Origin of the sequence: Halorubrum zhoui, assembly GCF_051194155.1 — an archaeon.
Classification (GTDB): domain Archaea; phylum Halobacteriota; class Halobacteria; order Halobacteriales; family Haloferacaceae; genus Halorubrum.
Window position 1 is genome coordinate 610,882 of record NZ_JBLZNJ010000003.1, and the last position, 56,289, is coordinate 667,170.

The 56,289-nt window shown below is 67.5% G+C and carries 53 protein-coding genes, 1 tRNA gene, 1 other RNA gene and 1 pseudogene (2 of these 56 cut by a window edge); 27 read left to right on the top strand and 29 right to left on the bottom strand.

The annotated features are described in order from the left end of the window. Positions 1 to 326, top strand: partial view of an SDR family NAD(P)-dependent oxidoreductase gene (locus tag ACNTAO_RS07230; protein ID WP_435161295.1) — the 3' end only. It extends 403 nt beyond the left edge of the window; only the last 326 of its 729 coding nucleotides appear in the window; its start codon lies off the left edge, out of view; it ends in the stop codon at positions 324 to 326. Between the two features lie 74 nt (positions 327 to 400). On the opposite strand, the gene ACNTAO_RS07235 is transcribed toward ACNTAO_RS07230, so the two are convergent. Then, the gene (locus ACNTAO_RS07235; RefSeq protein ID WP_435161296.1) at positions 401 to 769 is read right to left on the bottom strand and encodes a DUF7577 domain-containing protein; all 369 of its coding nucleotides are present in this window, start codon (positions 767 to 769) and stop codon (positions 401 to 403) included. A 94-nt stretch (positions 770 to 863) separates the two neighbouring features. Here ACNTAO_RS07235 and ACNTAO_RS07240 point away from each other — a divergent pair, with 94 nt between their 5' ends. The 5 genes from ACNTAO_RS07240 to ACNTAO_RS07260 all read left to right on the top strand — a co-directional run bounded on the left by ACNTAO_RS07240 (position 864) and on the right by ACNTAO_RS07260 (position 3,634). Continuing rightward, entirely contained in the window at positions 864 to 1,244 is a 381-nt protein-coding gene (locus ACNTAO_RS07240) for a Rid family detoxifying hydrolase (protein ID WP_435161297.1), read from the top strand. Between the two features lies 1 nt (position 1,245). Beyond that, a complete protein-coding gene (locus tag ACNTAO_RS07245; protein ID WP_435161298.1) occupies positions 1,246 to 1,530 on the top strand; it encodes a DUF7981 family protein in 285 nt (94 codons plus the stop codon). Between the two features lie 27 nt (positions 1,531 to 1,557). Beyond that, a tRNA-Ser gene (locus ACNTAO_RS07250) sits at positions 1,558 to 1,639 on the top strand. A gap of 79 nt (positions 1,640 to 1,718) precedes the next feature. Continuing rightward, entirely contained in the window at positions 1,719 to 1,871 is a 153-nt protein-coding gene (locus ACNTAO_RS07255; RefSeq protein ID WP_435161299.1) for a hypothetical protein, read from the top strand. A gap of 584 nt (positions 1,872 to 2,455) precedes the next feature. Beyond that, positions 2,456 to 3,634 (top strand): CBS domain-containing protein, encoded by a 1,179-nt coding sequence (locus tag ACNTAO_RS07260; RefSeq protein ID WP_435161300.1) that lies wholly within the window; start codon positions 2,456 to 2,458, stop codon positions 3,632 to 3,634. Positions 3,635 to 3,670: 36 nt separating this feature from the next. Here the strand turns inward: ACNTAO_RS07260 and ACNTAO_RS07265 are convergent, their stop codons facing one another. The 4 genes from ACNTAO_RS07265 to ACNTAO_RS07280 form a co-directional block, all read right to left on the bottom strand. Next, positions 3,671 to 5,233, bottom strand: coding sequence for a hydroxymethylglutaryl-CoA lyase-like TIM-barrel protein (locus tag ACNTAO_RS07265; RefSeq protein ID WP_435161375.1), 1,563 nt, complete (start codon positions 5,231 to 5,233; stop codon positions 3,671 to 3,673). Positions 5,234 to 5,640: 407 nt separating this feature from the next. Continuing rightward, positions 5,641 to 8,973: a PAS domain S-box protein gene (locus tag ACNTAO_RS07270; RefSeq protein WP_435161301.1), complete on the bottom strand. Its 3,333-nt coding sequence runs from the start codon at positions 8,971 to 8,973 to the stop codon at positions 5,641 to 5,643. 114 nt (positions 8,974 to 9,087) lie between these two features. After that, a complete protein-coding gene (locus ACNTAO_RS07275) occupies positions 9,088 to 9,756 on the bottom strand; it encodes a CRISPR-associated protein Cas4 (RefSeq protein ID WP_435161302.1) in 669 nt (222 codons plus the stop codon). A 47-nt stretch (positions 9,757 to 9,803) separates the two neighbouring features. Beyond that, entirely contained in the window at positions 9,804 to 10,454 is a 651-nt protein-coding gene (locus ACNTAO_RS07280) for a hypothetical protein (protein WP_435161303.1), read from the bottom strand. A gap of 92 nt (positions 10,455 to 10,546) precedes the next feature. Here ACNTAO_RS07280 and ACNTAO_RS07285 point away from each other — a divergent pair, with 92 nt between their 5' ends. From ACNTAO_RS07285 to ACNTAO_RS07295, 3 genes are read left to right on the top strand one after another with little or no spacing between them, the layout of a single operon-like run. After that, entirely contained in the window at positions 10,547 to 11,134 is a 588-nt protein-coding gene (locus ACNTAO_RS07285) for a biotin transporter BioY (protein ID WP_435161304.1), read from the top strand. Next, complete coding sequence (locus tag ACNTAO_RS07290) at positions 11,131 to 11,904, top strand: energy-coupling factor ABC transporter ATP-binding protein (protein WP_435161305.1); 774 nt, start codon at positions 11,131 to 11,133, stop codon at positions 11,902 to 11,904. Before ACNTAO_RS07285 ends, ACNTAO_RS07290 begins: the two co-directional genes overlap by 4 nt. Beyond that, positions 11,901 to 12,611, top strand: coding sequence for an energy-coupling factor transporter transmembrane component T family protein (locus tag ACNTAO_RS07295; protein WP_435161306.1), 711 nt, complete (start codon positions 11,901 to 11,903; stop codon positions 12,609 to 12,611). Before ACNTAO_RS07290 ends, ACNTAO_RS07295 begins: the two co-directional genes overlap by 4 nt. Before the next feature lie 36 nt (positions 12,612 to 12,647). Here the strand turns inward: ACNTAO_RS07295 and ACNTAO_RS07300 are convergent, their stop codons facing one another. The 13 genes and pseudogenes from ACNTAO_RS07300 to ACNTAO_RS07360 all read right to left on the bottom strand — a co-directional run bounded on the left by ACNTAO_RS07300 (position 12,648) and on the right by ACNTAO_RS07360 (position 22,785). Further along, complete coding sequence (locus tag ACNTAO_RS07300) at positions 12,648 to 12,986, bottom strand: DUF7116 family protein (protein WP_435161307.1); 339 nt, start codon at positions 12,984 to 12,986, stop codon at positions 12,648 to 12,650. A 77-nt stretch (positions 12,987 to 13,063) separates the two neighbouring features. Beyond that, positions 13,064 to 13,240: pseudogene (locus ACNTAO_RS07305) on the bottom strand (DUF5816 domain-containing protein); the annotation flags it as partial. Between the two features lie 115 nt (positions 13,241 to 13,355). Next, positions 13,356 to 13,721, bottom strand: a complete 366-nt coding sequence (locus ACNTAO_RS07310) for a HesB/IscA family protein (protein ID WP_435161308.1) — start codon at positions 13,719 to 13,721, stop codon at positions 13,356 to 13,358. Between the two features lie 98 nt (positions 13,722 to 13,819). Beyond that, entirely contained in the window at positions 13,820 to 14,854 is a 1,035-nt protein-coding gene (locus ACNTAO_RS07315; RefSeq protein WP_435161309.1) for a PhoU domain-containing protein, read from the bottom strand. 190 nt (positions 14,855 to 15,044) lie between these two features. Further along, entirely contained in the window at positions 15,045 to 15,719 is a 675-nt protein-coding gene (locus ACNTAO_RS07320) for an HAD family hydrolase (protein WP_435161310.1), read from the bottom strand. Further along, positions 15,716 to 16,510, bottom strand: a complete 795-nt coding sequence (gene phnE / locus ACNTAO_RS07325; RefSeq protein ID WP_435161311.1) for a phosphonate ABC transporter, permease protein PhnE — start codon at positions 16,508 to 16,510, stop codon at positions 15,716 to 15,718. Before phnE (ACNTAO_RS07325) ends, ACNTAO_RS07320 begins: the two co-directional genes overlap by 4 nt. Then, on the bottom strand, positions 16,510 to 17,310 hold the full coding sequence (gene phnE / locus ACNTAO_RS07330) for a phosphonate ABC transporter, permease protein PhnE (protein WP_435161312.1): 801 nt from the start codon (positions 17,308 to 17,310) through the stop codon (positions 16,510 to 16,512). Before phnE (ACNTAO_RS07330) ends, phnE (ACNTAO_RS07325) begins: the two co-directional genes overlap by 1 nt. A 1-nt stretch (position 17,311) precedes the next feature. Beyond that, positions 17,312 to 18,148: a phosphonate ABC transporter ATP-binding protein gene (gene phnC, locus ACNTAO_RS07335; protein WP_435161313.1), complete on the bottom strand. Its 837-nt coding sequence runs from the start codon at positions 18,146 to 18,148 to the stop codon at positions 17,312 to 17,314. Next, entirely contained in the window at positions 18,149 to 19,171 is a 1,023-nt protein-coding gene (phnD, locus tag ACNTAO_RS07340; RefSeq protein ID WP_435161376.1) for a phosphate/phosphite/phosphonate ABC transporter substrate-binding protein, read from the bottom strand. It abuts the gene before it with no gap. Positions 19,172 to 19,529: 358 nt separating this feature from the next. Then, positions 19,530 to 20,807, bottom strand: a complete 1,278-nt coding sequence (hisD, locus tag ACNTAO_RS07345) for a histidinol dehydrogenase (protein ID WP_435161314.1) — start codon at positions 20,805 to 20,807, stop codon at positions 19,530 to 19,532. 77 nt (positions 20,808 to 20,884) lie between these two features. Continuing rightward, complete coding sequence (locus tag ACNTAO_RS07350; RefSeq protein ID WP_435161315.1) at positions 20,885 to 21,850, bottom strand: phytoene/squalene synthase family protein; 966 nt, start codon at positions 21,848 to 21,850, stop codon at positions 20,885 to 20,887. 160 nt (positions 21,851 to 22,010) lie between these two features. Next, positions 22,011 to 22,154 (bottom strand): HVO_2523 family zinc finger protein, encoded by a 144-nt coding sequence (locus tag ACNTAO_RS07355; RefSeq protein WP_435161316.1) that lies wholly within the window; start codon positions 22,152 to 22,154, stop codon positions 22,011 to 22,013. 52 nt (positions 22,155 to 22,206) lie between these two features. Beyond that, positions 22,207 to 22,785 carry a cysteine hydrolase family protein gene (locus tag ACNTAO_RS07360; protein ID WP_435161317.1) on the bottom strand — a complete coding sequence of 193 codons (579 nt, stop codon included), beginning with the start codon at positions 22,783 to 22,785 and terminating at the stop codon, positions 22,207 to 22,209. A gap of 113 nt (positions 22,786 to 22,898) precedes the next feature. Here ACNTAO_RS07360 and ACNTAO_RS07365 point away from each other — a divergent pair, with 113 nt between their 5' ends. Beyond that, entirely contained in the window at positions 22,899 to 24,710 is a 1,812-nt protein-coding gene (locus ACNTAO_RS07365; protein ID WP_435161318.1) for an Hvo_1808 family surface protein, read from the top strand. Between the two features lie 44 nt (positions 24,711 to 24,754). Further along, positions 24,755 to 25,918, top strand: coding sequence for a nicotinate phosphoribosyltransferase (locus tag ACNTAO_RS07370; RefSeq protein WP_435161319.1), 1,164 nt, complete (start codon positions 24,755 to 24,757; stop codon positions 25,916 to 25,918). A 94-nt stretch (positions 25,919 to 26,012) separates the two neighbouring features. Here ACNTAO_RS07370 and ACNTAO_RS07375 read toward each other — a convergent pair whose 3' ends face one another. Continuing rightward, positions 26,013 to 26,615 carry a TIGR00296 family protein gene (locus ACNTAO_RS07375; RefSeq protein ID WP_435161320.1) on the bottom strand — a complete coding sequence of 201 codons (603 nt, stop codon included), beginning with the start codon at positions 26,613 to 26,615 and terminating at the stop codon, positions 26,013 to 26,015. A 183-nt stretch (positions 26,616 to 26,798) separates the two neighbouring features. Between ACNTAO_RS07375 and rnpB the strand changes: the two genes are divergently transcribed. Continuing rightward, positions 26,799 to 27,178, top strand: an RNA gene (gene rnpB, locus ACNTAO_RS07380) — RNase P RNA component. Between the two features lie 57 nt (positions 27,179 to 27,235). On the opposite strand, the gene ACNTAO_RS07385 is transcribed toward rnpB, so the two are convergent. The 3 genes from ACNTAO_RS07385 to ACNTAO_RS07395 all read right to left on the bottom strand — a co-directional run bounded on the left by ACNTAO_RS07385 (position 27,236) and on the right by ACNTAO_RS07395 (position 30,398). After that, complete coding sequence (locus ACNTAO_RS07385) at positions 27,236 to 28,213, bottom strand: CPBP family intramembrane glutamic endopeptidase (RefSeq protein WP_435161321.1); 978 nt, start codon at positions 28,211 to 28,213, stop codon at positions 27,236 to 27,238. A gap of 98 nt (positions 28,214 to 28,311) precedes the next feature. Beyond that, positions 28,312 to 28,857: an NUDIX hydrolase gene (locus ACNTAO_RS07390; protein WP_435161322.1), complete on the bottom strand. Its 546-nt coding sequence runs from the start codon at positions 28,855 to 28,857 to the stop codon at positions 28,312 to 28,314. A gap of 65 nt (positions 28,858 to 28,922) precedes the next feature. After that, positions 28,923 to 30,398, bottom strand: coding sequence for a DNA polymerase Y family protein (locus ACNTAO_RS07395; protein WP_435161323.1), 1,476 nt, complete (start codon positions 30,396 to 30,398; stop codon positions 28,923 to 28,925). A gap of 446 nt (positions 30,399 to 30,844) precedes the next feature. Here ACNTAO_RS07395 and ACNTAO_RS07400 point away from each other — a divergent pair, with 446 nt between their 5' ends. From ACNTAO_RS07400 to ACNTAO_RS07410, 3 genes are read left to right on the top strand one after another with little or no spacing between them, the layout of a single operon-like run. Then, entirely contained in the window at positions 30,845 to 32,161 is a 1,317-nt protein-coding gene (locus ACNTAO_RS07400; RefSeq protein WP_435161324.1) for an MFS transporter, read from the top strand. 51 nt (positions 32,162 to 32,212) lie between these two features. Continuing rightward, positions 32,213 to 32,491: a zinc ribbon domain-containing protein gene (locus ACNTAO_RS07405; RefSeq protein ID WP_435161377.1), complete on the top strand. Its 279-nt coding sequence runs from the start codon at positions 32,213 to 32,215 to the stop codon at positions 32,489 to 32,491. A 49-nt stretch (positions 32,492 to 32,540) separates the two neighbouring features. Next, positions 32,541 to 33,209 (top strand): phosphate ABC transporter permease, encoded by a 669-nt coding sequence (locus ACNTAO_RS07410; RefSeq protein ID WP_435161325.1) that lies wholly within the window; start codon positions 32,541 to 32,543, stop codon positions 33,207 to 33,209. Between the two features lie 90 nt (positions 33,210 to 33,299). On the opposite strand, the gene ACNTAO_RS07415 is transcribed toward ACNTAO_RS07410, so the two are convergent. Together ACNTAO_RS07415 and ACNTAO_RS07420 are read right to left on the bottom strand one after the other, a co-directional pair. After that, entirely contained in the window at positions 33,300 to 34,172 is an 873-nt protein-coding gene (locus ACNTAO_RS07415) for a class 1 fructose-bisphosphatase (RefSeq protein ID WP_435161326.1), read from the bottom strand. Continuing rightward, a complete protein-coding gene (locus tag ACNTAO_RS07420; RefSeq protein WP_435161327.1) occupies positions 34,172 to 34,975 on the bottom strand; it encodes a class I fructose-bisphosphate aldolase in 804 nt (267 codons plus the stop codon). Before ACNTAO_RS07420 ends, ACNTAO_RS07415 begins: the two co-directional genes overlap by 1 nt. A gap of 308 nt (positions 34,976 to 35,283) precedes the next feature. On the opposite strand from ACNTAO_RS07420, the gene ACNTAO_RS07425 reads away from it, so the two are divergent. From ACNTAO_RS07425 to ACNTAO_RS07450, 6 genes are all read left to right on the top strand, one after another. Then, positions 35,284 to 36,228 carry a UbiA family prenyltransferase gene (locus ACNTAO_RS07425; protein WP_435161328.1) on the top strand — a complete coding sequence of 315 codons (945 nt, stop codon included), beginning with the start codon at positions 35,284 to 35,286 and terminating at the stop codon, positions 36,226 to 36,228. Between the two features lie 177 nt (positions 36,229 to 36,405). Further along, positions 36,406 to 38,112, top strand: a complete 1,707-nt coding sequence (locus tag ACNTAO_RS07430; RefSeq protein WP_435161329.1) for a sensor histidine kinase — start codon at positions 36,406 to 36,408, stop codon at positions 38,110 to 38,112. A gap of 65 nt (positions 38,113 to 38,177) precedes the next feature. Next, a complete protein-coding gene (locus ACNTAO_RS07435; protein WP_435161330.1) occupies positions 38,178 to 39,014 on the top strand; it encodes a molybdopterin synthase in 837 nt (278 codons plus the stop codon). 307 nt (positions 39,015 to 39,321) lie between these two features. Then, positions 39,322 to 39,582, top strand: a complete 261-nt coding sequence (locus ACNTAO_RS07440; RefSeq protein ID WP_435161331.1) for a DUF7123 family protein — start codon at positions 39,322 to 39,324, stop codon at positions 39,580 to 39,582. Between the two features lie 173 nt (positions 39,583 to 39,755). Then, entirely contained in the window at positions 39,756 to 40,907 is a 1,152-nt protein-coding gene (locus ACNTAO_RS07445; protein ID WP_435161332.1) for a site-2 protease family protein, read from the top strand. A gap of 9 nt (positions 40,908 to 40,916) precedes the next feature. Then, complete coding sequence (locus tag ACNTAO_RS07450) at positions 40,917 to 41,687, top strand: FkbM family methyltransferase (protein WP_435161333.1); 771 nt, start codon at positions 40,917 to 40,919, stop codon at positions 41,685 to 41,687. Positions 41,688 to 41,734: 47 nt separating this feature from the next. Here ACNTAO_RS07450 and ACNTAO_RS07455 read toward each other — a convergent pair whose 3' ends face one another. Then, on the bottom strand, positions 41,735 to 43,408 hold the full coding sequence (locus ACNTAO_RS07455) for an ABC1 kinase family protein (protein ID WP_435161334.1): 1,674 nt from the start codon (positions 43,406 to 43,408) through the stop codon (positions 41,735 to 41,737). A gap of 3 nt (positions 43,409 to 43,411) precedes the next feature. Further along, entirely contained in the window at positions 43,412 to 43,786 is a 375-nt protein-coding gene (locus ACNTAO_RS07460) for an Hsp20/alpha crystallin family protein (protein ID WP_435161335.1), read from the bottom strand. 209 nt (positions 43,787 to 43,995) lie between these two features. Between ACNTAO_RS07460 and ACNTAO_RS07465 the strand changes: the two genes are divergently transcribed. The 3 genes from ACNTAO_RS07465 (at position 43,996) to ACNTAO_RS07475 (ending at position 51,471) form a co-directional block, all read left to right on the top strand. After that, entirely contained in the window at positions 43,996 to 44,247 is a 252-nt protein-coding gene (locus ACNTAO_RS07465) for a DUF7127 family protein (protein ID WP_435161336.1), read from the top strand. Continuing rightward, the gene (locus tag ACNTAO_RS07470; RefSeq protein ID WP_435161337.1) at positions 44,244 to 46,517 is read left to right on the top strand and encodes a CDC48 family AAA ATPase; all 2,274 of its coding nucleotides are present in this window, start codon (positions 44,244 to 44,246) and stop codon (positions 46,515 to 46,517) included. The genes ACNTAO_RS07465 and ACNTAO_RS07470 overlap by 4 nt, the downstream gene beginning before the upstream one ends. Positions 46,518 to 47,019: 502 nt before the next feature. Beyond that, complete coding sequence (locus tag ACNTAO_RS07475) at positions 47,020 to 51,471, top strand: adenosylcobalamin-dependent ribonucleoside-diphosphate reductase (protein ID WP_435161338.1); 4,452 nt, start codon at positions 47,020 to 47,022, stop codon at positions 51,469 to 51,471. An 879-nt stretch (positions 51,472 to 52,350) separates the two neighbouring features. Here the strand turns inward: ACNTAO_RS07475 and ACNTAO_RS07480 are convergent. Then, positions 52,351 to 52,794, bottom strand: coding sequence for a hypothetical protein (locus ACNTAO_RS07480; RefSeq protein WP_435161339.1), 444 nt, complete (start codon positions 52,792 to 52,794; stop codon positions 52,351 to 52,353). A gap of 108 nt (positions 52,795 to 52,902) precedes the next feature. Between ACNTAO_RS07480 and ACNTAO_RS07485 the strand changes: the two genes are divergently transcribed. Then, the gene (locus ACNTAO_RS07485) at positions 52,903 to 54,600 is read left to right on the top strand and encodes a cryptochrome/photolyase family protein (RefSeq protein WP_435161340.1); all 1,698 of its coding nucleotides are present in this window, start codon (positions 52,903 to 52,905) and stop codon (positions 54,598 to 54,600) included. A gap of 8 nt (positions 54,601 to 54,608) precedes the next feature. On the opposite strand, the gene ACNTAO_RS07490 is transcribed toward ACNTAO_RS07485, so the two are convergent. Further along, a complete protein-coding gene (locus ACNTAO_RS07490) occupies positions 54,609 to 54,851 on the bottom strand; it encodes a DUF8151 family protein (RefSeq protein WP_435161341.1) in 243 nt (80 codons plus the stop codon). Positions 54,852 to 54,996: 145 nt separating this feature from the next. On the opposite strand from ACNTAO_RS07490, the gene eif1A reads away from it, so the two are divergent. After that, positions 54,997 to 55,287 carry a translation initiation factor eIF-1A gene (gene eif1A, locus ACNTAO_RS07495; protein ID WP_435161342.1) on the top strand — a complete coding sequence of 97 codons (291 nt, stop codon included), beginning with the start codon at positions 54,997 to 54,999 and terminating at the stop codon, positions 55,285 to 55,287. A 56-nt stretch (positions 55,288 to 55,343) separates the two neighbouring features. Then, on the top strand, positions 55,344 to 56,267 hold the full coding sequence (locus ACNTAO_RS07500; RefSeq protein ID WP_435161343.1) for an ATP-grasp domain-containing protein: 924 nt from the start codon (positions 55,344 to 55,346) through the stop codon (positions 56,265 to 56,267). Between the two features lie 15 nt (positions 56,268 to 56,282). On the opposite strand, the gene ACNTAO_RS07505 is transcribed toward ACNTAO_RS07500, so the two are convergent. Next, positions 56,283 to 56,289 carry the end of an Hsp20/alpha crystallin family protein gene (locus ACNTAO_RS07505; RefSeq protein ID WP_435161344.1) on the bottom strand. It continues 371 nt past the right edge of the window, so 7 of the gene's 378 nt are visible here — the last part of the coding sequence; the start codon falls outside the window, past its right edge; it ends in the stop codon at positions 56,283 to 56,285.

Genomic DNA, 56,289 nt, shown 5'->3' on the forward strand with positions numbered 1-56,289 from the left:
TCGGCGGCACGCTCGGCACCGTCGACGCCAGCTACGCGGCCAGCAAAGCCGGTCTCCACGGACTGACGCGATCGCTCGCGCGCGAGCTCGGCCCGGACGGCGTACAGGTGAACGCGGTCGCGCCCGGCCCCGTCGAGACGTCGCTCAACGAGGTCATCCTCGAGTACCTCGAGTCGACCGACTTCCACGGGCACGAACACGTCGACACGCACCTGCCGTCGTACGCGTGTACGCCCGCGGACGTGGCCGACTCAGTTCGATACCTCCTCGGAAACGAGTACGTGCACGGGGAGGTGCTCGAGGTCGACGGCGGCATGCACCTGTGAGGCGGCAGACGTGGGGCGAGCAGGGCCGTCCAGGAGCGACCAAGGGTCGTCTCGACGTCGGACCAGACCGGCACTCACAGCGGACGCTGTGTCGCCGCCGCGTCCCGACTCGGACGGGCGCCGTCGCCGCCGAGCGCCGGTTGCACACACCACCGACAGTAGCGGTACCTGGCCCGGTTCGTCGCGCCACACGACTGACACGCGACGGTCGCTTCGCTCGTCTCGAGCGGCGGCGGGGTGTCCGCTGGCTCTGACGCCGCTTCGCCGCGCTCGCTCGCGTCCATGACCGCGGCGAATCCGGTCTGGTGCTCGGAGTCTGGGCCCGCACCGCCGGATCCCAACACCCGCTCGAGGTCCACGTCGCCACGGAGGACCGCCAGCGTGATCGCCAGGTTGATCACGAGTACGGCCACGAAGAGGGCGGCGAGCAGTGCTCCGGACATCGTGTGTGACGTTGCCACTCCATGCACATACGTGTGATGGTGGCGCTCGACGCGAACCGGACACACTTATCACACGGGGGCCGACGAGACACCCATGGCGGACCCAGTACACACGGACGACGCCCCGGAGGCGGTGGGCGCGTACAGTCAGGCGAAGGCAACGGCGGACCTCGTGTTCACCGCCGGACAGATACCGCTGACGCCGGACGGCGACCTCCGCGCCGACGCGTCGATCGAGACGCAGACGCGACTCGCGCTCGACAACCTCGTGGCCGTCCTCAAGACGGCCGGTGCCGGTCCAGCAGACGTCCTCAAGACGACGGTGTATCTGGCCGACATCGACGACTTCGACGCGATGAACGCGGCGTACGCCGAGTACTTCGAGACGGCGCCGCCGGCGCGGTCGGCAGTACAGGCGGGGGCGCTCCCGAAGGGGGTCGGAGTCGAGATCGAAGCCGTCGCCAGCCGCGAGTGAGATGCCTGCTGGGGGTGACGAGTCGGGATCGGTGCGTGAGCCGGAGGGAGTCGGTGGTCGGTCGTCGACTCGACGCGACCGGCTCCGGTCGGCTGTGCTCTGGGGGATCGTCGGTGGACTCTCCGTCGTCGTGCTCGCGCAGGGGTGGCTGCTCGTCGGTGGGTCGCTGCCGATCTCGTTCGTCGGGGTGGTCGCACTCGCGGGGAGTGTCGCCGCGACCACCGGTGCCGTGGCGTTCGTGACCGAGCACCGCATCGCCCGAAAGCGGTCGAAGAGAAGGACTTAACTCGCCCAGCGAAGTAGCTTCGGACGAGCCAGGATGGCCGAGTGGTAAGGCGCACGCCTGGAAAGCGTGTTCCTTCACGGGATCGGGGGTTCAAATCCCTCTCCTGGCGTTCTACCGACCAGAGCGACGGCACCGGAGAGCGTGCGCCGGAAGCTTCTTATGTGTGGTATACGTTGCCATGGTTGAGTATGCCAGACACGAAAACCGGCCGCGAACGGAAGGGAACCGGGAAGCGCCGACAGCTCGAGCACCACCTCGTTCGGCGGGAGCTCGAGGCCGACGACGAGCCACCGGCTCCCGACGACGCGGGCGGGACCGTGTCGCTCGTCGACACCGAGTAGCCGCATCGACGGACACACCCTACATGATGGCGCGCGCCTCGCGGGCCGCGAAGCGTGCCCGCGAGCGCGTGCGAGGGATGAGCGAGGGAGCGACGCGACCGAGCGAATCGGCTGGGGAGGGTGTGGCGGTAACTGGTGCCCGGCAGTCGCTCGGCCGTCTCGATTACACGACCACCATACACGTACGGGAGCGAATCGGCCCGGGGGGGCGTGGCCCAATTAGTGCCCGGGTGTCGCACGGCCGTCTCAGTCGCACACCCATCACCAACGTATAGAATCGGCCCGGGAGGGCGTGGCGAAGTGGTGCCCGGGTGTCGCGCGGTCGTGTTCGTCACACAACCACGTTCATACACGTACGGAATCGGTTGGGGAGGGCGTGGCCCGAGTGGCGTCCGGGTGTCACGACATCGTCTCACCCACACCGTCACGTTCACACCCGTATTGGGGAGGGCGTGGCCCGAGTGGCGTCCGGGTGTCGCACGGTCGTCTCGAGCGCGACACGGGACGTCGAGCGGTCGCGAACGCCTCGTCAGCGGGCTCGACAGCACCCGACGTTTAACCTGGTACCGCCCGAACCGACACCCATGCGTGGACTCCACGTCGGAACCGTCGTCGGCATCCCGATCCGGCTCAACTGGACGTTCCTGATCGTCTTGCCGCTTTTCGCGTACCTCGTCGGCTCACAGGTGACGACGATCGCGGACGCGATGAACCAGACGCTCGGCGCCGGCATCGACCCGGCGGCGATCGGCTCGGGCGTCACCGCGTGGGCGCTCGGAGTAGTCGCGGTCGTCGGCCTCTTCGCCGGCGTCTTGCTCCACGAACTCGGCCACTCGATCGTCGCGATGCGGTACGGCTACGAGATCGAGTCGATCACGCTGTGGCTGCTCGGCGGGCTCGCGAACTTCGCGGCGTTTCCAGACGACTGGCGTCACGAACTCACCATCGCTATCGCCGGCCCGATCGTCAGCGTCGGCGTCGGGGGCGTCTGTTACGTCGTCTTCCGGCTCGCGCCCGCGGGAGCCGACGCACTGCTGTTCGTCTCCGGATACCTCGCGCTGTTGAACGTCGTGCTCGCGGGGTTCAACATGCTTCCGGCGTTTCCGATGGACGGCGGCCGCGTGTTGCGGGCGCTCTTGGCTCGCCGCCAGCCGCGTGCACAGGCGACCCAGCGGGCCGCAGCAGTCGGGAAGGTGTTCGCGTTTTTGCTCGGGCTCTTCGGACTGCTCTCGTTCCAGCTGTTGTTGATCGCGCTCGCCTTTTTCATCTACGTCGCCGCCTCCGGTGAGGCCCAACAGACCACGCTCCAGGCCGTCTTCGAAGACGTCACCGTCGGCGACGTGATGACGCCGAGCGCAGAGTTACACACCGTCACCGCGGAGACGTCGGTGGCCGAGTTGATGCACCGCATGTTCGAGCAGCGACACACGGGCTATCCGGTGATGGACGGCGACGACCTCGTCGGCATGGTCACTCTCGCAGACGCCCGCGACGTTCGTGAAGTCGAGCGCGACGCGTATCGCGTCGGAGACGTGATGGCGACCGAGATCGCCTCGGTGACGACCGACACCGACGCGATGACTGCCCTCCAGACCATGCAAGAACACGGCGTCGGACGGCTCCCGGTCGTCGACCGCACCGGGCGGCTCGTCGGACTCATCTCGCGGTCGGACCTGATGACCGCGTTCAACATCATCCAGACCGGCGGCAGCCCACGGAGCGGCTCGTCCCGTCGGCTCGACGACGGCCGCCGGCTGGTGTGAGACGGGGGCAGCCGGAGCCCACCCTACCGTCCCGACTCAGTCGTCGGCGGACCCGGCAGACGTCGACGCACCCGCCGCGGTCGAGCCGTCGTCCGTCGACTCGAGCGCCGAGAGGCGGTCGAGCGCGTCGACCATGGCGACGACGCTAGCCCGAGTGATGTCCGCGTCGGACGCCGAGACCGACACCGAGCGATCCCCGCGAGAGAGGTCGACCGCCACGGTGACCACGGCGTCGGTTCCGCCGGTGATGGCGTCGACGTGGTAGGCGTCGAGCTCGAAGGCCGTCTCGTCGACGCCCTCCGTCCCGTCGGCGAGGGCGGCTCGAACCGCCTCAAGGCCGGCGTCGACCGGTCCGGAGCCGGTGCCGGCTGCCATCCGCTCGTCGTCGCCGACGCGGAGCCTGACGGACGCGGAAGGGAGGTTCCCACCGGAGGTCGCAGAGAGGTCGACGAGCTCGACGTGGCGGTCGCGCTCGCGACCCTGAACGTCCTCCGCGATCGCGAGCAGGTCGGCGTCGGTGACGCGCTTTCCGCGGTCGCCGAGCTCTTTGACCCGCGCGACGACCTCGCGGAGCTCGTCGTCGTCGACGTCGAGGTCGTGCTCGGCGAGTGCGGCCGCGACGCCCGCCCGTCCCGCGTGTTTGCCCAACACGAGCCGGCGTTCTCTGCCGACCGTCTCCGGTGCGTACGGCTCGTACATCGTGCCGTCTTTCAGCGTCCCGTCGGTGTGGATTCCCGACTCGTGTGCGAAGGCGTTCGCGCCACACACCGCCTTGTTCGGGAGGAGCGCGACGCCCGTCGCCTCCGAGACGCGCCGGCAGAGCCGGTAGAGCCGGTCGAGCCGGACCGTCTCGACGCCGTAACACCGGTCGAGAGCGATGGCGACCTCCTCGAGTGCGACGTTGCCCGCTCGCTCGCCGACGCCCGTCACGGTCCCGTGGACGGTGTCGGCACCGGCACGGAGGCCCGCGTGCACGTTCGTGAGCCCGAAGCCGAGGTCGTCGTGCGTGTGGAGGCTCGTCGGACCGAGCGCAGCGAGCCGTGAGACGACGTCAGCGGTGCGCTCGGGGCCGGCCGCTCCGACGGTGTCACAGTAACAGATGCGGTCTGCACCCGCGTCGAGTCCGGCACCGAGCAGCCGCTCGAGGTAGTCGAGGTCGGCCCGCGAGCCGTCCTCACCGAGCACTTCGACCCACAGGCCGTGGTCGGTGGCGTACTCGACGAGTTCGACGGTAGTCTCGACGACGGCGTCGCGGTTCGAGCCGACCTTCGTCTCGACGTGTTTGTCGGAGGCCGGGACGACGAGGTTGACGCCGTCGACGCCGCAGTCCAGCGCGCGGTCGATGTCCGACTGGACCCCGCGTGCGAAGCTGGTGACGGTCGCGTCGAGACCCGCCGCAGCGACGCGACGGATGCCCTCCCGCTCGCCGGCCGAGGTGCACGCCGAGCCGGCCTCGACGACGTGGACGCCGGCGGCGTCGAGCTCGCGGGCTACGTCGACCTTCTCGGCCGGCGTGAGCGAGACGCCGGGCATCTGCTCGCCGTCGCGCAGCGTGGTGTCTAAGAGCTGTACCTCGTCGAGGGTGGTGAGTTGGGTCAAAACGGTCTCCGTCGTCGCAGGGTGGTCGCCGCCGCCGTCGGTGCGCGTGAGTCGGTCGTCGGGGGAGTGGTCACGGTCGGTGAATTTCACGGCCAGCCGCCGCGAGGCGACTTGCTCTATCCTCCGAACGACCACGAGCGTCTCGTGTCATTCGTACCCGTGGCGACGGGACACACCATATTAAATCGGACGGTTGCGCGGGCCGATAGCCGAGTGATCGTCGGTGAATACCGGGGGGCGGTGAAGATCTCTCGCCGCGCCATCGAGATCGCAGAGCGGATGCCCGGCGGAGGACGACCCCTCGTCGAGAGGCCGAATCAGCGCTCGTTACGCTGGCGTGAGGAGACGCAGTAGGCCGGCTGGTCGGGTCTGGGTCACCGGCTCGCGACTCGGCGCGCCGAAGAGAGCTACGTAGACACGAACTCGACGTCGGTTATCTCGAATCGGGCGCCGCCGTCTGCCCCGTCCGTGACGCGAATCTGCCAGTCGTGGGCGGTGACGATCTGTTCGACGATGCTCAGCCCGAATCCGGTCCCGTTCGTCGACCGTGAGTAGCCAGCCGCGAAGACGTCGGTACGGTTCCCAGGTGGAATCCCCGGACCGTCGTCTTCGACGTAGAACCCGCCGGCTACCTCCCCGACCGTCACGGTCGTGTCCGCCCCACCGTGCTCGACGGCGTTTCGAAACAGGTTCTCGAACACCTGTCTGAGCCGACTGTTGCTCGCTCGCACCTCGCGGTCGGTCTCTGTGATCAACGCCGCCTGCTTCGTCTCGACGGTCTCCCAACACCGGTCGCAGATCGCATCGAGCGGAACCGGTCGGGTGCCGGTCACCTCCTCGCCCTCCCGGGCCAGCGTCAGGAGATCGTCGATCAGCGTCTCCATGCGGCCGAGCGCTCGTCCGAGGGCGTCGAGGTGGCCGCTGTCACACTCGTCTGTGGCCAGCTCGAGCCGCCCCGTGGCGACGTTCAGCGGGTTCCGCAGATCGTGTGAGACGACGCTCGTGAACTCTTCGAGCCGCTCGTTCGCGCGCTTGACCGACTCACGCTCGGTGATGTCGATGTACATTGCTACCGTTCCGATGATCTCGCCGTCGGCCCTCCGGCGCGGAACCGCACGCAGGAGCGCCTCGACGACCGCACCGTCGGCAGTCTGGAGCTCGCGCTTTTCGCTGGTGAACCGTCCGTCGAGCGACGCCTCGTATCCGTTCGATCGGAGTCGGTCCACCGACGCCGGCGTGTAAAACTCCGCGAGCTCGCTGCCGCGTACGGCGTCCGCCCCGTATCCGAGCGTCTCGGTGAACTGGCCGTTGCAGTCTTCGACGACCGGTCGGCCGTCCTCGGATCGGGTGAGAACCGTCATCACTGGCGCTTCCTCGAACAGCGTTCGGTACTGGGTTTCGTATTTCGTCGCCAGTTGCTCCAATTCCTCAGTTTTGTGTTCCAGTTGCTGTTGGTGGTTTATGTGTTCGGTAATATCGGTCGCAACACCGGTGAGCTGTGACGGGTCGCCGTTCTCGTCAGTAATCGCGTCGAGGCGGGCCTGCACCCACCGCACACCACGGTCGGGGTGGTCGATACGGAACTCCTGTTCGCGTGGCCAGCCGGACGTTTCGCCCTGCTGGGCGTCCATTTCCGCAAGTAACTCGTCCTTGTCGTCGGGATGGACGTGTCGGAGCCATGCCATCGAGTCGTCGTATGCCTCTTCCGGGGTGATCCCGTAGATCGTTTCCACTGCTGGATTCACGTACTCGGTTTCGGAGTAGTCGGTCGGCAACAGGAAAAACGCGTCCTCAACGTTACCTGCGAATCGCTCGAACCGCTCGCGGATCGTCCGAAGCTCCTGCTCGCGCTCTTTGCGCTCGGTGATGTCCTGAAACGTCCCTTGAACGGCGATGAGTCCATCATCCTCACATACCGGCTCTCCAAGCGCGCGAACCCAGCGCACGTCGTCGTCGGCTGTGACGATCCGCAACTCCACGTCATACGGTTCGCCCTCGGATGTTAGACGGTCGACAGCCTCGCGAATCGTGTCTCTATCGTCGGAATGATAGAACTCGATGGCGTCTTCAATTCTCACATCGGCATCCGGTGGCAGTCCGTGGATCCGATACACTTCGTCCGACCACCGCAGCGACTCAGACTGCACGGTATACTCCCATCCACCGATACGTGCGACTTCTTGTGTCTCTTGTAGGAACTGGCGGCTCCGGTCAAGTTCCTGCTTTTGCTGTTTGCGTTCTGTTACATCACGATATAGCCACAAGTGTGCCTCCCCCTCGGGCAGGGTGTACGGCACGTAATCGCGTTCGAGCACGCGACCGTCTGCCAGCGGGAGTTCTTCGTTTTTCACCGGCTCTCGCCGTTCGATCCGTTCGGTAACCCCTTGGATAAATCCCTCCGGATCGGCGAACAGGTCCTTGAGTTCTTCAGCCGTCGCGGCGCAGTCACGCCCAGTGAGTTCATCACCGCCGATCGGTCTGCCAAACGTCTCTCCCAACAGGTCATTTGCCATGAGTATGTCGCGTTCAGCATCTTCGACGAGCACGCCCATCGGCAGGTGTTCGACTATCGTTCGGAGGATGGTGTTCGTCCGACGAAGCTCCTGTTCCCGTTCTTTGCGCTCAGTGACGTCTCGATTCGTACAGATCAGCGTGCCGTCGTCGAGCAACGAGAGGGTGATCTCCTGATGGACGGGCGCGCCGTCGCGCCGTTTTCCGACCGTCTCGCCGCGCCACTCGCCCGCACGGTCGAGTACCGGAAACACCTCCCGCTCGATCCGTGCGACCTCGTCGTCACCGTACAGTCGCCGCCAACTGCTGCCGATGAGCGTGTCGGGGTCGTACCCAAAGATGTCGGCGTGGGCGCGATTCATGTAGACGTACTCGCCGTCCGCGTTCAGGATCGAGATCCCGTCTATCGCCGCCGCCATCGCGGCTGACTGCATCTCTAGTTCGGCTTCCCGTTCTTTACGCTCGGTAATGTCCGTCGCGACGCCGAGTACGGCGTCGCCGTCCGTCTCCACTGGGTCGTAAGGAATCTTCGTCGTCTCCAACAGTCGCGTCTCACCGTCTGCGGTCGTCAGCGGCTCCTCCGGAACGTGTCTGGGCTCACCGGACTCGATGACCGCCTGGTCGTCGGCACGAAATCGTTCCACTTCCTCCTCGGAGTCGGCGAAGTCGGCGTCGGTAGCTCCTTCGAGGTCGTCGACGGTGGTCCCGTACGCGTCCGCGATGGCCTCGTTCGCCAGCAGGAACTCGCCGGTTTCGTCCTTGGCGAAGACGAACTGTGGGAGCAGATCCACGATCTGGCGCAGCCGGTCGCGCGTCGCTCGCGCACGCGCCTGGTGGCGGTACTTCTCGACGGCGTTGCGAATCTTGTTGGCGAGGATAGCGTACTGGCTCGTCCCGAACGCCTTCTGCAGGTAGTCCGTCACCCCGGCGGCGATCGCGTCGCTCGCGACCGTCTCGCTCCCTTCACCGGTGTACAGGATGAACGGCATCGCCGGGTACGCGTCGCGTACTCGGTCGAGAAACTCGATACCGTGCTGTTCGGGCATCTCGTAGTCGCTCACGATACAGTCGAACTCCTCCGTCCGAAGTCGATCGAACCCCTCACGAGCGCTCGTCGCCGTCTCGACGGTGAACGCGGAATCCTGCGCGGTGAGCATCTCGGCCGTCAGGTCCCCGACGGCTGGATCGTCGTCGACGTGAAGCACTGCGATCCCCGTCGTCTCAGACATACGTCACAGCCGGTGTAACCGACTCACATAGTAGTTGCGTCCCGGTTTTCACGAGCGATAGCAGGCTCGTCTGCGAGACGAAAGCCGGGCGTCTCAAGGGCGAAGCACACGCGGTCACTCGCCCGGGCGCAACAACGACCGAAGGGTGCGCCGGCTCGGCCCACACGTCTCACGATACGCACAGCTCGTACATCGGTCGTCTGCGACTCGCGCAGGCGGACCGTCTATCGCTCGTACCGCTCGCACCGTGCGCCGGTAGGTGGCCTTCCGACGGGTCGTGAGTCGCACCGTCCGGACGACGCCGACCGCCGGATACTCGACGAGGGCTCGCGGGATTTCACGCTCTCGTTCCCACGCGAGCGCCTTCGCCGCCGCCACCGCACGGACCGACTGCGGCTCCCAAACGCCCTGCGCTGGGGGCTCTCCGGGCGAGCAGACGACCGGTGTCGGCGCCCGCTCGGTGTCGCCCGCCAGCAGTTTGTGAACGACTCCGCGACACTCCCGGCCAGTGAGGACGGTCCGCGTCGCCGCCGGGTCGACGAGACGGTCGTACTCGGGGCGGTCGCGCATTCGCGCGAGGTTTCGCCGGTACGCGGCCGGCTCGCGGCGGATCGGCAGTCGACGAAGTGTCGCGTCGGGCGCGGTCGCCAGCTCGGGATACCGGTACGCCAACTCGATCCGCTCACGGGCTACGGCCGGCACCGCGCGGTCGTCGTCGCGCCGTCGGTAGTACAGCTGCCGCGGACAGTAGGCGGCCGACGCCAGGTCGCTAAAGGCGATCACGCGGTGGGGTGGCCGCGGCTTCGGTGATAAACGCTCGGGGAACTCGGTCAGAAGGAGACGTCGGTCTCGATGTCTTCGGTCGCCTCGCGAAGGCCGTCTTCTCTGGCCGTCGCCGCGTGTGACTCGCTGAGGTCCGCGTCGGTGAGCAGTGACCGAAACTCGTCGCGGAACCGGTCGTTCACCCGGGCCGACGCGAGGTCTGCTCGCGCCGCTGGAAGGGCCCGTTCGACGGCCTCGATCGGCGCATCGAGCCGGCGTGCACACGTTTCGGCCGACCGATCGGGGTCGTCCGCGAGCAGCTGCCGAAGCGCCGCGTACGGAGCCACGATCTCCCTGTCGCTCGCGCGAACGAGGTGGAGGTCGAGGCGGGCCCGCCGCACAGTCTTGGCATCGATCGCTTCGCCCGTATCGCCGCGAAGGCCGAACTCCTCGTGGGTATCGAGCGCGTCCGCGATCGCCTCGTCCGATTCGCCACCGAAGACTCCGCGCGCGACCCGCCCGTAGGCTGCGGTCGAGAGACCGGTCTCGAAGGATTCCCGCTCGCGCATCGTCCCGACAATCGCCACGATGCGGTCCGCCACGGCCGCCTCGTCGCGGTCGACGAGACTGCCGGGCGACGCCTCCTGTTGCTCGGTGACCGTCTCTTCTCCCGTTGCGTCGAGAAACACATCTCGGAGGTGTTCGGTCTGTTCGTCCATGGTGGGGTCGTCGCCGTCGGCAGTGATAAACCGCGCGCTGGCGTCATCTGTAAACCGACACACTAACGGTGGTTTACGAACCATACGACCACATGTCGACACGGTCCGAGACGGTCGAACTCGTCACAGACGAGACCGCACGCAACCTCGCGCGAGCAGGATTGTTCGCGGCGCTCGTCGGAGCGTTCGCGTACGTCACGTTCCCAAACCCCGTCTCGCCCGTCTCCGTGACGCTGCAGGTGCTCGGCGTCTTTCTCGCGGGCGTCTACTTGGGCCCGGTGTGGGGCGGCGTCGCGCTCGTGTTCTACCTCGTCGCCGGCGCGCTCGGAGCACCGGTGTTTCAGGGCGGAACGGGCGGGTTCGGCGCACTCGTCGGACAGACCGGCGGGTACCTCCTCTCGTACCCGGTCGCCGCGGCGCTCGTCGGCGGCGTCGTCCACCGGGGACGCACGCTCCGCGACCCTCGAACGGTCCGTCCCGTCCTCCTCGTCGCCGCGATGGTTCTTGGCACCGTCGTGATCTACGCCGCCGGCGTGCTCGGACTCGTCGTCGTGTTGTCGCTCACGCCGACCGAGGCGGTCGCGGTCGGGGCGGTCGCGTTCCTCCCGGCGGAGGCACTGAAGATGGCGGCCGCGGTCGGGATCGTGCGATCCGACGTCGTCAGCGCCGCCGACCGATGATAGACGTCAGCGGCGTCACCGTCCGATACGGGGCGGCGCCGAACGGCGGCGGGGGCTCGGAGCTACCCGAGGCGAAGACCGCTTCCGGCGTCGCGGCCGTCGAGGACGTTTCGCTGCGGATCGACGACGGCGAGTTCGTCGTCCTCGTCGGAGCGAACGGCTCGGGAAAGACGACGTTGGTTCGAACGTTCAACGGACTCGTCACGCCCACGGAGGGGACCGTGTCGGTCGACGGCACACCGGTCGAGTCCGACCTCGTGAGCGCTCGCTCGGCGGTCGGGATGGTGTTTCAGACGCCGCGTGACCAGTTCGTGGCACCGACCGTCGCGGCCGATGTCGCTTTCGGCCCCGAGAACCTCGGTCTCCCGCGTGAGGAGATCGACCGGCGCGTCGCGGCCGCCCTCGACGCGGTCGACCTGACCGGTCGCGATGACGCCCGGATCGCGACGCTCTCCGGGGGGGAACGACAGCGAGCAGCCATCGCGGGTGCAATAGCGATGGTACCCACACACCTCGTCTGTGACGAGCCGTTCACCGGCCTCGACGAGCCGTCCCGTCGGACCGTCCTTGACCGACTGCGGTCGCTCGCCGCCGACGGAACGGGCGTCGTCGTCGTGACGCACGACCTCCGCGACGTCGTCGGCCTCGCCGACCGACTCGTCGGGCTGAACGACGGTCGACTCGTCGTTGACGGCCCGCCGGCCGCGGTCGCCGCCGACCTCACCGACCACGGCGTTCGCGTCCCGATCGCAGACCACGAACGGGGATGACGCTCGCGTACGCACCGGGCGATTCGCTCGCACACCGACTCGACCCGCGCGCGAAGCTCCTCGTCCAGGCCGGCTTCGCGGCGGCCGTCTACGCGACCACCTCGCCGCGCGGGCTCCTCCTCGCGACGCCACTCGCCGCCGGCTGTCTGTGGGCGGCCGGGGGCGGTCTCGGCGACGTCCGGGCGTTCCGGTTCGCACTGCCGGTGCTGCTCGGCGCACCGGTCGTCGCCGGGGTGACGCTCGGCGAGCCGTGGATACAACCGGCTCGCGCGGCTACCACGGCGCTCGCGAGCTACCGAGTTGGACTCATTCTCGTCGTCACGGCTGCGTACGTCCGTTCGACGGCGGTTCGTGAGTCGCGCGCAGCAGTACACCGCACGGTCCCCGGGCGTCTCGGCGCGATGGCGGGACTCGGGGTCGCACTCGTCTTTCGTGCGCTGCCGCTCTTGCGTGCGGACCTCCGCCGCGCGCACGAGGCGGTGCACGCCCGCGGAGGCGGGGCCCGACCGGTCTACGTGCGGATGCGAGCGGTCGCGGTCGTCGGCGTCCGTCGAACGCTCACTCGAGCCGACCGGCTCGGAACGGCGATGACGGCGCGGTGTCTCTCGTGGAACCCGACGCTTCCGGCGCTCTCGTTCGGCCGTCTCGACGCCGTCGCGCTCGCGCTCGGTCTCGGCCTCGTAGCCGTCGCCGTGGCGAGCGGGTGATGAACGTTCTGAGAGCGGCGGTGACGCCGCGCGGCGCTAGGGACTGCCCGGAGCCCCCTCCATCACGGCGAAGTCCTCGCCGTCGTCGTCGACGCCGATGACCGCCCAGTCGTACGGCGGCTTCACCTCGGTCAGGTGCTGTTGAAGGTCGGCTGCGTTCTCTATCCACGTCACGAAACACCGGAGTCGGGGTGTCTCGCCGCCATCTGCGAGATACGGTTCGAGCTCGTCGGTGTCCATACACAGCGCGGTGACGAGCACGCGCCGCCACTTTCGTTCCGCGACGAACTCGCGTCCGTCCGATGAGACGCTGTACCCGAGCTCGCGGAAGACGTCTCTGGCCTCCGTCGTCGGTGGGATGCTCGCAGTGGCCATCTACGCGACGATTCGGCGCTATCCGTGATAAACTTTCGCACGGTTCTCAGAACGGTGCAGTCGACGTCTTCGACGGCTCACGCGTGGGCGGCGTCCCACTCGTCGGACGTCCGGCGGTTGTCACACCCGGTGCACCGGATCCGGCCCAGCGTGTCCATCGCGGCGTCGAGCGAGCCACGGTGGCCACGGGCGAATCCCCACCGCTCGTGGCGGCCTCGTCGAGATACACGAGGGGGGAACGGACCGGTTGACCTACGCGCGCTCGCCGTCTCCCGTGGCGGAGGGGTCGAGGGTCATCGAGTCGTGACCAGCGGCGAGTACGAAGTGGTACGGGAGCAGTACGGCGGTCGAGTCACTGCGCGCCTGCGCTCACGTCCGGAACGACTCGCCACAGCCGCACTCGGAGACCACGTTGGGGTTCTCGACGTGGAACCCGGCCGCCTGTAACCCGCTTTCGTAGTCGAGTTTGCTACCGCCGACGTAGTTCTGACTCGCCGGGTCGACGAACACCCGCAGGCCGTGGTGTTCGACGACGAGGTCGTCGGGTTCCGGCTCCGTGTCGAAGCGCATTCCGTACGAGAGTCCCGCACACCCACCCTGCTGGACGAACAGCCGCAGCCCGGATTCGGCGGTGTCGAGCCCTTCGTTCTCGAGGAGCGAGAGGGCCTCTTCGGCCGCCGACGGCGTGACCTCGATGGCCGGGACGTCGCCTCCGTTCGCTGATTCAGCGCTCATGCTCGCCACGTATCAGTCACACGGGCAAAACGCTGACGGTGTGAACCGATCGCACGGTCGGCGGGACAGACCGGCTCCGTGCTGCCCCCACGAGCCGGTCAGTCGACGTCGTCGACCGCCGCGCCGTCTACCGTGTCGTCCGCGCGGAGCGCCACGCGGAGCCCGGCTTCGGCGACGTTGACGCCGTACTCGATCGTTCGCGTGATGCTGTCTAAGACGGTCGCGAGCACGTAGCCGTCCGCGAGACCGCGGTCGTACAGCTCCCGGTCGACCCGTCTCGTCTCCGTCCGCAAGGCGTCCGCCTCGGTCACGACCGCACCGAGCGCCCGGGGCTCGCAGCCGCCGAGCGTCTCGGTCACCGACAGGCGAACGACCTCCCGTGCGTCGGCTGCGAGCCGTTCGAGGTCGTCTGCGACCGACACGGGCGGTGGCGTCTCGACGGTCGTCGCCGCGTCCGCGATCTTCCCCGCGTGGTCGGCGACGCGTTCGAGCTGCCGGGCGACGGTGTAGTGATCGAAGGGCGTGAGTGTGCCGTCGACTGGCGCCGGGACGGCGACGAGTGACCGGTGGAACTCGCGCGCGAGCAGCCCGAACAGCCGGTCGACGGTGTCGTCTTCGCCGGCCACCCGCCGGCCCGCCTCGCCGTCACCCTCGAGCACCGCCGCCATCGCCGCCTCGTGCATCTCGAGTGTCCGGTCGCGCATCCGGTCAAGCGTCCGCTCCGGCGGGAGATCGGCGACGTCGAGCATCGTCCGCGCCGTGACCGTTCGCTCCGTCTCTTCGGCGATCTCGAGCCCGACGAAGCCGCCGACCGCCTCGCGGATCGCCGCCCGCGCCTGCCGGTCGGGCGACCCCTCGACGTGGACCGTGTCCGCTCCAGAGACGTACGCGGCCGCTACGAGCCTGGCGATCCCGGCCGGTGCGTGGCGACCGGCCGACACCGTCACCGTTCGCTGGTCGGGCTCGCCGCTCTCTCGCGTGAGGACGAGCCGGTCGCTACGCGGATGGAGGGTCACCGCGTCGCCGATCTCGAGTGAGTGCTCGTTCGCCCACGTCTTCGGCAGCGAGACCGTGTACGTCGTGCCGCCGGTGAGCTGTACCTTCCGCTCGTATGTCTCGTACTCGTCGGTCATCGGTCTCCTCGCTCGTCGACTGGCCCGCCGAACGTCCCAGTGCGATCGGATCCCATGTCCGCTGGTTCCGAACAGACGACCCTGTACCCTGCTATGTGGGTTACGTCCGCCTCGGGTGATCTCGTGAGAGACATAGAGCCGCGTCTAGCGATCAGGAGCCAACAGTTGACTATATAGACGAGAGGGGCCGTCACGCGGTGACGAGCGCGACGAGTTCGTCGAGACACTCGATCTCGACGGTCGGCTCAACGTCGAGTTCGACCGAGGCGTTGTGCGCCCGCCGGAGGAAGACGCTCTCGAGGCCGGCGCGTTCAGCAGCGAGGACGTCCGTCGCCCGGTCGCCGACGTAGAGGCCCGTCGAGGCCCCGAGCGCGTCGAGCGCCTCGTTCAGGTAGTGCGGGTTCGGCTTGCGTCGTCGGTACCCGTCGAGGCCGAGGTCACGACCCCGGACGACGTCGAACGCGGAGAGTCGGAAGTGGTCGACGACGAACTCGACGGCCGGGTGGTAGTTGTTGCTCACGAGCCCGACCGTCGCGTGAGTCGCCAGCCGGTCGATCGCCTCGACGTCCGGGTAGAGCCCGCGGCTGCCGGCGGCGAGTCGGGCGACGCTTCGCTTCGTGCTCCGCGTCTCGCGCTCGCGAAAGAGGGTAGACGCGTCCACGCCGACGCTCGCACAGGCGGCGCGAAACGCCTCGTCGAAGCCGTCCGACCCCAGCGCGTCGTAGTGAGCGTCTGGAACCGTCAGTCCGCGGTCGGCGAGCACGTCGTCGCGTGCGCGCCGGTGGACGGCCGGGTCCGTCCCTCGGCCCTCGAGGATCACCCCGTCCATGTCGAACAAGACGACTGAGGAGTCGTCGCCCGTCACCGCACGAGCGCCCTCGTGTACGCCGAGAGGCTTTCGGTGGCGATGACCACGCCGAGGATGACGAGTAGCACCGTCGCCACCGATTGCCACGCGAAGGCATTGACCGCTCGGAACAACTGGACACCGATCCCGCCCGCACCGACAAACCCGAGTACGGTCGAGTCGCGGATGTTGATGTCCCACCGGTAGATGGAGAGCCCGACCAGGGCGGGCTTCACCTGCGGAAGGATTCCGTAGAGCAACACCTGTGCCTGCGACGCGCCGGCCGCCCGCACCGCCTCGACCTGGCCGAAGTCGATCTCCTCGATCTCCTCGCCCAGCAGTTTCCCGAGGAAGCCGATCGAGCGGAAGGCGATGGCGACGGCACCCGCCAGCGGTCCCGACCCGAACAGCACGACGAAGAACAGCGCCCAGATGATGGTGTTGACCGACCGGCTCACGGTCACGATGAGCTTCCCGAGCCAGAAGGTCACGGCGTTCGGCGTCGTGTTCTCGGCGGCGAGCAGCGCCACCGGGATCGAAAGTACCAGCGCTCCGATGGTTCCAAGCGCGGCGATCTGGATCGTCTCGATCAGCGGTTCAACGATCCGGCTCGTATACGCCACGTCCGGGGGGTACATCCGAGTGAGGAGGTCGCCGACCTCCCGGGGAATCGTCTCCGGTCTGACGATGCCGATGTCCATGAACTGCCAGGAGCCGATCACAGCGACGGCGGCGACCATCGCAAGGACAAACCGGCTGAGCCGCCGTCGCCGGTCGAACCGTTCCCAGCGACGCTCGTCGGTCGCCATCAGTTGTACCTCCGTCTGACGACCGCGCTAACGCCTTCGGCCACCAGCACGACCGCGATGATCGCCAGCAGGATGGCCGTGACGTACTGGTAGTCGTAGCGGTTGAACGCGGTCAGAAGGACCGACCCGATTCCGCCCGCGCCGACGATGCCGATGATGGTCGAGGTGCGGATGTTGATGTCCCACCGGTACACCGAGAGGCCGGCAAAGCGCGGGATGATCTGTGGGACGACCCCGTATAGGAGCGTCTGGACCGGCGACGCGCCGGCGGCCCGGACCGCGTCGACCGACCCCATGTCGATGTCCTCTAGATCCTCGGCCAGGAGCTTCGCGAAGAACCCCACGGTTTTGAACGTGATCGTGAGGATACCGGCGAGCGGGCCGAATCCGATGGCCTTGACAGCGATGATGGCGATGATGATCGCGTTGAACGCCCGGGAGATCGAGATGAAGCCCCGGTTGATCGCGTACAGCGGCTTCGGCGAGAGGTTCTCGGCGGCCATGAACGCGATCGGGACGCTGAGAAGGATGCCAGTGAGCGTCGAAACCATCGCCATCGCGACGCTTTCGAGCATCTTGTCCAGGATCCGTTCGGCCTGCCTCGGCGTCGCCGTCGGGGGGAGGAAGTCACCGATCAGGCTGACTGCGCTCCCTAACCCTTGGACGATCCGTCCCGGATCGGCACCCACTCCGAACCCCGACCAAATGAAGAACCCGACGATGCCGGCGTAGACCGCCCACTTCACGCCGCGGGCCGGGAAGACGGTCGGCCGTTCCCAGGTGCGGTTGCCGGCAGCCACGTTACGTCTCCCCCGCGGGCGGACGGTTCATCTCCGACAGAATCTCCCTATCGGTGCCGGCGTCCGTCGTCGTCCGTTCCATGTCGGCGTTCTCCGGCACCTCCGCGCCGCGATACACCTGATCGAGCCCCTGCTGATCGAGTTCCGAGGGCGAACCCTCGAAGACGAGTTCGCCGTCGTGGAGGCCGACGATACGGTCGGCGTGCTCTATCGCGAGGTCGACCTCGTGGATGTTGATCAACACCGGCACCTCGCGCTCGCCGGCGATGCCGGTCAACAGCCGCATCACCGTATCGGACGTCTCCGGGTCGAGACTCGACGTCGGCTCGTCGACCAGCAGAATTTTGGGCTGTTGGATCACGGCCCGTGCGATGCCGACCCGCTGGCGTTGGCCGCCGGAGAGTTCGTCGACGCGTTTGTTCTCCATGTCGCCGAGACCGACCCGTTCGAGGATCTCGTAGGCCCGCTCGATGTCCTCGGCGGGGAACGATCGCCGGAACGCCTTCCAGGCAGACACGTACCCCAGCCGGCCCGTGAGGACGTTCTCCATCACGGTTAGCCGCTCGACCAAGTTGTACTCCTGGAATATCATCCCGATGTCCCGGCGAGCCGACCGAAGCGCGTCGTCACCGAGGGACGTCAGCTCCGTATCGTCGAGGTATACCTCGCCGCCGCTGGGCTCGGTCAGCCGGTTGACACACCGGATGAACGTGGACTTGCCGGCGCCGCTGGGGCCGATCATCGCGACGGTCTCGCTCCCCTCGACCGACATCGTGACGCCCTTCAGCGCCTCGTCGCCGGTGGAGTAGGTCTTCTGCAGGTCGGTTACCTGGAGCATCTACGACCCGAGTGCGTTCTCGGTGTACTCGACGCCGTTGTATCCCTGGATGATCATAATGTCCTTGAACACCGTCCGGTAGTCGATCGGAACGAACTGGTCGTAGCCGGTTCGCTCTTGGAAGGCCGTCCCGGCGAAGTCGGACTCGAGATACGCACGCTCGATCCCCTCCTGAATGTCGGGGTGGAGGTTGTGGCGATACGCGACCGGCCCGTTCGGGAACGGGGCCGACGCCCAGACGACTTTGAAGTCGTCGAAGCTCAGGTCGCTCTCCGCCTCAACCGTGTCTACCATACAGGTCGAACAGATCGGCCCGGCGTCGTAGTCGCCGGCGGCGATTCCGCGGGTCGTGTTGCCGTGGCCGCCCGAGAAGTTGACCTCGTAGTCCTCCTCGGCCGTCACGTCATAGTACTGATCGAACAGCGCCGACGGCGCCTGGTGGCCCGAGTTCGACGCAGGCTCGGAGTGGCCGACCGTCACGTCGTCACGAGCGAAGTCAGTGACGCTCTGGATGTCGTCGGCGTCGGCGCGCGTCGTCGCGAACAGCCGATACCCGAAGAGTTTGTCGGGCGTGAGGCCCGCCGCGAACGGGACCGCCCCCGCCAGGTTGACCGCGAACGCCGTCGTCCCGGTCGAGAAGTTCGCGATGTGTGCTCGTTCGGAGCGCATCGCCTCGACGGAGGCGGCGTAGCTGTTCACCTTGCTGAACTCGACCGGCTTGCCGGTCTCCTCCTCGATGCGGTCGAAGACGGCCTGAAAGTCCTCCTCGAACCGACCCTGGACGTCTTCGCTCGGACTCTCGGTGAACACGAGCGTGTCGGGGTCGAGCCACTCGTCCTCGTTGTCTGGCGTCTCCTGGACGGGCTCGCCGTGGGGGACTTCGTCGACCTCGCGGTTGCGCATGTTCTCGAGGTCGACCGTCGACCCCCGCTGGTAGTCCGCGTCGACCAGTGCCGTCGACAAGTAGTTGTGCTCCTCCCAGGTGGGATTCGCGGGGTCGAACGCCGAGTCGTCCGTGAGCATCGGGTCGCCCGACCCGCCGTTGGTTCCGTCGGTATCGCTTTCGGACCCCGAGCCAGCCTCCTCGGTCCCGCCGCTTCCACCGCCACCCGTACAGCCGGCCAGTCCAGTCACGCCGATGGCGCCACCAGTCAGGAGGAATCGTCGTCTCGAGCTCGGGTTCGTTGGCATACCGGAGTCGTCTACCATCTCGTCTGAACGATTCAAAAATTGCCGTATGAAGCCTGCTATGAGCCGTACGGGTCGCTCGCGACGGCCACGGAGCCGAACAACCGAGTCCAGACTGGTACGGAGACCACACGAGCCACGGAGCGCAGTACGGAGTACTCGGGAGCCACCGACCGGTCGTCGTGCGCGCGCTTCAATCGAACCGACGACGGACGCTCTCGGCGTGCGCCTCCAGCCCCTCCGCCTCCGCGAGCGTCGTGATCGTCTCTGACAGGTCGGCGAGCGCGTCACGGTCGAGCCGCTGAACGGTCGACGATCGAAGGAACGTGTCCACGGAGAGGCCGCCGTACCGCTTTGCGCCGCCATTTGTCGGGAGCACGTGGTTGGGTCCGGCCGCGTAGTCCCCGGCGGCGACCGGCGAGTGCGGCCCCAAGAAGACGGACCCCGCGTTGGTGATCCGGTCGAGTAGCGCCTCGTCGTCGGCGGCGACGATCGAGAGGTGCTCGGCCGCGTACTCCTCGGCGAACAGGACGGCCTCGGACATCGACCGGGCACGAAGCACGCCGGAGGCCTCGTTGTCGAGTGCGGCCCGGATGGTCTCTTCGCGGTCGCGGGCGGCCGTTTGGGTCTCGACGGCGGCCGCGACCGCCTCGGCGAGGTCGGCGTCGTCGGTCACCGCAACGACGGAGGCGTTCGGGTCGTGTTCGGCCTGTGCGACCAGTTCGGCGGCGACGAACGCGGGGTCGGCCGTGCCGTCGGCGAGCACCAGCACCTCGCTCGGGCCCGCGAGGAAGTCGATCTCGGCGTCCCCCTGTACGATCGCCTTCGCCGCGGTCACCCACTTGTTTCCGGGGCCGACGATCTTCTGTGCGGTGGTCACCGTCTCGGTCCCGTACGCCAGCGCGGCGATGGCTTGTGCCCCACCGATCTGGTACACCGCGTCCGCGCCCGCCTCGTGGATCGCCGCGAGCGTGACCGGGTTCGGCTCGTCCGCCGGGGGGGTCGTCACGGCGACGTGGTCGACGCCGGCGACGACGGCCGGGATCACACCCATCAGCGCGCTGGAGGGGTACGCCGCCGCGCCGCCGGGCACGTACACGCCGGCGCGGTCGATCGGACGGAACCGACGGCCGAGCACCCGGCCGTCGACCGTCTCTCGCCAGTCGCTCGGTCGTTGTTTCTCGTGGAACGTCCGCACGTTCGCGGCCGCCTCGCGAACCGCCTCGAGCACCGGGTCGTCGGCGTCGTCGAGTTCGGCGTGTGCGCGCGCCGCCTCGTCGGTGATGTCCAGGTTCCCGACGGTCACCCCGTCGAACGATTCGGCGAACTCACGGACTGCGGCGTCGCCCTCCTCGCGCACCCGGTCGACGATGTCGGCGACGTCTCCGCGGACCGCGTCGATGCCTGCGTCGCGGTCGAAGAAGGCGCGTCGGGCGTCGGGTGAGAGGTCGGCAACGGCTCGTACGTCCATAGATACGTTCCGTGGTCGGACGAAAAGGGCGTTCCGGCTCGACGCGGACGGAGCCCAGACCGGGAGCTGCCCTCGACTCAGTCGGTTTGGACGGCCGTCGGGTCACGCGGCCCGTGGCCGTGTCCGCCGTGCTCGCGGTCGAATCCGCCGCTTATCTCGTAGAACACGGCTTCGGGGTCGCTGTTCCACTGCCACTTCCACCACGTGCGCGCGAGCAGCGACAGCTTTCGGGGCAACGAGAGCTCGGGCGTGGCCGACAGCGTGTCGTAGCCGCGATTCCGGATGAGTCGGTGGTGGTCGGCGTACAACACCGCCGCCAACAACACCGCGAGTTGGCAGTCGTCCGGGAGGTACTTGATGCCGGCCACGCCCTGTTCGTAGAGCCGCTCGGTGCGGGCGAGTTCGTCGCGGATCGCGGCGGCGACGTCGTCGTCGAACGAGAGGTCGAGGATCTGCGTCTCGTCGATGCCGTGGCGACGGAGCGTCGACAGCGGGAGGTAGATGCGGCCGCGCTCGACGACGTCTTCGCGAACGTCGCGCAGAAAGTTGGTCATCTGGAACGCCTCGCCGAGCTTGGTGGCGTGAGGCAACGCGGCGGCCTCGGTCTCCGCGTCGAGGTCCATGATGGCCGTCATCATCCGACCGACGGCCGACGCCGAGCCGTCCATGTACGACTCGAGTTCCGCGTACGTCTCGTACCGGTCGGTGTCGATGTCGCGCTCCATCGCGTCGATGAAGGCGTCGACGTCCGCGTCTGCGATGCCGCGTTCGGCGCGGACCGTCGAGAAGGCGTCGAGCACGGGGTCGTCCGTGGGTTCCTCCCCGAGAGCGGCCCGGCGAAGCGACTCGAGTTCCGCTCGCTGTTCGGCCGGGGTGCCGGTGTCCTCGGCGTCGACGATCTCGTCTGCGATGCGGAAGAAGCCGTACAGGACGTACGTCGGGTGGCGGATGTCCTCGGGTAACAGGCGCGTGGCGACGTGAAACGTTTTACCGGTGCGTCGCTGGATCTGCTTGCCCCGGGCAACCTGCGTCTGCTCTACCATGGTGGCCCCTGCTGCTCGGCGGAGAGGGTCGAGAGCGGGTCGCCCGTCATACCTAAAGCGTCGGACCGCAGAACCATAACAGTTCCCACAGCCGGATTCGTTTCAGTCTCGACGGTGATAATTCATCGCCCTAGCAGCGACTCCAATAGCGCGAGTGCGCTCAGTAGAACGTGTCGCTGCAGTCGTACACGACCCCGTGAGCCGGACACACGTACTTGCAGTGTCGGTGGATCATCGGCTCTCCACACCGGGGACACGGCCGCCCGCCGTGGGTGACCTCGGGGCCGTCGTCTCGCTCGCTCACACCGCGGACGACGCGCCCCGGAAGTATAATCGCTTTCGTCGAGGCCGACCGATCACGGGGCCGCAAACGAGACCGACTCGAGCGTCGTCGTCTCGCCGAAGAGCCAGTCGGCGTGCTCGACCGCGTAGTCGCGGTGGTCCGCGGTGAGATACCCGAGCGCGTCCTCGACGACGACGGGCCGGTAGTCTCGGAGTCCGGCACTGCCGGCGGTGTGGAGCACGCAGACGTTCGCGAGCGTGCCACAGAAGAGCAGATCGTCGATGCCGTGGGCGTCGAGAAACCCCTCGAGCTCGGTTCGGTGGAACGCGTCGTAGGTGTGCTTTTCGACGACGTGGTCGGCCGGCTGCACGTCGAGCGACTCGACGAGCTCGGCCTCCCACGACCCCTCCACGACGTGTTCGCCCCAACGGTCGAACTCGTCGTAGTAGTGTGCGTCGTCGAACTGTCCGGGGGGGTGGACGTCGCGGGTGTAGACGACCTGTGCACCCGCGTCGTGTGCGCGATCGACGAGCGCCGAGACGGGCTCTATCGCCGCCGCACTCGGTTCCGCGTAGAGGCTCCCGTCGGGGTGACAGAACCCGTTTTGCACGTCGACGACGACGACCGCCGTCTGGCTCGGATCGTACGGCATACATCGTGTTCGGGCCGCCACGTACAAAAACGCCGGCTCGGTGGAGCGACCCGGGAGCACGTCGACCGACCCACACGGACAAACTACTTACCCAACGCCACGCAATCGACGATATGCGACGGTGCCTCGTTCTCGTGTCCGTGGTCGCGCTCCTCATCGCGGGTGTCGCTGGGGCCGGTGGGGCGGCGGGTGTGGGCGGGACGACCGGTGGTGAGGCGACGACGAGTGCATCCACGACGGCGACGGACGCGACAACGCCGGCGACGGACGCGACGACGCCAGCGACGACCGCATCCACGACGGGTGCGTCGCCAACGGCGTGTACTCCCGAAACCGACACGGACGTCGTGGGGTGCTGGGACGGGGTAGCACACGACGAGACGTTCACCTTCAACCAGTCGGACGGACTCACCCCGAGCCAGCTCGAGGCACTCACCCACCGGAGTATGGCCCGCGTCGAGTACGTCCGCGAGCGTCCCTTCCAGACCGACGTGCCGGTAGAGACGATGACCCGCGAGGAGTTCCGCGCGAACGGAACCGGCGGCACGTCCAACGAGTCGGCCGACGACAGGCGCGCGTTCGACCGGTGGAACGACCAGGTGTGGGAGGCCCTCTTCGTCGTCGGCGAGAACGAGTCGTCGGCCGAGGCGATCGACACGGTGTTCGGTGGCTCCGTCTCGGGCTTCTACTCGCCGGCCGACGACCGAATCGTACTGGTGGTCCCGGCGGGCTCGGCGGTGCAGATCGACGAGTCGACGCTGGTTCACGAACTCACTCACGGGATGCAAGACCAGTACCACGACCTCACTCGGTCGCAGTACGTCGGGACGACCCAGGACGCAGACCTCGCCGTCGACGGTCTCGTCGAGGGCGAGGCGGTGTACATCGAAGAGCGGTACACCGAGCGCTGTGGCGACGAGTGGCAGTGTCTCTCAGCGTCCGAGTCCGACGGCAGCGGCGGCGGTCTCGGCTCGATAAACGTCGGGATTCTGCAGACGATCCTCCAGCCGTACGTCGACGGTCCGTTCTACGTCGAGCGACTGGTCGAGACGGGCGGGTGGGAGGCGGTCGACGCCGCGATGGCAGACCCACCGTCGTCGACCGCCGCCGTGATCCACCGCGAGCCGGCATACGAGCCCCGCGACGTCGCGTTCGAAGACACGGCTCGGGGCGACTGGACGACGTACCCCGATCAGGGGGTGGACGGAGCAGAGACTGCGGGCGAGGCGTCGATGTTCGTGATGTTCTGGTACCAGAGCTTCGCCGGTCCGGAGGCACCCGTCCTCGATCCGGCCGACGACGCCCGCGGGAACGTCCGGCTCCACCTCCGGTCGAGCGAGACGCTCCAGACGCGGACGGCGTACACCTACGACCACCCGGTCACCGCCGGGTGGGCCGGCGACGAGCTGTATCCCTACCGGAACGACGCGGGCGACGCCGAGCAGGACGGTTACGTGTGGGTGACAGCCTGGCAAACGCCGGAAGACGCGGCCGAGTTCGAGGCGGCGTACCACCGGCTGCTCGACGCCCACGGCGCGACGGCCGCGCCGAACGGGACCCAGGTGGTCTCGACCGGTGGCTTCCGAGGAGCGTACGGGGTCGAGCGCGACGGAGCCCGCGTCACCATCGTCCACGGGCCCGACGTCGACGACGTGTTCGACCTCCGTCCCGATCTGCGTCCCGAAGCGGAGCCACCGGCCGAGTCGGTCGGGACCGATGCCGACGGCGACGACGCGACGACGGGAACGTCGGAGTCGGTCGAGCGTGATCGTGACACGTCCGAAGGTGCGTCGACGTCGGCCGACACGACGAGCGAGACCGGCGAGGACACGACGGCCGGGGCGGCCCCCGGACTCGGGGTCGTCGTGACCGTCCTCGCGTTGGTCGCCGTCGCCGCGCTGCTCGCTCGGCGCTCGCGACGCTAACACAGACACCGATACTTTTCGTACGCGCCGAGCGAACGCTCGCTATGACCGAGTTCGACATCGTCGGTGCGGACGCGATCCAGAGCGGGCGAGCGACGGACGCGTACTTCGACCGCACGGCGACCACCCTCGAGACCGCCGGTCGGAACCCGCGCGTCGTCGCCGAGGTGACGGCCGACCAGTTCCCGACCGGGTCGTTCGAGCTGTTCGCCGGATTGAAAGACGCGCTCGCGTTGCTCATAGACCGCCCCGTCGACGCCTACGCGCTGCCGGAGGGGACGGTGTTCGACGGCGGACCGGTGATGCGGATCGAAGGCCCGTACCTGTCGTTCGCGCGGCTCGAGACCGCGCTTTTGGGCTTCCTCTCACACGCCTCGGCGATCGCGACCGCCGCACTCGACTGCCGGGTCGCCGCCCCCGATGCACAGGTGCTCTCGTTCGGCGCGCGCCACGTTCACCCGGCGATGACGGCCATGGTCGAACGCTCCGCGCTCGTCGCTGGACTCGACGGCTTCTCACACGTCGCCGCCGGCGACCTGATCGGTCGCGAGGCGTCGGGGACGATGCCGCACGCGCTCACCATCTGTTTCGGCCGAGGCGAGCAGGAGGCGGCGTGGCGCGCCTTCGACGAGGCGGTCGACGAATCGGTCCCACGGATCGCGCTGTGTGACACGTACGGGGACGAAATCGAAGAGGTGCTCCGGGCGGTCGAGGCGCTCGGCGATCGCCTCGACGGGGTCAGACTCGACACGACCGGGAGCCGCCGCGGCGACTTTCGTCACATCGTTCGTGAGGTCCGTTGGGAACTCGACGTCCGCGGACACACAGACGTCGACGTGTTCGTCTCGGGGGGGCTCGGGCCGGCCGATCTTCGCGCGCTCGCAGACGTCGTCGACGGGTTCGGCGTCGGTGGCTACGTCTCGAACGCCGACCCGGTCGACTTCGCGCTCGACCTCGTCGTCGTGGACGGGGAGCCTGCGGCCAAGCGAGGCAAGCTTTCCGGAGCGAAACAGGTGTATCGAACGGCCGACGGCGGCCACGCCGTCGGGCTCGCGGCACGTGAGGGGCCGGCCGACGCCGAGCCGCTGTTGACGCCCGTGATCCGCGACGGGTCGGTCGTCGCGGGTGACGCGACGACGCTGTCGGCCGCGACGGAGCGGGCACAGCGGGAGGCGGCACGGGTCGGGTACGGCGAGTCGGACCGATGATCCGCGACGCGCGGTGAGAACGGGCGGACCGAGGTGGGAGGGATCGGTCGATGCGACGGTGGACGCGAATCGGTGATGCGGGTCGGGTGGGGACCTACAGCTCTTCGACGGCACCGCCGTCGGGTCGCTCGCGGAACACCTGGCCTTCGATGAGTGTCACCATCGTCTCGTCGTCCTGCCAGGCGGTCGGTGAGAGCTTCGCCTTCCGGCACGTACGCGAGAGGAACTCCGCGCCAGACCAGTCGTTTTCGACCGGAACGGTCGGATAGAGCCAGCCGTGGGTGTTGCCGCCGTCGACGGCGACGCCGTGGGTGCCGATTTCGAGGTCCTCGAGCGGGTCGTTAGTGAGGAGCGTGCTCGAGACGATACAGACCGAGACGGAGAGGTTCTCGAGTTCTTTCGGCTCGACTTCGGAGCCACAGGAGTCGCCGGAGGCGGCTTTGATCGCGGCCTCGACGATGGCGTGGCCGAGCTGGTCGGACGTCTCCCACGCGCCGGCACAGCCGCGGAGGCGGCCTCGCCCGCGAGTCGACTCGAGTCTGACGAACGCGCCCGTCCGTGCGTAAAACGCCTCACGCATGCTTCCCGGCTGTTCGCGTTGTCCGTGTTGGACGAACGACTCGACCGCCTCCCGTGCGAGTTCGACCGCTCGTGCGCCGTCGTCGTACGACAGCCGAACGGTCTGTGCCTCGGACATGTCACCTCATAGCGCGGCTGCTGACTTGAACGCTTCCCTTCCCCGATCGTTCGTGAACGACCGGGGTGAGCGGACGAACGCGATTCGATCCGGTCGTCGGCAAGTGTCGCCGAGTGACCAGAGCCGGAGCCGCCGACCGGCCGACCGAGGCGCTTATTTGCCGCGCCAGGGTACGTGGTGGCGGACAGAGGGAGCCCGACTCCCGTGCTTCGGCACGAGGAAAGTCCCCCCACCGGCCGGACGGGCGACCGGGCTCACGCCCGGAGTCGGAGACGGCTGGCGCTGGAACAGCAACGAGACCACCCGTCCCGATCGATGAGGTGCGCGCGGCCGCTCGGCGGTCGCCGTCGCTCACGGGACTCCCGTGAGCGAGCGAACCGACCCGCGAGGGGAGGGAGTTAACCCACCGAGAGCGCGCGGCGGCGACGCCGCGGAGACGGACGGGAACGGATGGAACGGCGAATCCTCGCCGGTGCAAGTCTGTGCCATCAGGTAGTCCGGCCACGGCGCAGACGCTCAGCCGAATGTCGGGACGAACAGAAGGGGGCTTACTCCCCTCAGTCCACGTCGACGCCCGTGAGCGACGCGGCCGGGTCGAGAGGCCACAGGAGAACGTGCGCTCAAGAGAGCGGGAGCGCGACCGCCTCACCGAGCGCCCGGAGTTCGTCGCCGTAGACGAGCGAGACGTACAGTAGCGTGAATATCACCGCGTTGTGGAGGCCGTGTAACAACGCCGGGACCACGAGGTTCTCCGTGTACTCGTACACCGCACCGAAGACGAGACTCGGGAAAAAGAGGATTGCGACCGTGGTGAGCCGCCCGGAGACCCCGCCGGTGAGCGCCATCACGTGGATGAACGCGAAGATGCCGGAGGCGACGAGTATCGACGGCACCGCCGGCAGCGACTCCCGCAGCCGTCCCTGGACCACGCCGCGGTAGAGGATCTCCTCTGAGGGACCGACGACGAGGAACATCGCGGCGATGAAAAGCGGGATCAGACCCGGGTTCTGCATGGCAACCTCGGCGCTCTGGTTCGAGGCCGTCTCCGCGCCGAGCAGCGAGACGATAGTCGAGACGACGAACAGCGTCACCACGATCACCACCCAGCCGCCGACGACCAGGCCGAGGTCCACGAGTCGCGGTCGCCTGATTCCGAGGTACGAGCCGACGCCTGGCCAGTCGAACCCGCGCCACCGCAGGTACCCGAGCGCCAGGCCGCCGAACGCGACGTACTGGCCGACGACGAGCGTCAGCCCGAGCGTCACGGCCGTCGGGAGTCCGCCGACCGCGGCGTCGAGCGCGAATATCCCGACGCCGCCGACCAAGGCGATCACCGGACCCAACACCCCGAGTCCGAGGGCCGCCCCGACCGCCACGGGCGTCGAGGAGCGCGACTCGTCCGGTCCCGTGGGCGTCTCCGCCTCGGTGCGGTCGTCCGGTGGCGTCGCCACCGGACCCCCATCCGGTGAGGCGGGATCGGTCGGCCGGTCGGACGGCGATGGGTCAGTCGGCTGGTCGGACGACGACGAATCGGTCGGCCGGTCGGACGGCGACTGGTCGGAGGGGGGTGCTCGATCGTCGTCGGGGACGTCGGTCATTACACCTGCGTACGGCCCCAGCGGGCAAAGGGTTTGTCCGTTCGCCGGAGTTCACATCGGTCTCGCTCGACGGTGGGCCGGGCCGGAACACGTCGCGGTCACTGGTGGACCAGTTCGTACCACGTCACGGCCGTCACCACACGGCCGTCGCGGAGTCCGTCGTCGAGGACGCTCGCGAGCAGGTCGTCGTACGGCACCGTCTCGACGGCGATCGACTCGTCGTCGTCGAGGTCGCGTTCGGCCGTCGGGGTACACCCCGTCGCGAGCACGTGGTGGTGGACGGCGTTCGTCACGCCGTTGGCCGGCTCTATCGTCGTCAGCCGCTCGAACGACGCCGCCTCGTAGCCGGTCTCTTCGGCGAGCTCGCGGGCGGCCGCCCGTTCGACGTCGTCGCGATCCGTGGGCTCCATCGTGCCGGCCGGAATCCCGCGGTTCGTGCGGCCGACGGCCTGGCGCCACTCGTCGATGACGACCACGTCGCCGTCGGGCGTAAACGGCAGGACGACCACCGCCGGCGGCTCGTCGACGTAGTGGTACTCGCCGGGCTCGTCGTCGGCGTACCGAACGTCGTCACGGCGCACGTCGAAGCCCGGACAGCGGTAGTCGATCTCGGTTCCCGTCGTCTCCCACGCCAGGTCGTCCATACGCGTCGGTGGCGATACGGCGACCTAAACGCTCGGCTTGCGAGTGCTCGGGCAGTGGCGGAGGCTCACTCCGGCGACGACCACGTGCCGAGTGACGCCTGTCCGTCCGGGGGCCGCTCGCCGTCGCGGCGTGCCGACTCGTCCGCTTCGGTGTCGTCCGCGAGCCAGTCGGTGAGCGTCTCGCGCGGCTCGGCATCGGTGGAGAGGCGAGGGGACGAGTCGGCGGTGGTCGGTGCGTCGCTCGTCGCGGGGCGGTCCACCGCGGTCCCGGTGGCGTCGAATCCAGTCAGCGTCGACTGGTCCGCGTCGGCGAAGTCGAGATTCGAGACGCGCACGCCGAGTTTTCGCGCCTCGTCGTCGGCGAACTCCCCGAGCAGTTCTAACGCGACCCGTTCGACGAGGTCGGGATCGTCGACCGGTCCCGGGAGGCTCCGCTCGCGCGTGTTCACGTCGAAGGGAGGACACACCACCTTGATCCCGATCGTGCGATAGAGACAGCCGCGGTGTTGGGCGCGCTCAGCGACGTCGGCCGCGAGCGCACGAACCGTCTCGCGTTTGGGTGCGTCAGCGGCCGTGGCTGGGAGCGACGACTCCCGCGAGAGGCTCTTGGGGAGCCCGCGCGGTGTGACCGCCCGGTCGTCTTCGCCGCGGGCGCGGCGGGACAGCGTTCGACCGCGGTCACCGAGCAGCTCGGTCAGCGCTTCAGGGTCGCCCTCGGCGACGTCTCCGGCGGTCTCGATGCCGCGTGCCACGAGCGCGCGCTCCGTGACCGGTCCCACCCCGTGGAGCGTCGAGACGGGCAGCGGTGCCAGAAACGACGCCACCGACCCGGGAGGAACGACCACCAGCCCGTCCGGCTTGTCGGCGTCGCTCGCGACCTTCGCGGCCGACATGTTCGGGGCGACACCGACGCTCGCCGGCACCCCCGCCTCGCGCTCGATTCGCTCCTTGACGTGTCTGGCGTATCCCTCGGCGAGCGTCCGCTGTGTCGCCGGGCCGGCGGCGGTGCTCGGCGCGTCTCCGTTCACGCCGGCGGCCGCCCAACTCGTGCGCTCTGTGACGTCGAGGTACGCCTCGTCGATGCTCACCTCGCGGACGACGTCTGCACAGTCGCGTAAGACCGCCTTGGTGTCTTCGGCGACCGACTGGTAGTACGACATGTCGACGGGCACGTAGTGGCCAGTGACGTCGGCGTCGAGCGTGTCGGTGTCGGCGTCGGGCGCGTCGGTGTCGGCGTCGGGTATCGACCGTCTCGGGAGTAGCTCGAGTGCGTCGCGGATCGGCATCGCGCTCTCGACGCCGACGGCGCGGGCTTCGTAGCTCGCGGTGGCGACCGCGCCGGCCGTCTCGCCCGGTTCGTAGCCCATGCCGACGACGAGGGGCTCGCCTTCGAGCGTGGGGTCGCGGAGTCGCTCGCAGGAAGCGTAAAAGCAGTCCATGTCGACGTGACAGACGACGCGGTCTTTCTCGTGTTCACGCGTCTCGCGCGCCGCTGTGTCCGACCAGCGCGTGAGTTCCCCTCGTTCGCTCCCGTCGGTCATCGGTCCTTCGGGTTGAGACAGGCGCCGTGGGCACTCGAAGCTATCGGCGAGAAGCGACACGTGTGTGGTGGGTGTACGACTGAGCCGACCGCGTGACCGCCGGACACTCCTTCGCCACACCCTCCCCAGCCGATTCGATACGTTGGTCGTGGGTGTGTGGCCGAGCCGACCGCGTGACCGCCGGACACTCCTTCGCCACACCCTCCCCAGCCGATTCGCTCGTCGCCTGCGGCGACTCGCTCATCCCTCGCGCGCGCTCGTGAGCCCGCCTCCGGCGACCTCACGAGGCGCGCGCCACCGCGGTAGTCGGGGCACCGTGCAGACGCGCAGCCGCGTGGAGGTGGCCCTGGGGCGTTGAGGTGGCCACCTCGTCGGTCCATGGGTGAAACCGGATCGACTCCCGGCGTTCGCAAACACCTTCACCGACCGGAGCGCACGTCCCGTGAATGGGGTCGATAACGGACATCGTCGAAACCGACCGACGGGTGATCGTCCTCGCGCTCGCGCGAATGGTCGGCGCGGTCGGTAACTCGTTTCTCATCGTCGTGCTTCCGCTGTACGTCGCCAGCGACCTCATCGACCTCAACGCCCTCCTCGGGACGGCCGTCGGAGTCGGCTCGGCGACCGTTACGCTCACCGAACCGCTCCTCATCGGAGTCGTCCTCTCGCTGTTCGGCTTCTTAAACAGTCTCTCACAGCCGTTCACGGGTCGACTCTCCGACCGCCTCGCTACCCGACGCCCGTTCGTGCTCGGCGGAATCGTGCTGTTGGGGACCGCGAGCGGCCTGTACACGCTCGCCGACTCGTACTGGCTGTTGATCGTCCTCCGGGCGATACAGGGGTTCGGCGCCGCGTTGACGATCCCCGCGACGGTGGCACTCGTCAACGAGTACGCCGCGAGCGCCGACAAACGCGGCGGCAACTTCGGCGTCTTCAACACCTTCCGGCTGATCGGGTTCGGCTTCGGTCCCGTCCTCGCTGGTATCGTCGTCGACGGCGGCCCCTACGACCTCTCGGCGGTCGGATTACCGATAATAAACGGCTTCGACGCCGCGTTCGCGGCCGCCTGTCTCGGCGCGTACCTCAGTTTCGTCCTCGTGTACGCCCTCGTCCACGACGCCGCCGACACGGCCGCTGCCGGCGACGACGTGTCGATCCGGGTCCGCGGCGACGACCGGCTCTTCGACCCCGTGTTCGTGCTCGGCGTCGCGACGGTCGCGATGGGCCTCTGTATCGCGCTGTACGCGACGCTCCAGAACCAGGTGAACCTCCGGCTCAACCAGGCACCGGTGTGGTTCGGGATCCAGTTCGCGGCAGTCACCATCGCGAACGTCGCCCTCCAGGTGCCCGTCGGACGAGCGAGCGACCGGGTCGGGCGGCGGCCGTTCCTGCTCGCTGGATTCGTGCTCCTCGGCCCGACGACGCTCCTGCAGGGGCTCGTCCTCTCACCCGTCGTCATGACGCTGGTACGGCTCGGCCAGGGCGTCGCCGTGGCGTGCGTGTTCGCGCCCTCGCTCGCGCTCGCCGGCGACCTCGCACGGGAGGGTGAGTCCGGCACGACGCTGTCGGTGCTCACGATGGGGTTCGGCTTTGGGATCGCGCTCGGGCCCCTCGCGTCGGGGTTCCTCGTCGGGTTCGGGTTCGTGGTCCCGTTCGCGGTCGGCGCGGGCCTCGCCGTCGTCGCTCTCGTACTCGTCGTCACGCAGGTCGAAGAAACGCTGGGAGCGGCGACCGACGCGGGTGCGACTGCCGCAGACGACTGAGGCCACACACCGCGGCGAGCGAGCTAAGTCGCCGGGGGTCGAATCGTGCCCGTGTCGCGCGAGCGCGTTCGGTGTGTCGACTGCCGCGAACCGATCCCGCGGACCACCCGGATCTGTCCGCACTGTGAGACGGTGCAGCCCTCGCCGCTGCTCGACGTGGCGGCCGCGGTCGGCGGCGTGTTCGCCCTCCTCTTCGGGGTCGTGCTGGCGCTCATGACGCTCGGCACGAGCCGACTCGTCGGCTTTCTGCTGCTCGTCGCAGGGTTCGGACTCGCCGTCGGCGGTGTCACCCGGTACCTGGACCGCCAGGCGGCTCGGCGTGCGCGGTGAGCGGCGCACGGCGCGACGTTTTATATCCGATGACGGCCCAGGGATGAGTATGATCACGCCACTGGACGCGGGGGTCGTCGTCGCCGGTCTCCTGCTCGCGTTCGTCGGGGCGGCCGTCTCCGTCTACGCCGTCTCGTTGACCGGGCTCCTGATCGGCGCGGGCGCGGGGTATCTCGCGGTACCGGCGCTGTCCGGCCTCGTGACCGCCGATGGCCTCGTCGTTCCCGCCGCGGCGGTAGCGGTCGGTGGTGCGCTCGGAGGGTTCCTCGCGTACACGGGGCTCTCGGTCGCCGTGCTCGCGATCGGGGGCGTCGTCGGCGCGTTCCTCGGTCGATTCGCCGTCGGGCCGCTCTACGCGGCCGACGCGGCCGGCGTTGCGGGGACCGTCCTACTCGTCGGCGCGACGCTCGCGGGCGTCGCGGTCGGCGCACTGGTCGGGGTCGTGCTCACGCGGACGACGCTCGTGGTCTCGACCGCGTTCATCGGTGCCGCGCTGGCGGCACGCGAACTCACACCCGCCTCTCTCGCGGCCGCCGCGGACGGAGTGACCGTCGAGCCGCTCCTGTTCGACGTCACCGCGCCCGCGTTCCTCGCGGTGTTCGTGCTCGGAGCGCTCTCACAGTTCGGTCTATTCAGGTTCGGATACGTGACGACCCTCGTCGGAATGCTGCCCGGTGCGAGACGCTGGACGGCCGACGACGACCGGGCATCGTCGTGAGCGAGGCGTCCACGCGATCACCCGGCGAGCGTGACGGTCGAGCGTGCGTGCGTCACGGCGGCGGCCTCGCGTCTCGACGTGGAGAGGATCTCACTCCTCGAGTGCGGCTTCGAGCCGGTCGATAAGCGCTGGGTTACCGACGTACAGGGGCACGCGGTCGTGGATCCCGTCCGGTTCGACGTCGAGGATCGACCCGGTTCCGTTGGAGGAAGCCCCGCCCATCCGTTCGATCACGTACGCGATGGGATTCGCCTCGAACGACAGCCGAAGCTTCCCCTCGGGGGCGTCGGTGAGCTTCGGGTAGGCGAACACCCCGCCGTACGTCACTACCTGGTTTACGTCGCCGACCATCGCACCACCGTACCGGAGTTTGAGTTCCGCTTCGATCGCCGAAGCGTACGCGTGAAAGTCCGCTGGCCAGTCCGGAACCCGTCCGCCGAAGCCGTAGACGGTCGGCTCCGCGGGCAGCGAGAGGTCGTCGTCGACGACCGACCGGCTGGCCGTCTCGTCCGGCCCGTCCTGCTGGACGACCTCCTCGCGGACTCCGGTCTCGTCGGCGACGACCATCGTCGTGATCGGTCCGTAGAGGACGTATCCCGCAGCGACGAGGTCCCGGCCGGACGTCGGCAGCGCGCCGTCGTAGACGCCGACGACCGTGCCCATGGCGTTGTTCGACCGGAGGTTCGAGGAGCCGTCGAGCGGATCGACCGCGACGGCGTATCCGTCCCCGACGTCGACCGGCGACGCACGCTCTTCGCTCACGAACGAGCCGACGCCGTCGACCGCGCCGAGCGCGTCTGCGAGGAGTTCGTCGGCGTACACGTCGCCGGCGAGGACCGTCTCCCCGGAGGGGTTCTCCGTGCCGTGCTCGACGCGGCGGCCCGGGAGCGCGTCGCGGATGGTCGGTGCCGTCGACGCCACCGCATCGAACACCGCCTCGACCGTCGGGTCGGTCGCAGCCATCAGTCGGCGGCCTCGGCGACGGCGAGCGCCTCGCTCGGGTCGACCTCCTCGAAGACGACCGCCTCGAGCGCGTCGAGGATTCGCTCGGGGTCGTCTCGCTGGAAGACGTTGCGGCCGACGGCGAGGCCGCGGGCACCGGCGTCGATCGCGTCGGCGACGTTCTGTAAGAACGCCTCGTCGTCGCGCATCGTCCCGCCCGACATCACGACGTTGGCCGGTCCGGCCATCTCGACGGCCTCACCCATTCCGGCCGCCGAGCCGGGGTACTTCACCTTCACGACGTCGGCACCGAGCTCGAGCCCGAGGCGGGCGGCGTACGAGATGACCTCCGGGCTGTTGTCGTTGCGCAGTCCCTGACCGCGCGGGTACGACCACATGACGACGCCCATGTCGTGTTCGCGAGCGCCCTCCTGTGCCTCGCGGAACTCCTCGGCCATCTCGACCTCGTGGTTTGAACCGCCGTAGACGGTGAATCCGACCGCGTCGGCACCCAACTCGGCGGCGTACTCGGGCGAGCAGTTGACCGCGCTGTCGGGCTCACCGCGCCAGAGATTGGAGGTGCCGTTCAGCTTCACGAGCAGGCTGACGTCGTCTTCGTAGTCCGAGTAGTACGCCTCGGCGATGCCCTTCTGGACGGCGATCGCCGTCACCGCGTCGTGGGTCGCGAGTTCGAAGAGCCGCTCGGGGTCGGCGGTCTCCGGGTTCGGCTCGAAGTCGACGGGGCCGTGCTCGAGGCCGTGGTCGTACGCCAAGATGATCGACTTGCCGTTACGCGAGATCGAGTCGTCGGCATGCGGAAGCATTGGTTCGTATACCAGACACGTCCTCAAAAAGGGCCAGGGTTGTTTTGCGTCTCGTCGGCCGGTTCGATCGATTTCTGCGGGGTCGACGAGCGATGTGTAACGAGTAACACTACTTGTGTAGTAAATATTTGATCGGTCGATCGGACGAACGGCTGCGGCGTCGACGACGCTGCAATCGGGGATCACCCGGGTCGGGACCGAGGCGAATCGGTGACCACGAGGTCGTCGACGTCGGTCGGCACCCGTGGGTTGAGGCGGCTGTCGGGACAGGAACTACGCGGCGAGCCGGCTCGCCGCTCGCCGACACTATGGCTAGCAAGACCACCGACGCCTCGGCGACCACGGACGAGACTGCTCCGTGGTACGCCGACGTGCTCGCGTCTATCGTAGGCGCTGGGCGGCGTCTCACGACGGTTTTGACGCATAGTTCGATGTACCTCGTGTGCATCGCAGTAGCAGAGGTTGCGACCGTTCACGCCGCGCTGTCGACCGGTCCGACGCCCGCACCGGTCGTCGTCGGACTCGTCGCCTACGCCGTGTACGCCGGCGATCGCATCGCGGACGCCGAGCGTGACGAGCGCACCTGTCCCGAACGCAGCGCGTTCGTGGCCCGCCACCGAACGCTGCTGTCTATTACCTCGGCCGGCGCGTACGGCGTCGCGATCGCGTTGTCGGTCACCGGTGGACCGCTCGCGGTAGGGATCACGCTCGTGCCGGGCGCGTTCTGGGTCCTGTACGCCTCGGCGTGGTTTCCGACCCTCAGCACGCGCTGTAAGCGGCTGAAGCGCGTCTTCGTGGTGAACTCGACGCTCGTTGCCACGGCGTGGGCACTTGCCGTCGTCGGGCTCCCGATCGCGTTCGCGAACGCCGCCGTGACGCCACTCGTGGTCGTCGTGTTCACGTACTTTCTCGTCGATACGTTCGTCAACACCGAGATTCCGAACGTCCGAGACGTCGAGGCGGACGCAGAAGACGGTGTCCACACGCTCCCGGTCGTGCTCGGGGTACGGCGGACGAGACACGTCCTGTACGGGATCGACGTGCTGCTCGTCGCGCTCGTTGGCACGGCGACGCTGACCGGGCTCCTCTCGGTCTCGGTCGGAGTGGCGATCCTCGTCGGTCTCGGGTACGCGCTCGTGCTCGCCTGGTTCGTCGGTCGAACGACGGCGCTCGGTCGACTCAGCGTCGCCTGTGAGGCGAAACACCTCCTCGTGTTCGGTGTCCTCTGGGGGCTCACCGCGATCGGCGTCTGAGGCCAACGCACACGGCTCGGTGCGGTGTGGTCCGCGTTCGACCGCCGCGACGCGCGGCGTCGATTCTCGACGCAGAGGGCGTCCCGGGTGGAATCGCGTACGGCCCGGGTCACCCCACTCCCATCCGCATCTAGGGGCTCCCCGAGATTCATATGCGAGGGTGCAGTTGGTGTGTCTGTGCTCTCCCCGCCGTCGGTACCGGTACTCGCATTGCTCGGTGCCATCGCCGTCGGCAGCGGCGCGGGGATCCTAGCCTGGCGCGCCCGCCCAGAGCCGGGTGCGGTTCCGCTCGTCTGGCTCCTCGTGGGTCAGTCGTGGTGGGCGACGTGTATCGTGTTTAGCCTCACGGCGGCGACCCCGGCGGAGACGTTGTGGTGGACGCGGGTGGCGTGGTGTGGGGTCATGCTCGTCCCCGTCGCGTGGGTGCTGTTCGCGCTCGAGTACGCCGGTCGCGACCACCGTATCACCCGCCGAAACGTCGCACTCCTCGCAGTCGTGCCCGCGGTGACGGTCGCGCTCGCGTTGACCGAACCGGCACACGACCTCTTGTGGATCGAGCAGGCCGGTGTGGCTGCCGACGGTACCGTGACCGTCGAACAGGGCGGACTCTGGCACGCGGTCGCCGCCGGATACACCTACGCGCTCGGTGTGCTCGGCGTCGTTCCGATCGTGCGCTTGCTCTCGAGCCGTGCGACCGTCTTTCGCGGACAGAGCGCCGCGCTCCTCGTCGGGATCCTGACGCCGTGGGCGACGAACGTGCTCTACAACTTCGATGCGGTCTCGATCGCCGGGACCGACCCCACCCCGATCGCGTTCGCCGTCTCGGGCGTCGCCTACCTCGGTGCGATAGACCAGTTCGACCTGTTCGACGCCAACCCGGCACCGACGTGGCGCGCGAAGCAGTACCTGTTCGACCACATCCACGAGGGTGCGATCGTCGTCGACGGCCACGATACGATCGTGGACATAAACCGGACCGGTGCCGACATTCTGGACGTGGCGGTCGAAGAGGCGCTCGGTGCCGACGCGTCCGCGGTGCTTCCGGTCGACGACGGACTCCTCTCTGATGGCGGCCGAGACGTCCTCACGATGGGCACGGCGACCACGGCTCGGTCGTACGACCTGAGCGTCACGCCGCTCACCGACCGCCACGAGCAGACGCTCGGCCACGTGTTCACGCTCCACGACGTGACCGACTACCGCCGACACCAACAGCGGCTGGCAGTGCTCAACCGCGTGCTTCGGCACAACATTCGGACCGAAGCGAACGTGATACAGGGGTACGCCGAACGCACGGGGGGTGAGACGGCAGAGACGATCACCGAGCGAACGAGGCGCATCGTCGAGCTCGGCGAGAAGGGCCGAGACGCCGTCGAACTCTTCGAAGGTGTGACGGACGCGCGCGCCACGGAGGCTCTCGAGCGGGTCCTCGACCGCACGCTCGCGGACGCCAGAGACGCCTTTCCCTCGGTGACGTTTCGACTCGATCCGCCGGACGTCGACGAGCGAGTCGTCGTGCCCGATGCGCTCGCGGTCGTCGTGGCGAACCTGGTCGAGAATGCGGCGGGCCACAACGTCGGGGTGGACCGACGCGTCGACGTGTACGCCACGGTCACGGACGACGTCGTGGAGGTACGCGTCGAAGACGACGGTCCCGGGATCGACGACGAAGAGCTGCGAGTGTTGAACTCCGGCACCGAGACCCCACTCAGTCACACGAGCGGGCTCGGACTCTGGCTCGTGAAGTGGGGGACGGAGTGTGTCGACGGCGATCTCGAGTTCGCCTCGGACAGCCGGCACGGGACGACCGTGACGGCGACCGTCCCCCGCGAGTACGAGCCCGGTGGCGTCGCGTGGGGACGGCGGTCACGGCCGACGACGTAGCGCCGACGGATCACCCGGGCGTGTCGCTGGAAAACGACTAAGCCGCTCGCCGCCTCCGGTCACGTATGCAGCCGATATCGATCTGTGGGTCCGACGCGGCCGCGCTCGCCGAGACGCTCGTCGAGACGCTCGACGGGCGGGTCGCGCTCGTGCGCCAGTCGACTGGGTCACCGACGCCCGACGGAGGGGGATCGGTCGCCTCCGAGCGTCCAGAGCGCACTGGTGGCGTGCCCGCGACGACCGTCGACGTGGGAGCGGACGGCTCGTGGAGCGGTCGAGGGACGAACGCGTCGTTCGACGACCTGCTCGACGGGCTCGCCCCGGACCACGACTACCTCGTCGCCGTGGGCTACGACCGCCTCCGCGTGCCAACCGTGCTACTCGGCGCGGACGTCGACCCGGACGACACGCCGGGTGACGTCGTCGAGGTCGCAGCGCGGGCCGCCGACGTCGACGTCGACGCGCTCGTCGACAGACTCTCCGACGCCGAGCCCTGGGTGACCCGTGAGGAGCTCGTCGCCGAGGTCACGTCGGGTCCGAGTGCGGCGCGATCGGGAGCCATCGCGACGTTCACCGGTCGGGTTCGCGCGCGGGACGGCCCGGACGACGACCGGACCACGCACCTCGCGTTCGAGAAGTACGCCGGGGTCGCAGCGGAGCGGCTGGACGCGATCGCCGCCGATTTGACCGACCGCGACGGCGTGTTCGAGGTAGCGCTCCACCACCGCACCGGCGTCGTCGAGGCCGGCGAAGACATCGTGTTCGTGGTGGTGTTAGCCGGCCACCGCGCCGAGGCGTTTCGCGCCGTCGAAGACGGGATCGACCGACTCAAAGACGAGGTACCGATATTCAAAAAAGAGACCACCGAGTCGGAGGCGTTCTGGGTCCACGAGCGCGAGTGACCACAGAGCGAACGCGGCGTGGAGACGGACACCCCGCCGGAGCGGGCCGGGTGCGCGGTCCGTCAGTACCGGAAACAGGTGCCGCAACATACCCGGTTCGAACGCTGGATGTCGGGGTTCGCCTTCGTCGAGGCGTTCGCGACGAGACAGCTTCAAAAGAGTGAATAAAATGTCTCGAACGATCTACGCTCCGCATGAACGGTTCTGTCGAGACGTTTTACGCGCCCCAGATCGGTGAAACGAGCCGAACCGCGACCAACGGTCAGGTGTTTATATACTATCACGGCACCGTACGTCTGCGTGTCCCATGAGCGCGACTGCAACTCCCGCTGCCGACGCCGACACAGCCGACGAGATCGGGAAAGAAGAACGGCTGAAACGGTACCTGCTCGACCGCGTCGAGGACGGTGAGATGTACTTCAAGGGGAAGTTCATCTCCGACGACGTCGGCCTCTCGCCGAAAGAGATCGGCGCGCTGATGGTGAAACTCAGCGACTCGGCGACCGAACTCACCGTCGAGAAGTGGTCGTACACCGGCGCGACGACGTGGCGCGTCGAGCCGGCCTGAGCTGCGCAGTGACCACGGTCGACCTCCCGCTCGCAGGCCGCATCGTCTGCCGACCGAGACGCCCGCTTCGAGGCCCGAACGTACGGACCGACGGTCGCGTCCAGCGTATGGCCCACCGACCCGAACGCGCCGGTGACGCGGGGTTTATAATCGGCGGCCAGTAACGCTCGCCAATGGCAAGACGAGCGGACGGGACCGGGTCGAAGACGCCCGACGCGCCGCATCCCGACCCCCTCGGAACGTTCTTTCGCGTCGACGAGGTCCGCCGAGACGACGACCGTATCCGGTACGTCGGCGAGTCCTACGTGCCGGAGCGGACGCTGCTCAGGAAGCTCGTCCCGGCGTTTCGCGACGCCGGATACGACGTCGAACTCGAACACCACCCGGACGGGCACGTCGTCGTCGCGACGCCGTTCACCCACGGCCGCGACGGCGTGCCGTGGGCCAACGTCGCCCTGTTTTTCGCGACCGTCCTCTCGACGCTGTTCGTCGGTGCGTACGGCTGGTACTACGTCCCACTCGCAGAGATACGAGCGAACCCGCTCACCCTGCTACAGGCGTGGCCGTTCACCGCCGCGGTCCTCGGTGTGTTGATGACACACGAATTGGGCCACTACGTCGCCGGCCGCTACCACGGCGTGCCGGTGTCGCTCCCGTACGTGATCCCGTTCGTGTTCCCGTTCGGCACGCTCGGTGCGATCATCCGCATGCGCGGGCGAATGCCCTCCCGGAAGGTACTGTTCGACATCGGCGTCGCGGGGCCGGTGGCCGGGCTGGTCGCGACGGTGATAGTCACCGTTGTCGGTCTCTCGCTCGATCCGATCCGCGTACCCGCAGACATCGCGGCGAACACCGGGACGATGATCCGATTCAACAACCCGCCGCTTCTGGACCTGATCGCCGGAGTCGTCGGTCAGCCGACGTCGTACGCGGACCCCCGGCTGTCGGCACACCCCGTCGTCATCGGCGGCTGGGTGGGGATGTTCTTCACGCTGTTGAACCTGCTCCCCGTCGGACAGCTCGACGGCGGACACATGATCCGGGCGATGGTCGGGCCACGCCAAGAGACGATCGCCTCGCTCGTGCCGGGAGCACTCTTCGCCATCGCGGCCTACCTCTACTACGGTGCCGGACTCGGTCTCAACGAGTCGGTCGGGCTGTGGGCGTTCTGGGGGTTCTTCTCGCTCCTCATCGCGTTCAACGGCCCCGCAGACCCGGCCGACGAACGCCGACTCGGGTGGCCACGGCTCGCCGTCGGCGTCGTGACGTTCGGCGTCGGCGCCCTGTGTTTCCTGCTCGTGCCGATCCAGGTCGTCACACCCTGATCGTCGACGATGCGCGCGCGTTCGTCGTGGATCGAGCGACTCGGCTTTCGAGCGGCCTACCGGCTCGCGGACCTCACGTACACGGTCGGAGTCGCGACCCCGAAGCGAACCGTCGCTGGGACCTACTGGAGCTACGAGCCCACGAACCCCCACGGAGACGACGCCGGACTGCGCGTGCTCAATGCGACGCCGACAGACGCGGTGATCCTCGACGTCGGCGCCCACGTCGGCGAGCACGCGATCCCGCTGGCCGTAGGAACCGATCGCCGGGTCGTTGCCGTAGAGCCGAACGGCGAGAGCGCCGACCGGCTGGCGCGAAACGCGGCGCGAAACGACCTCGAAGGGCGGCTCGACCGGCGACGGATCGGCGTCGGTAACGAGCGGGACACGCGGCCGTTTTATCGGTCGTCGTTCTCCAAGTGCTCCGCGTTCGACCGTGCGCAGGCGACCCGGTGGGGAGCACGCGTCACGCGCGTCGAGCAGGTTCCGGTGTACCGGCTCGACGACTTGGTCCGTGGCGTCGGCATCGAAGCCGGGGTGGACGACGGGGGCCACGGCGGCGACCCGATTCCCGTACCCGACGCCCTCAAGATCGACGTCGAGGGCCACGAGTTGGCGGTGCTTCGCGGCGCGTCGGCGACGATCGAGACGCATCGGCCGCTGGTCGTCGTCGAGGTACACGGCCCGGAGGACGCACACGTCACGCGGGTCCGAGCGTGGCTCACCGAGCGAGGGTACGACGTTGAGACGCGTGACGACGTGTGGGTGTGTCGGAGGTGAGGTTGGTGCCGGTCACGTGAGGCGCCGATCGATACGTGAGATGTCGATCACTCGTTCTGTCGCTCGCGCATACCCTGGCGGGTGAACTGTGGGTTCCCCGGGAGCGTACGCTTGTTGCGGAACGAGCGGTACAGCGCGACCGCGAGCGGGGCGGCCAAGACCAGGACGACCGCGGCGAGGCGCCACTCGTTGGCGAACGAATAGAGGATCGTCGCCGAGAGGACGCCGACGGCGAGGAGCACCGAGTAGGCGATCCGCATCGCCAGCTTGTCGAGTACCCGCGACTCGTCTTCGATGGTGACGTCGACGTGGAGGTCGCCACGGTTCGCGCGGTCGAGGAACGATTCGGCTTTCGGAGGAACCGTAAAGAGCGACTCCGTCGTCCGCTGGAGCTGTGTCGCCGCCCCCTGTGCGAGTTCGCGGGCGGTCTGTTCGTAGTACCCCTCCGCTTCGAGGTAGTCGGTCGCGGTCGCGATGAAGTCGAACTCCGGGTCGAGGGTCACACAGACGCCTTCGACGACGGTCGCGACCCGCAACACGAGCGCGAGGTTACGCGGCAGCCGGAGCGGGAACTCGTAGATAGTCGACTCGACCTGTTCGATGATCTGGTTGACCCGGTACTGTTCTATCTGTTCGCCGCGGGCGTCGGCGATGGCGAGCTCCATCACCTCGCCCATGACGTCGCGGTCGACGTTCGGCGAGAGCGTCCCCATCGAGATCAGGGTGTCGAGGATCGCGTCGGTGTCCTGGCGGGCGACCGCGACGTAGAACTCGACGATCTTCTCTTGGATGAACGGGTCGACGCGTCCGGACATCCCGAAGTCGTAGAATATCACGGTCCCGTCGTCGGCGACCGCGAGGTTGCCGGGGTGTGGGTCGGCGTGAAAGACGCCGTCGTCGACGATCATCTGGAGGTACACCTCCTGGAGCGTCTCGGCGATCGCGGTGCGGTCGAGTCCGGCGGCGTCGAGCTCGTCGATGCGGCTGATCTTCGTGCCACCGACGTACTCCATGGTGAGGACGCGCGGCCCGGAAGCCGACTCGTAGGCGGTCGGGATGCGGATGCGGTCGTTGTCCGCGAAGTTCGCGCGGATCTCTTCGAGCATCTCGCGTTCACGCCGGTAGTCCATCTCTTCGCGGATGGTCTTCGCGAACTCCTCGGAGAGGTTCTCGATCGAGAAGGCGCGGCCGCCGCCGATGAACTGTTTGACGATCGGGAGCGACCACGTGATCGCTCGCAGGTCGGCTTCGACGAGCGTCTCGATCCCGGGGCGGCGGACCTTCACTGCGACGTCGTCGCCCTGGTACGTCGCCGTGTACACCTGTCCTAAGCTAGCGCCGCTTATCGACTCGGTGTCGAAGTCGTCGAACGTCTCTTCGACGGGGCCGAGCTCCGCCTCTAACACCGGTTTCGACTCCTCCCAGCCGGCCGGCGGCACGTCGTCTTGGAGGCCCTCGAGCACTTCGATGTACGCGGGCGGAAGCACGTCGGGGCGCGTCGAGAGTAGCTGACCGAGTTTGATGAAGGTCGGTCCGAGCGTGAGCAGCGTATCGAGGAGGATCTCGGCGCGGTCCCGCTGGGTCGCCTCGTCGACGTCGCGGCTGCCGCCGACGACGAAGAATCGCTTCCGGTCCCGCCAGTAGGCGACTATCAGCGGCGAGAACCGCCGGATGACGACGAAAAAGCGCCAGTAGGCGCGGAGGTTGACCAGCGTCACCACCCGTCAGGCGCCGGCTTCGTCGGCGTCGTCGCCGATCGGGATCTGTCGGGTGGCACCGGTCGTACGCTTGGGCAGCGTCACCTCGAGGACGCCGCGGTCGAGTGCCGCGCTCGCAGCGTCGCCGTCGGCGTCTGGCGGGAGCGGAATGTCGGCGTCGAGAAACAGCGAGCGGTCCTCACGGACGTACCGGAAGCCGTCGGGGGTCGACTTCTCGCGGCGTCCCTCGATGGAGAGTCGGCCGTCCTCGAATCGGACATCAGTGGTTTCTGCGGTCGCCCCGGGGAGATCGACGACGAGGACGTACTCGTCGTCGGATTCGAGCAGGTCCGCAAACACCGCCTCCGGGAGATCCCGAAGCGCGTCGCGTATGGCTGACATACACTCGGATACGGACGCCGCGGCGAAAAAGCTGTGGTACCGGCGCCGACGTGCCCGGCACACCGAGGAGGACCACGCCGCGTCGCGTCCTCCGTGGGATGGCGACAGCCACCCCGAACCGCAATACAACCACTCGTCGGGTGATCTTCTCACGTCCTGCGATTTTTACCGCACTATTTATATATCTTCGCGCCTAACTAGAGGTTAGGATGAATCTCAGACAGACCCGATCGGCCGGTGCCGGTGCGCTCGTCCGTCGGTACGAGTACGAAGACGGCTGGATCGTCGCCGCCGACGTCGGCGTCGACGACGAGGCGATCGACGTCGACACCGTCGGAGAGACGGCGATACTCGTGGTGACGCGCGGCGAGGAGTCGGCCGAATCGGAGTTCGATCTTCCCGGGCCGGCGACGGACGTCACGGTGAAAAACGGGGTCGTAACGGTCGGGGGGGACCGATGAACCTCACCGTCAAACCGCTGAAACAGAAAGACGCCGGGCGGCGCCTCGCCGCGATCGACCGGGTCGCTGCCGACGAGCTCGACCTCTCGGGCGGCGACTTCATTCGCGTCGAGGGCTCGGAGGGGGCGGCCATCGCGCGCGTCTGGCCCGGCTACCCCGAAGACGACGGGAGCGGCGTGATTCGCATCGACGGAAAGCTTCGGCAAGAGGCGAGCGTCGGCATCGACGATCGCGTGACCGTCGAGCAGGTCGACGTCGAACCCGCAGATCGGATCACGGTCGCCCTGCCACAGCGACTCGGCATCCGCGGTAACATCGATGCGCTGATCCGGCGCGAACTCGGCGGACAGCCCGTCACGGAGGGGCAGAACGTCCAGCTCCCGCTGGGGTTCGGCTTCATGGGCGGACAGTCGCAGGCGGTCCCGCTGAAGATCGCCGGCACGGCGCCGTCGGGGACGGTCGTGGTGACCGATACGACCGAGATCGAGATCGCAGAGAAGCCCGCAGAGGAAATCGTGAGCGGGGCCGGTGCCGGCGGCGAAGCCGGTGCCGAGGGGGCACCGGACGTGACCTACGAAGACATCGGTGGACTCGACGACGAGCTCGAGCAGGTCCGTGAGATGATCGAGTTGCCGATGCGCCACCCGGAGCTATTCAAGCGGCTCGGTATCGATCCGCCGAAGGGCGTCCTCCTCCACGGACCACCGGGCACGGGGAAGACGCTCATCGCGAAGGCCGTCGCCAACGAGATCGACGCGAGCTTCCACACGATCTCGGGGCCGGAGATCATGTCGAAGTACTACGGCGAGTCCGAAGAGCAGCTTCGCGACGTGTTCGAGGAGGCCACCGAGTCAGCGCCCGCGATCGTGTTCATGGACGAGCTCGACTCCATCGCCCCGAAGCGCGAGGAGGCCGGCGGCGACGTAGAGCGGCGCGTCGTGGCCCAGCTGCTCTCGCTCATGGACGGGCTCGAAGAGCGCGGCGAGGTCGTCGTGATCGGCGCGACGAACCGCGTCGACGCGATCGACCCGGCGCTGCGACGCGGCGGCCGGTTCGACCGCGAGATCGAGGTGGGCGTGCCGGACCGCGACGGACGCAAGGAGATCCTGCAGGTGCACACGCGGAACATGCCGCTCGCGGACGAAATCGACCTCGACGCCTACGCCGAGAACACCCACGGGTTCGTGGGCGCCGACCTCGAGTCGCTCGCAAAAGAGTCGGCGATGCACGCGCTCCGGCGCATCCGGCCGCAGCTCGACCTCGAGAGCGACGAGATCGACGCGGACGTGTTGAACTCGATTCAGGTCACCGAAAACGACCTCAAACAGGCGCTGAAGGGCATCGAACCCTCGGCACTGCGCGAGGTGTTCGTCGAGGTGCCCGACGTCACCTGGGACGAGGTCGGCGGACTCGAGACGACCAAAGAGCGGCTTCGCGAGACGATCCAGTGGCCACTCGAGTACCCCGAGGTGTTCGACCAGCTCGACATGGCCGCGGCGAAAGGCGTGTTGATGTACGGGCCGCCGGGCACGGGAAAGACGCTGCTCGCGAAGGCCGTCGCCAACGAGAGCGAGTCGAACTTCATCTCGATCAAGGGACCGGAACTGTTGAACAAGTTCGTCGGCGAGTCAGAGAAGGGCGTCCGCGAGGTGTTCAGTAAGGCCCGCGAGAACGCGCCGACGATCGTGTTCTTCGACGAGATCGACTCGATCGCGACCGAGCGTGGCGGCGGCGCGACCGACTCGGGCGTCGGCGAGCGCGTCGTCTCCCAGCTGTTGACCGAACTCGACGGGCTCGAAGCGCTTGAGGACGTCGTCGTGATCGCGACGACGAACCGGCCGGACCTGATCGATTCGGCGCTGCTTCGCCCCGGACGGCTCGACAGACACGTCCACGTGCCCGTCCCCGACGAGGACGCACGCCGCAAGATCCTCGACGTCCACACGGAACACAAACCGCTCGCGGACGACGTCGACCTCGCGGCGATCGCGCGTCGGACCGAGGGATACGTCGGAGCCGACCTCGAGGCGGTCGCCCGTGAGGCATCGATGTGCGCCTCGCGCGAGTTCGTCGGGAGCGTCACACGAGAGGAGGTCCGCGAGTCGGTCGGGAACGTCCGCGTGACGATGGCGCACTTCGAGCGGGCGCTGGAGGAGGTCAACCCCAGCGTCACGCCGGAGACGCGGGAGCGCTACGACGAGATCGAACGACAGTTCGAGCAGTCGGCCGTCGAGGAGCCGGCAGACCCCGGCTACGGGGCCTTCCAGTGACGAGCGTCGGACAGCTGCGGGTCCGGCCGTCCGAGCCGCTCTCCGACACCGGTCGGCCCAGAGCTGAACGCACCGGAGCCGTTCGCTATCGTCGGTAGACGACGCCCCCGTCAGACACCTATACGATATCTGGTACGTTACGTCTCGTCTTCGACGGCCGTCACCGTGTCGCTCGGTCAAGTGGCGTCGCGTCGGGGCCGTGCCGGTCGGCGGTAGACGCCGACGAACACCCCTTCTTTTCCGTTGAAAAACGGCCGTCGTCCGTCGATTTCTCCACGATAGTTTCAGTTTCACTACGGTCTGGCCAAGGTTATGTAGACGCCCAACAATGACTCAACGCGACCTACTCTCCACATCGTCCGCCGCAGCCGACCAGTATATCAGCGTTCGAACAGGACATCGCCCACGGACCGGGAATCGAAGCGACCAAGGGTCCGCCTCGTCAGCATCCCACATCACGAATGACACGGACACGACACACTCCCCCGACGGTGATCGCCGAATGAGCAGCGAAGACGTCAGCGCCGACGACCTCGAATTACCCATCAAACGCACCACCGGCGACACCATCGCCGAACGGCTGACCGACAACGCCTACCACAACATCCTGCCGGCCCGGTACCTCCGGAAGGACGCGGACGGCGAACCCATCGAATCACAAGAAGAGTTGTTCGATCGCGTGGCACGTAACGTCGCGCTCGCGGAGGCGGTGTTCGAAGCCGAGAACCACGGCGTCGAGATTACCGTCACTCCCGACCAGATCAAGCCCGACCATCCGCGTCGCGACGAGCTGGCCGCCGAGGTGTTCGGGGCCGGTGTCACCGCCGACGACGACGCAGAGACGACACTCACGGAGCACAACGTCAACAAGTTCGCGTACGAGACGATCGTTCCATCGCTCCCGGCCGGCGTCCGCGAGCACGTTGAGGAGACGGCCGAGACGTTTCGCGAGGGGATGGAGTCGCTCTCGTTCATGCCGAACTCGCCGACGCTGATGAACGCCGGCGACGAACTCCAGCAGCTCTCGGCGTGTTTCGTCGACTCACCCGACGACGACATCACCGATATCCACCAGACGGCCAAGGAGGCCGCAGAGGTATTTCAGAGCGGTGGCGGCATGGGGTATGCGTTCTGGCAGCTGCGCCCGTACGGCGACGCGGTCGGGTCCACCGGCGGCATCGCCTCGGGACCGATCACGTTCATGCGGACGTTCGACCAGATGTGCGAGACGATCGCACAGGGTGGCGCCCGTCGAGGTGCACAGATGGGCGTCATGCGCGTCTCACACCCGGACGTCATCCAGTTCATCCACGCCAAGAACAAGGACGTCTCGCTCGCTCACTCGCTGCGGCTGAACGATCCCGACGACTTCACGCACACCTCGTTTGCCGACGCGCTCGAAGAGGCGCGCGAGCTCATCGACGACGAGGGACGGGTCCCGGAGCACCTCCGGAACGCGGTCGAGGGACACCTGTCGAACTTCAACATCAGCGTCGGCGTCACCGACGAGTTCATGGAGGCGCTGTACAACGACGAGGAGTTCACGTTCACCAACCCGCGAACCGAGGAGCCACACGTCGCGACCCCGGAGACGAAAGAGCTCTACGAGATGTTCGGGCTCGGCGAGTACGTCGAGGTCGGCGAGGTGCTCTCGATTCCCGCCGCAGAGCTGTGGGACGACATGATAGAGGGCGCCTACGAGAACGGTGAGCCGGGCGTCATCTACTTAGAGCGGGTGAACAAGCAGCATTCGTTCGACGTTGAGGAAAATCCAAGCCATAGAATACTTGCAACAAATCCGTGTGGCGAACAGCCGCTCGAGGAGTACGAGGCGTGTAACCTCGGGCACATCAACCTCTCGACGATCGCCGACCTCGACGCACCCGACTGGCGCGTCTGGAGTGACGAACACGGCGAGGAGTACGACTCACACGAGGCGGCCGTTGAGGCGTTCTTAGAGGAAGCGATCGACTTCGAGGCGTTCGACGACCGGATCGCGTACGGCACTCGATTCTTAGAGAACGTCGTCACGATGTCTGATTTCCCGGTCGAAGAGATCGAACAGACGGTCCGCGATATGCGAAAGATCGGCCTCGGCATCATGGGGCTCGCACAGCTGTACATCCAGCTCGGCGTGAAGTACGGCTCTGAGGCCGGCAACGAGGTCGCCCGCCAGCTGATGACGCACATCAACCACGAGTCGAAGGCGGTCTCACACGAACTCGCCGAAGCGCGCGGCGTGTTCAACGACTGGGCGGAGTCGAAGTACGCGAACCCAACCGAGTACCGTGAGTGGTTCGAACACCACACGGGTCTCGACGCCGACGACTGGGCCGACGGCTTCCCGATCCGTAACCACAACACCACGACCATCGCGCCGACTGGGTGTGTCGATGAAAACTCCCTGGTGTCGACTGACGAGGGACTTCGGCGGATCGACGATCTCGACAACACGACTGCGGAGTTCGAACAGTGGGACGAAATCGAAGTCGGTGTCTCGACCGATGGCGGAACGAAGACTGCCACCGCCGTGTACGACAACGGCTTCGCTGCGGTTCGTCAGATCGAGACGGCGGAAGGATTCAGTGTCGCGTCTACGCCGAATCACCGCTTCCGAACGATCGACGAGGATGGTGGATATGTCTGGAAGGAAGCCGGTGAATTCGAAGCCGGCGACACGATACTATTGCAGCGTGGGACGTTTGACGGCGGACGGCGGACGGTTCTCGACACGAGTGAGCGCAATAGCTTCTATCATAACACAAACGAGTCGCTCTCGCTCCCCGAAGAGATGACGCCGGAACTTGCGGAGTTCCTCGGGTACTACATGGGCGACGGATACGTCCACGACGGCGTCGGCGTCAAACTCATCGTCGATTCGAGCGCAGATGCGCTCGACGAACATCTCCGAGAGCTCGGTGAATCTGTGTTTGGCGTCGAGCCCGTGGTCGAGGATCGCGACACGCGCCACGTGCTGACGTTCGGTGGTCGGCATCTCCCGCGATACTTCGAGGACAACGGGTGGACGAAAGATGGCGGCAACGAGGGCGAAGGCGCAGCGAGTGCGTTCGTCCCGACGGCGGTTCTCGGTGGCGACCAGGCGATCGCGAAGGCATTCGTTCGTGGACTCTTCGAGGCTGATGGAACGGCTTCCAGAAAGATCGAACTCTCGACGGTGTCGTCAACGCTTGCCGAGCAGGTCCAGACGCTGTTGTTAGCGCTTGGATGTGTGTTCGTCTCGGATGTGGTAGAGATGAAAGATCGAGACGACCACTACGGAGATCGACCACGGCATACACTTCGTGGCGCAAACAAGCGCGAAGACAAGCGATTCCTCGAAGAGATTGGATTCGTCACGAAGTCGACATCTGTCGACCTCACCGCACAGTCGTATAAAAACGACTCGTATCCGCCGGCGATCGTCGACGAGCTCAGACGTGTTGCCGGGTACGAGTCGGTTTCACGCGCGGTGAAACACCGCGTGAACCAGTCGCTGATCAACGGCTCGGTAAGCCGGAAGCTCGTCCGTGATATCGAACAAGAGACTGGATCGACGGTAACGCTCGAGGGGCGTCGGCTGACTGATTTCTACGCCGCGACCGTCGGATCTGTCAACGAAGCCAAAGCCTACACGAAAGATATCAGTGTTCCGTCGAACAACACGTACGTCGCAAACGGCTTTGTGACGCACAACACCACCAGCATGATCGGAAACACCACCGGCGGCTGTGAGCCCATCTACAACGTCGCCTTCTACAAGAACGTCTCCGACGACGTCCAGGGCGACGAGATGCTCGTCGAGTTCGACGACTACTTCCTCCGGACGCTGGAGGCCAACGACATCGACGTCGACGCGGTCAAACGCGAGGCCCAAGAGCAGATGGCGGCCAACGAGTTCGATGGCGTCGAAGGGCTCTCGACGGTGCCGGACGCGATCGGCGAGCTGTTCGTCGTCACCGCCTCGCTGTCGGGCATCGAGCACGCTGCCGTCCAGTGTGCCTGTCAAGAGGGCGTCGACTCTGCCATCTCGAAAACGTGTAACTTCCCGAACGACGCCAGCGCCACCGACATGGATGAGGTGTATCGGTACATCTACGACCACGGCGGCAAAGGCGTCACCGTCTACCGCGACGGTACCCGCTCGAAACAGGTGCTCACGACTCGCGCACAGAACACGGAGTTCGCAGACGAAACCGAGGCCGCAGCGGCGATCGTCGAGCAGATCCGCGAGGTGTTCGGCGGCGTCGAGGCGTTCTTGGACAACGACGACGTGCAGGCGGCGGTCGACACGGAGATCGCCGGGCTCCTCGAATCGGCCGACGATCCGGCCGTAGAGTACACCGAGACCCGGCCGCGTCCGGACTCACTCTCCGGGGTGACCCAGCGCGTCGAGACGGGGTACGGCAAGCTCTACGTCACGATCAACGAGGACGAGGCCGGCCGACCGTTCGAGCTGTTCGCGAACATCGGCCACTCCGGTGGGTACACCAACTCCTTCACCGAGGCGCTCGCGAAGGTCATCTCGACCGCGCTGCGCTCCGGCGTCGACCCAGAAGAGGTCGTCGACGAGCTGCAGGGGACCCGGAGTCCGAAGGTCGCTTGGGACAAAGGCGAACAGATTCAGTCGATCCCGGACGCAATCGGTACTGCGCTCCGGCGGTACCTCGACGACGAGATCGACAAGGGGATTCCACAACAGCAGAGTCTCGACGACGTAGAGGAGGACACAGCGGCCGGCGACGCCGTCGACGCGCCGGGCCAGACGGACGGGGGCGCGGTAGGCGACGACCCCGCTGTGCCGACCGGCCCGACGGCCGATGAGTCGACCGACGACGTCACCACCGACCTCATCGCAGCCGGCGAGTCGCCGGAGTGCCCCGAGTGTGGAGCGATGAACCTCTACTACTCTGAGGGCTGTAAGACGTGTGAGTCGTGCGGCTGGTCCGAGTGCTGAGGTAGCGGCACCGACGCGGCACGCGTTTTTCTATCGTATGTACCGGCAGACCCGCAGGCGAACAACACTCTGGAGCGAGTGAGCGACGCAGCACGAATATCGACAGCTGTCCCTCACAACCGTGGTGGCGCGCGCCTCGTGAGGTCGCCGCAGGCGGACTCACGAGCGCGTGCGAGGGATGAGCGAGTCGCCAGCGGCGACTCGCGAATCGGCTGGGGAGGGTGTGGCGGTAACTGGTGCCCGGGTGTCGGGCGGTCGTATTCACGCACGCTCTACCGACCTATACGAGCGAATCGGCTGGGGAGGGTGTGGCGAAGTGGTGTCCGGATGTCACGGAGTCTTGTTGCTCACACAGTCACATATGTATAGAACCGGCCCGGGAGGGGGTGGCGAAGTGGTGTCCGGGTGTCACGGAGTCGTGACCGTCACAGCCGTTCCATCGGCGTATGCGAGCGAATCGGTTGGGGAGGGCGTGGCGAAGTGGTGTCCAGAGGTCGTGACGTCGTCTCGGTACCCACGGTGTGTCCGTACGTCGCGTCGTCGTCCATCCACCGCCCTAGAGACGTTGACGTGGGAGTTCGGTGTCGTGGCTCCGACCTTCAAGCGCGTATTTCGGTCCGAACCGACCGCAAGAACGAGGATGTTATTTGTGTCTCGGGTAGTCCGGCGTCGTCCGCGGTCGCGCCTGCCATCGGTCGCACCCTCGTGGTTCTCGTCGGGGGTCGTCGGTGGACGCGGCTGCGTCCTCCCTAGGTGAGACGTGACTGAACGGCCCGATCGGATCGAGCAAACGATCGACAGAGCAGCGGCCGGAGTCGAGTACCTGCGAGGAGACGACTGACCGCGAAGATCGGCGCGGTCCCGCGTGCACCCGACGTCTCAGTCGTCCTCGAGCGCCTGCGCGATGCGCTGGAGCTGGCGAGTCGCGTCCCGGACCTCGTCGCGGAGCTGGCGGACCTCGCGGACGAGCTCCTCGTTGCCGGCACCGTCGTCGCCGCCCTCACCGGGACGACCACCGCCCATGCCGGGCGGCCCGCCCGCACCGCCAGGACCACCGCCGCCCATCATCCCGGACATCATCTGCGCGAAGGGGTTGCCGCCGCCACCGCCGCCACCCATCCCCGGCGGGCCGCCGCCGCCCATCATTTCTTCGGGGTCGGGCCGCTCACCCTCCTCGCGTTCTTGTTCGCGTCGCTCTCGGATCTCTTCGACCCGCTCGCGGAACGACTTCTCCGTCTCGTCGTCGGTGGCGTCCTCGTCGGCCGCGTCCGACGCCTCCGCGGGCGGCTCCTCGTCCGGCTCTGGGGTCTCGTCGTCTGTCATGCCTCGGCGTTCGTGTCGGGGTCCGAAAAGGGTTGGTTTCTCCGGTCGGCGCGGGTCGCCGGGTGGCCTGCCCCCGAAGCTATACCGCTCGTGCCCGTGTAATGTACTGTGACCGAGACGACGCTGTGGCTGCTCGGCGACCAGTTGAACCTCGAGCTCGACGCGCTCGAGGACGCCGACGACGTGCTGCTGATCGAAGCGTACGACTTCGCCGACCGACGGCCGTACCATACACACAAACTGACGCTCGTCTTCTCGGCGATGCGGCACTTCCGGGATGACCTCCGCGAACGCGGCCACTCGGTGACGTACGTCGAGGCGGACTCGTTCGGGGCGGGAGTGGAGTGTTACCTGGCAGACAACCCCGACGCGACACTCGAACTCATGCGGCCGGCGAGCCACCGAGCCGGCGAGGGACTTCGCGACCTCGTCGAGTCGAAGGGCGGGTCCGTGCGGCTGCGTGAAAACGAGCTCTTCTGGACGTCGCCGGCAGACTGGCGGGCGTGGGCCGACGAGCCGGCCGACGACGAGCCGCTCGTGGCCGACGACGGCACCGCAGCACAGACCTACCGCCAGGAGCACTGGTACCGACACGTTCGGCGAGAGACGGGCGTCCTCGTCAACGACGGCGAGCCGGTCGGCGGCGAGTGGAACTACGACGACCACAATCAGGAGACGCCACCGGCCGACTGGGAGCCGCCGGCCAGACCCGTCTTCGAGCCGGACGCGCTGACACGCGAGACGCACGAGTGGGTGTGTGACCGATTCGACACGTGGGGGACGTCGTCGCTCGACTCGTTCGCGTGGCCGGTGACGCGCGCGGAGGCGCAGGCCGCGCTCGACGACTTCCTCACGCGTCGGCTCCCCGCGTTCGGTCGGTACGAGGACGCGATGGTGGGCGACGAGCCGTTTCTCGCGCACTCGCTGCTCTCCCCGGTGATCAACCTCGGCCTGCTGAACCCGCGCGAGCCGGTGCGAGCGGTCGAGGCGGCGTACGACGAGCGAGGCGTCGAACCGGGCGCGTACGACCCGGACGCAGCCACCGGGGATACGGCGACTACGCTCGACGCGTTCGGCGAGAGGGACGAGGCTGTCGGCAACACGGGCGATTCGGGTGACAGCAGGGGCAGCCCGAGCGGCGAGGATCTCCCACCGATTCCGCTCAACGCGGCCGAGGGATTCATCAGGCAGGTGCTCGGGTGGCGGGAGTTCCTCAGGCACGTCTACCGCGAGGCCATGCCGGAGCTGGTCGAGGCGAACCAACTGAACCAGACCGAGTCGCTGCCGTCACTTTACTGGGACGGCGACACCGACATGGAGTGTCTCTCGGAGGCAGTCGGCCACGTCCGCGAGTACGGATACGCCCACCACATCGAGCGGCTGATGGTGCTCTCGAACTTCGCGCTCGTGTACGGCGCCGACCCGGGCGAGCTCAACGAGTGGTTCCACCTCGGCTTCGTCGACGCCTACCACTGGGTGACGACACCGAACGTGGTCGCGATGGGCTCGTTCGGCACGGACGTCCTCTCGTCGAAGCCGTACGCCGCCTCCGGCAACTACATCAACCGCATGAGCGACCACTGTGCGTCCTGTCCGTACGCGGTGTCTCGGACGACCGGCGAGGGGGCGTGTCCGTTCAACGCGCTCTACTGGGACTTCCTGGAGACGAACGAGGAGACGCTTCGCGGGACCGGTCGGATGGGACTGATGTACTCACACGTCGACAACAAAGACGAGGACGAGTGGGAGGCGATCCGCGAGCGAGCCGAAGACGTCCGCGAACTCGCCGCAGACGGCGAGCTGTAGGCGGTGGGTTACGCGTCGACGAGGGTGCGGATCCGGGGAAGCGCCTGTTCGTACCCGAGTGCGACCACGCCGACGTAGAGCGCGAGAAGTCCCATCACCAGCGCCCAAAGAGCGACGACGAGCTCGCCGTTCGCTGCGCCGGCGGCCGCGGCGCGCTCGAGTTCGACACCGATGAACGACGCTGCACCAGACCCGACGACGATTGCGAGGAGTTCGACCAGTTCGACCGCGAACTCCGGAATGCGTGCCATGACCCAGCGGCGGTGACGCGGCGGCATAGTCGTTTCGACCGCGCCGTCACGCAGTGACGACCGACCGAACGGAGCGGGTGGCGGCGTGAGCCGCGGCGACCCGGAGAGTTGGGCTTTTATCCGGCGGCACACTAGTGATCGTCACATGACCGACGGAGACGGTGAGCAGCAGCGTGACCACCGGATGCCCGGCGACGACGAGGTGTTCGCCGAGGTGCTCGAGATGCTCGGCGCCAACCGCGTACAGGTGCGCTGTGCGGACGGTACGGAGCGAACCGCCCGCATACCCGGACGCATGCAAAAACGCGTCTGGATCCGCGAGGACGACCTCGTCCTCGTCGAGCCGTGGGACTGGCAGGACGAGAAGGCCGACATCACCTGGCGCTATGAAAAGAGCGAGGCCGAACAGCTCCGCGCGGAGGGGCACCTCCGGTGAGCCGATCCCGCCGTCCGCCGACGAGGCGACCGGGTCGGCCACAGCGCCGCTGAGCGATGGACGATCGACTTCGACTGGCGATGTCGACCGCCGCGGAGACGTACGAGCGAATTCGCGGCCCGCTCGAAGAACGCGGTATCGACGTCGACTACGTCCAGCCGACCGGTCGGGCGTTGCCCGTCGCGGGCGAGGAGCACGTGGCGAAAGACGGGGGCAACGCGCCCGACGCCGACACACTCGACGCCGATGGGTTCGACGTCGGGTTCGTCTACCCGTCACGCCTGATGGAGGGGGCCGTCGTGGCGACCCGGCTCTCGGTCCCGTGGGTGAACGATCGCCGGGCCGTCGTGACCTCACGAAACAAAGCCGGCGTGCTGGCGACTCTCGCCGACGCCGGGCTCCCGGTCCCGAAGACGACGCTGATCTCGAACCCCGTCGACGAGGAGACCGTCCTCGAGGCGGCATCGACGCTGTCGTTCCCGGTGGTAGTGAAACCCAACTCTGCGACCCGCGGCGTCGGTGTCGCGAAGGCGGCCGACGTCGACTCGCTGCTCGGCGTCACGGATTACCTGAACCTCGTCCACGATTACCGGGCGACCGGCGACAAGTCGTACCTGCTCCAAGAGTACCTCCCCGAGGCGCGAGACTATCGAGCGATGGTCGTCGACGGCGAGTGTGTGGGCGGGGTGCGTCGTGAACTGTCGGCCGACGCTCGCGACGCCGGCCGGTGGAAACACAACGTACACCGGGGGGCGACCGCTCGGGGCGTCGACCTTGACGACCGAGTGCGGGCCCTCGCCGAGCGGGTCGCGGCGGTGCTCGACGTCGACTACCTCGGAGTGGACCTCCTCGAGAGCGACGACCGTCTCGTGGTCTCCGAGACGAACGCGCGGCCCACGGTCGACGACGCGGCGAAGTACGACGACGGATTTTACGACCGACTCGCGGGGCTCGTTCGGCAGACGGCGGCCGACGGGTGAGACGACAGAACGTCGTCAGACG

Excerpts from the sequence above, each read along its gene's own strand:
- ACNTAO_RS07235 (WP_435161296.1), bottom strand. The coding sequence starts at position 769 with ATGTCCGGAGCACTGCTCGCCGCCCTCTTCGTGGCCGTACTCGTGATC.
- ACNTAO_RS07360 (WP_435161317.1), bottom strand. The coding sequence starts at position 22,785 with ATGCCGTACGATCCGAGCCAGACGGCGGTCGTCGTCGTCGACGTGCAA.
- ACNTAO_RS07390 (WP_435161322.1), bottom strand. The coding sequence starts at position 28,857 with ATGGACGACCTGGCGTGGGAGACGACGGGAACCGAGATCGACTACCGC.
- ACNTAO_RS07500 (WP_435161343.1), top strand. The coding sequence starts at position 55,344 with ATGGACGATCGACTTCGACTGGCGATGTCGACCGCCGCGGAGACGTAC.
- phnE (WP_435161311.1), bottom strand. The coding sequence starts at position 16,510 with ATGGCGACCGACGAGCGTCGCTGGGAACGGTTCGACCGGCGACGGCGG.
- ACNTAO_RS07240 (WP_435161297.1), top strand. The coding sequence starts at position 864 with ATGGCGGACCCAGTACACACGGACGACGCCCCGGAGGCGGTGGGCGCG.
- hisD (WP_435161314.1), bottom strand. The coding sequence starts at position 20,807 with ATGGACGTACGAGCCGTTGCCGACCTCTCACCCGACGCCCGACGCGCC.
- ACNTAO_RS07490 (WP_435161341.1), bottom strand. The coding sequence starts at position 54,851 with ATGGCACGCATTCCGGAGTTCGCGGTCGAACTGGTCGAACTCCTCGCA.
- ACNTAO_RS07315 (WP_435161309.1), bottom strand. The coding sequence starts at position 14,854 with ATGACCGACGAGTACGAGACATACGAGCGGAAGGTACAGCTCACCGGC.
- ACNTAO_RS07290 (WP_435161305.1), top strand. The coding sequence starts at position 11,131 with ATGATAGACGTCAGCGGCGTCACCGTCCGATACGGGGCGGCGCCGAAC.
- ACNTAO_RS07420 (WP_435161327.1), bottom strand. The coding sequence starts at position 34,975 with ATGCTTCCGCATGCCGACGACTCGATCTCGCGTAACGGCAAGTCGATC.
- ACNTAO_RS07310 (WP_435161308.1), bottom strand. The coding sequence starts at position 13,721 with ATGAGCGCTGAATCAGCGAACGGAGGCGACGTCCCGGCCATCGAGGTC.
- ACNTAO_RS07475 (WP_435161338.1), top strand. The coding sequence starts at position 47,020 with ATGAGCAGCGAAGACGTCAGCGCCGACGACCTCGAATTACCCATCAAA.
- ACNTAO_RS07285 (WP_435161304.1), top strand. The coding sequence starts at position 10,547 with ATGTCGACACGGTCCGAGACGGTCGAACTCGTCACAGACGAGACCGCA.
- ACNTAO_RS07440 (WP_435161331.1), top strand. The coding sequence starts at position 39,322 with ATGAGCGCGACTGCAACTCCCGCTGCCGACGCCGACACAGCCGACGAG.
- ACNTAO_RS07435 (WP_435161330.1), top strand. The coding sequence starts at position 38,178 with ATGCAGCCGATATCGATCTGTGGGTCCGACGCGGCCGCGCTCGCCGAG.
- ACNTAO_RS07245 (WP_435161298.1), top strand. The coding sequence starts at position 1,246 with ATGCCTGCTGGGGGTGACGAGTCGGGATCGGTGCGTGAGCCGGAGGGA.
- ACNTAO_RS07350 (WP_435161315.1), bottom strand. The coding sequence starts at position 21,850 with ATGGTAGAGCAGACGCAGGTTGCCCGGGGCAAGCAGATCCAGCGACGC.
- ACNTAO_RS07425 (WP_435161328.1), top strand. The coding sequence starts at position 35,284 with ATGGCTAGCAAGACCACCGACGCCTCGGCGACCACGGACGAGACTGCT.
- ACNTAO_RS07365 (WP_435161318.1), top strand. The coding sequence starts at position 22,899 with ATGCGACGGTGCCTCGTTCTCGTGTCCGTGGTCGCGCTCCTCATCGCG.
- ACNTAO_RS07300 (WP_435161307.1), bottom strand. The coding sequence starts at position 12,986 with ATGGCCACTGCGAGCATCCCACCGACGACGGAGGCCAGAGACGTCTTC.
- eif1A (WP_435161342.1), top strand. The coding sequence starts at position 54,997 with ATGACCGACGGAGACGGTGAGCAGCAGCGTGACCACCGGATGCCCGGC.
- ACNTAO_RS07295 (WP_435161306.1), top strand. The coding sequence starts at position 11,901 with ATGACGCTCGCGTACGCACCGGGCGATTCGCTCGCACACCGACTCGAC.
- ACNTAO_RS07370 (WP_435161319.1), top strand. The coding sequence starts at position 24,755 with ATGACCGAGTTCGACATCGTCGGTGCGGACGCGATCCAGAGCGGGCGA.
- ACNTAO_RS07410 (WP_435161325.1), top strand. The coding sequence starts at position 32,541 with ATGATCACGCCACTGGACGCGGGGGTCGTCGTCGCCGGTCTCCTGCTC.
- ACNTAO_RS07400 (WP_435161324.1), top strand. The coding sequence starts at position 30,845 with ATGGGGTCGATAACGGACATCGTCGAAACCGACCGACGGGTGATCGTC.
- ACNTAO_RS07445 (WP_435161332.1), top strand. The coding sequence starts at position 39,756 with ATGGCAAGACGAGCGGACGGGACCGGGTCGAAGACGCCCGACGCGCCG.
- ACNTAO_RS07280 (WP_435161303.1), bottom strand. The coding sequence starts at position 10,454 with ATGGACGAACAGACCGAACACCTCCGAGATGTGTTTCTCGACGCAACG.
- ACNTAO_RS07465 (WP_435161336.1), top strand. The coding sequence starts at position 43,996 with ATGAATCTCAGACAGACCCGATCGGCCGGTGCCGGTGCGCTCGTCCGT.
- phnD (WP_435161376.1), bottom strand. The coding sequence starts at position 19,171 with ATGCTCACGGACGACTCGGCGTTCGACCCCGCGAATCCCACCTGGGAG.
- ACNTAO_RS07470 (WP_435161337.1), top strand. The coding sequence starts at position 44,244 with ATGAACCTCACCGTCAAACCGCTGAAACAGAAAGACGCCGGGCGGCGC.
- ACNTAO_RS07415 (WP_435161326.1), bottom strand. The coding sequence starts at position 34,172 with ATGGCTGCGACCGACCCGACGGTCGAGGCGGTGTTCGATGCGGTGGCG.
- ACNTAO_RS07375 (WP_435161320.1), bottom strand. The coding sequence starts at position 26,615 with ATGTCCGAGGCACAGACCGTTCGGCTGTCGTACGACGACGGCGCACGA.
- ACNTAO_RS07270 (WP_435161301.1), bottom strand. The coding sequence starts at position 8,973 with ATGTCTGAGACGACGGGGATCGCAGTGCTTCACGTCGACGACGATCCA.
- ACNTAO_RS07395 (WP_435161323.1), bottom strand. The coding sequence starts at position 30,398 with ATGACCGACGGGAGCGAACGAGGGGAACTCACGCGCTGGTCGGACACA.
- ACNTAO_RS07450 (WP_435161333.1), top strand. The coding sequence starts at position 40,917 with ATGCGCGCGCGTTCGTCGTGGATCGAGCGACTCGGCTTTCGAGCGGCC.
- ACNTAO_RS07260 (WP_435161300.1), top strand. The coding sequence starts at position 2,456 with ATGCGTGGACTCCACGTCGGAACCGTCGTCGGCATCCCGATCCGGCTC.
- ACNTAO_RS07480 (WP_435161339.1), bottom strand. The coding sequence starts at position 52,794 with ATGACAGACGACGAGACCCCAGAGCCGGACGAGGAGCCGCCCGCGGAG.
- ACNTAO_RS07255 (WP_435161299.1), top strand. The coding sequence starts at position 1,719 with ATGCCAGACACGAAAACCGGCCGCGAACGGAAGGGAACCGGGAAGCGC.
- phnC (WP_435161313.1), bottom strand. The coding sequence starts at position 18,148 with ATGCTCCAGGTAACCGACCTGCAGAAGACCTACTCCACCGGCGACGAG.
- ACNTAO_RS07385 (WP_435161321.1), bottom strand. The coding sequence starts at position 28,213 with ATGACCGACGTCCCCGACGACGATCGAGCACCCCCCTCCGACCAGTCG.
- ACNTAO_RS07460 (WP_435161335.1), bottom strand. The coding sequence starts at position 43,786 with ATGTCAGCCATACGCGACGCGCTTCGGGATCTCCCGGAGGCGGTGTTT.